The organism is Methanobrevibacter sp., from assembly GCF_017539065.1.
GTDB lineage: Archaea > Methanobacteriota > Methanobacteria > Methanobacteriales > Methanobacteriaceae > Methanocatella.
This window is the reverse complement of the sequence record NZ_JAFYHP010000003.1, coordinates 1-57,671: the sequence shown is the minus strand read 5'-3', so window position 1 is coordinate 57,671 and position 57,671 is coordinate 1. Positions and strand designations below refer to the sequence as shown.

Sequence of the window (57,671 nt, the reverse complement as noted above, 5' to 3'; positions counted from 1 at the left end):
TAGTCAGGCAAAAATGTCATGGAGGCAATGCCAAGAACAAAACAACTCTATTTGTCTCTGAAGGTATTGTCCGTGAAAACATTCAAGTGAATGATGATAATAGGGAATTATACAATCTGCAGTTCATGATTTCAAATTTATGTAATTTTATTTTATCTTATCTTGACGTTAATGGATGTTCTGATGAATTGAACAATAATTTATTGGATATAATAGATAAAGATGCTGATGCCAATGAGAATTTGGATTCAAAAGAGAGTGTAATGGCATTGTCAATGAGATTTGCAATTGATATGTTTAAAAAGGAGAAAGAATTGATATTACAAAATTAGGCAGGCAATGTGGGCTTTTGGATGATATGACTTTGCAAGTATAATTAGGAAAAAGCCAATCAGACCGGGACATGAATGCGGGTTTCAACCAATAAATTCAAAACTAATTTTCATCAATATTTTAAATCAACAAAGTTTTTAAAAGAACCCATTTGACAAGTAATTTTTTCATAAGCAACTGATAATTTCTATGGTGTCATCATTTTAATCACTTATTATCATTATTTTCTATAATCCTATTAATATTATACTGGGGTTATCTAAAAATTTGGCCTTGGAATTTATATACATCACAACATTCATCCATCCAGCTATCGGCACTAATTCCCGCTTTCATACATGTGTGGTCTAAAAAGTCTTCGGTAGTAAATGCATTTTCAACTGCAACTTGAGGGAGCAATAATCCTTTTGCATATCCTTTTTGTATTATCAGTCCGTCACGACCGATTTCTATTTCATCAAAGTATTGTTGATAGTGTGCCACTTCAATTATCTCCGGTTTTGTTAAAACAGTAACTTCAAAATCAAGTTTTTCAAATTCGTCTTCGGTCACTTGCGGAAATCTCGGATCGTTAAATGCAGCAGCTAATGCTACTTCCATAGTTGCATCAATGGCAGGCTTTATAGGCTCCGCATATCCAATACATCCTCTTAAATTACTTTTTTTATTCAGAGTTACAAAAACACCTAATTCCTCATCTAATTCAAGGGGGTACATATCAGGTTTTTCTTTTTGTTTTCCTGTTTCTAAAAAGTATCTTACGCATTCCCTTGCTAAGTCAACCAAATAATATCCAGCTCTATCACTTATCATTTATCCCATTCCTCCAACAAGTGCATTTAAAATTCTTGTATGTGGTCCACCATCTCCTACTGGGGCGGTTTGACCGTCTTTACCGCAAAATCCAACACCCAATTTAAAATCATTACCAAGAGCATCAATATTTTTCAATGTTTCTAATATGTTTCCTGATAATGATACGTCTCTTAGAGGTGTTGTAATTTCACCATTTTCAATTAAATAACCTTCAGCAGCGTTAAATTGGAAAATGCCTTTGCCGGTATCAACTTGTCCTCCTCTTGAACCTTTAAGGTATATTCCATTATCAACATCTTCAAATAATTCTTCAAATTCATAATCTCCAGGCTGTAAAAATGTATTGCTCATTCTGACAATTGGTTGATCTGCAATAATTGATCTTGCATTTCCAGATGAGGCCATTCCAAGTTTTGATGAAGTTTCTCTTGAATTCAAAAGGGAGATTAATTTTCCATCTTTTACTAATTGGTTTGGTTTGGTTTTGACTCCTTCAACATCATATGGATAATATCCAAAACCTTCTCTTAAGCTTGCGTCATCAAAAATATTTACAATATCTGAAGCTATTTGAGTACCTATTTTATCTTTTAAAATTGAATCGTTTTGTAGGATTATATCTCCTTCAACGGCATGACCTAATGCCTCATGAATTAGTACTCCGGTTAGTTCGGGGTCTGCTATTACGGGGAATTGCCCGGAGGGTGCTGGTTTAGCATCAAGTAACCTAACCGCTTTTTCACCAATCTTTCTTCCAAATTCTTCTATATCTTCATCAGCAATTAATTCAAATCCTTTTACACCACCGAGGCTCCCATGTCCAAATTGTATAATTTCACCATCGGTTGCTGATGCATTTAATGCCATTCTGACTCTACTTGTTTTTACTTGAATTTCACTACCTTCACTATTCATGAATAGCTCATTAATTTCGCCATCTACATAACTTACTGTAGTGCTGTTAACTTTATCAATTGATGCTGCATCATTAGCTTCTTTCATTATGTTCTTTTTTTCTTCAATTGATACATCATTAAATGGTATTTTAACATCAATTTCCACTTTGTCTTTGACGATTTCACTTTTACTTAATTCGACATCTCCTTTAAGTGAATCAGATAATTTTAAAGCAGTTTCAGTGATTTCATTAATTTTTGATAAGTCTGTTGTATATGCAAAACCCCAAGCTCCATTATTCAACACTCTTATTCTTGCTCCTAAGCTCATTCCAGTGTTAATTTCATCTACATTTCCATCTTTCATTAATATGGAAGTATTTTCGCCCATTCCAAATCTTATATCCATGTAATCCACTTTTGGGCTGGTTTTTGCAATAACATTTTCGAATAAATTTATGTATTCTTCCATTTTATCACTCAAAAAGGTTAATTTAATATTAATTTTAGACTACATATTAAATAAAAGTTTATTAAATGGAAAGGATAATATAACAATTGTTAATAATTTTTGGTGATTGAATGTTTATAATTGTAGGTACAGGTGCTGGAGGAGCAATTCTTGCAAGAGAACTTGCTCAAAATAATTTTCCGGTCACAATTCTTGAAAAAGGACCATATATAGAATCAAAAGATGCATTTAACTATTATGATAAGTACAATAGCTCTGTTGACTTGTTAACAACAACTTGTATTGGTGGAGCAACAATAGTGTCCATGTCAAACATGGTAAGGGCACTGGATAGTGAATTACATGAATATGGAATAGATTTAACTGAAGCTTATGAATATGTAGATGATTTGGTCGGGGTTCATGAATTAGATGATTCTCACATCGGAAAAGGAACACAGGCATTTCTAGATGCCGCCCGAGAACTTGGACTGGTTACTTTAAAAATGCCAAAAGCAATCCGGGAAGAGGACTGCATTCAATGTGGAAAATGCGCATTTGGATGTCCGGCAGATGCAAAATGGTCTGGAAAAGACTTTGTAGATGATGCAGTTGAAGCAGGAGCTACACTAATAACTGAAGCGGAAGTAACTGGTTTAATCGTTGAAGATAATGTAATCAAAGGCGTAGAATACATCAAAAATGATGTGGAAAATGAAATTTTTGGAGATCATGTAATCTTATCTGCAGGGGCAATATCCTCAGCATTAATTTTAAGAACCGCGGGAATTGACGCAGGCCGTGAAATATTCTTTGACCCATTTGTAAGCGTCGGAGGATACATAAAGGATATTAATTTTAACACAGAAGTACAAATGGCAGGTTTAGTCATTGGTGAAAATTTTGTATTGTCCCCTCATTTTTCATCATTTATTCGTGATAATATTCCTGACGATAATGTAACAGATAGTGATATATTAAGTATCATGGTAAAAACCCCTGATGAATGTAAGGGGTATATTGATGACGATGGTGAGGTTTACAAAACTAACACCATTCAGGATATTAGATACTTAGCGGAAGGAGCTGTTACAGCAGGTTTTATTTTAGAAAAGGCAGGAGTCGACCCAAAAACTATTGGCTCAACAGTTTATAGAGGAGCACATCCTGGTGGAACAGCACCTATTGGAAAAATAGTCGATAGCAATCTAGAAACTGAAATTTCTAATTTATTTGTTTGTGATGCAAGTGTATTGCCAATATCTCCTGGAAAACCTCCAATATTAACAATACTTGCATTATCTAAAAGATTAGCAGATTATTTGAAAAATAAATAAGAAGATTATTCGAATTGTTTATCGATATCTTCTGTTTTTATTAATTTTTCACAGTAATGGCACCTAACTACTGGAGGATACTCATTAATCACATGAAAAATAGGTGTTATAGGTTCATTTTCATAGTTTGTGATACATTTTTGATTAGTACATTTAATGATTGATGTAATCTTTTCAGGAAGAACGATTTTATCTTTTTTAACAGGTTGAAAATCTCTGATAATGTTGATTGTCGCTTTGGGAGCAATTAAAGCAACTTGGTTTAGTTCTTCGTGATCCAATTCTCTGTTTTCAATTTTCACAATGTCCTTCCTTCCAATTTGGCCAGATGAAACATTCATAGCCACTGTGACATTTGTGGTTTCATAATCCGGGAGGCCTAAAATTTTAAGAATATGCAATGCTTTATTTGCGGTTATATGATCAATTACTGTACCATTTTCAATAGCTTTAATTTTTAGCTCAGATTTTTTCATGTTAACACCCTAATACATTTTTAAATCTTTAATTTTAATCATTGCTTCAGTATCATTAACTAATTTTTCAGGACTTTTATTTTTAGTTGTTATAGTAAAGCTTTCAATAACTCTTGCTCCGCGCAATCTAACTTTCTCTTCAAGTCTTTCGATATTTGACTCGCCACGGTTAGCATCCATTGTAGCAAATAATATTACATCCTTTGCCCTAAGGTCACATCTGTCAATAATAGTTAATATTGCAGGAGTAGGATTTCCATTCCATGTTGGAGTTCCAAAGTAGATTGTATCGTAATGTGTCAAATCCACTTTTGCGGGGACAATATCGGTTTTTGTTTCTCTAAATGCATTGATTGATGCAAATAGTCTGTTTTTAAAACCGTCACGATTTTTCAAATCATGAATTCTAAACAAATCTGCATTTAAATGTTTTGCTAATGTTTTTGCAACTAAATCGGTTGTTCCTCCATGCGAATAATATATTATTGCTCTTCTCATAGTTTGCTCCCCCTTTTGCATCTATGGATGAAGGCCAAAGTGTCTTAAACCTAATGTTTCATCAATTCCAAGGATAATGTTCATATTTTGTATAGCTTGACCTGATGCGCCTTTAACAAGGTTATCAATTGCAGATAACATCACAAGTCTTCCGGTATCATCAATTTCAAATCCGCCAATGTGAACGAAGTTAGATCCACGCACGGAACTTAAATGAGGAATTTCCCCTTCGTCCATAAGTTTTATAAAGAATTCTGCGCCATATTCTTTTTCGTATAATGCTCTAATTTCATCTGGTGTAATGTCCTTGTTTTCTTCAGTTAAAAAGCTATGGCTTGTAGTTTGAATTCCACGAATAACTGGGACTAAATGAGGTGTAAATGAAACCTTTACGTTGTCGAATCCATGTAATTCTTGCTGAATTTCAGACATGTGTCTGTGTGAAGATATTTTGTATGGATTTACATTATCGGCAATATTTGGGTAATGTGTAGTTGCTGATGGGTTAACCCCTGCTCCACTAACTCCAGTTTTTGAATCGATGATTATTCTGTCCACCAAATCGTTTTTAACTAATGGGTATGATGACAATATTGCACCTGTTGGGAAGCATCCTGGGTTAGCTACTAAATTTGCCTTTTTAATTTCATCTCTGTATAGCTCAGGAAGTCCAAATGCGCCCTTATTTTCCTTATCGGTATGTTCCATACCATACCATTTTTCATAAACTGCTGTATCACGGTATCTGTAATCTCCACTTAAATCAACTACTTTTGCACCAGTTTCTAAGATTTCCGGCACAATTTTCATTGATGCTCCGTGAGGGGTTGCAGTAAATACTACATCTGCATCTAATTCACTTGGGCTTTTGTTTTTAAATTCAAGTCCTGAATCTCTAATGTGTGGATGAATTTTATGTGCTGGTGTACCATCATACTGTCTGGAAGTAATATCACTAACTTCGACTTCCGGATGGTTTAAAAGCATTCTTAAAAGTTCTCCACCGGTATATCCGCTTGCTCCAATAATTGCTACTTTAAACATTTTATTATCTCCTAATCTTCACAGTGATCTAAAATTTTTCCTTCGAAATCGGTATTTTCAATTTTTCTGATTATCTTACAACTGCTGTCAAGTTCACAATCACGATATTTTTCAATGCGCACAGCTTTTGCTTTTAACCCTCTTTTATCAAGCGCTTCCTGTAATTTTCCAACATCGTGATTTTGGTCGGCTCCAATGGTTATGATGTCAGGGTCGATTTCACGAACGATTTTAAAGACATCACCATTTGCATCACCTAAATAAGCATCAGTTACGGGTTTTAACATTTTAATTAATTCTAAACGTTGGTCTTCTCCAACAATAGGGACTCTTTTTCTTCTTTCAACTGTTGCATCTCTTGCTACAACAACATAAAGCTCAGCATCTTCTCCGCCTAGCTTTTTAGACTCTTCTAAGTATACTCCATGTCCCGGGTGGAGTATGTCAAATGTTCCGGTTGCCATTATTTTCATTCAATTACCTCTTTTGATATTTTAAAGCTTCAGTTAAATCAATTTTATCAGTATAAAGTGCAGAACCAATTACTACTCCTTCTACACCACTTTCATTTAATTTTTTAAGGTCGTCTATTGTTGTTATTCCTCCAGAATAAACAATAGGCAAATCTACGGATTTTTTTAATTCTTCTACAGGTTCTGTGTAAAATCCGCCTAAAAGGCCTTCAACATCAACGTTTGTGAATAGGATGCTTCCTGCACCATGTTCTTTGAATTCTTGGGAAATTTCAGAAGGGCTTTTATCAATTTTTTCTTGCCATCCCTTAATGACTACTCTGTTGTCTTTGCTGTCAAGTGAAATCATAATTCTGTCTGAACCGTATTCTTCTGACAATTCGCTTATGGTTTCCGGTTGTTGAATTCCCATTGTTCCAATGATGATTCTTTCAATGTCCAAGTCTAACAATTGGCGAGCATATTCAACACTTCTAATTCCTCCACCAAGTTGAATTGGAACGGAAACTTCATTCAAGATTTTTTTAATAATGTCGAAGCTGGCTATTCCATTAATTGTTCCATCTAAATCAATTACATGGATGTTTTTAGCTCCTAAATCTTCCCAATGTTTTGCAACAAGTTCGGGATTTTCTATTTGAACCATTTCACTTCCAGGTTTGCCTTGAACAAGCTGCACACATTTACCGTTCTTAATGTCTACAGCAGGCATTATTAACATTTCATCTCTTTTAAATGACATTTGGATTTTTTCCTTAAATTTTTATTATAATATAACTATATGTTTTGAAATGTTTTATATGTATTGATTGTTTTATTCATCAAATAAAATTTAGGCATACCTAAATTTTATATACTATTAGATTAATATACTATAATGAAGAGATTAATTAAACGAAGGGAATAGTAATGAGTACAATTATTGAATTTAAAGATGTGAATAAGGAATATAGGACTGGAGATCACATTTTAAAGGCAATGGATAATGTTAACTTCGCAATTGATGAAGGTGAATTTGTAGTAATTCTAGGACCGTCAGGTGCGGGCAAATCAACATTATTAAACCTTTTAGGCGGTCTTGACTCAGTAACATCAGGACAAATCATAGTTAACAGCGAACATGTTGAATCATTTGATGACAATCAACTAACAAGTTATAGGGCAAAAAATGTAGGTTTCATTTTCCAGTTTTACAATCTAATACCAAACTTAACTGCACTGGAAAACGTAGAGTTGATGAAAGACATTGTAGATGTAAATATAGATGGTGAAGCAGTTCTTGATTCAGTGGGGCTTAAGGATCATGCAAATCAATTTCCAGCACAACTGTCCGGTGGGGAACAGCAAAGAGTATCTATTGCACGAGCTGTTGCAAAACAACCTACAATGCTTTTATGTGATGAGCCAACAGGAGCATTAGATTCAAAAACAGGAGTATTAATTTTAAGTTTGCTTCAGGATATGAGTAACAATCAAAATACTACTGTTGTTATTGTAACTCACAATGCAATACTGGCTGAAGCGGCCGATAAGGTTATAAGAATTAAAAATGGCCGAATTGAAAGTATTGTGAATAATGTAAATCCAAAAAAGGTCACTGATTTGGAATGGTGAGTGAATGCTTGCAAAGAAGATGTTGAGGGACATCTCCAAGCACAAAGCTCAATTCATATCTATTTTTTTAATGGCATTTTTAGGAGTATTTGTGTTTGCAGGTGTCGGTGGAGAATCAGTAGGCCTAGAAGTCAATGTCAATGACTATTATGAAGAAACTAATTTGGCTGACGGGTGGATTTATTCAAATTATATAAATGATTTGTTTTTATATCAGGTAGATTGCTTAGGTGCAACAACTCAAATGGAGAGACAGTTGGTAGTTGATTCGGTTGCGGACTTTAAAAATGATCCCGATATTACTCTGCACTTCGTTGAAAACAACACAATATCTAAATTCTATTTGCTTGAAGGCGAAAAGTTAGATATTAAGGATAAGGGCGGAGTATGGTTGGATAAAAGTTTTGCCGATGCTAAGGGTCTAAAAGTTGGAGACAATATTACTTTTGAGTTTGAAAATTATTCTATCACAAAAGAAATCAAGGGATTAGGTTATTCGCCGGAATATGTTTATCATGCATCATCTTCATCTGTAATTCCGGATTTTAACAAAATTGGTTTCGCATACCTTTCCTATAAAGCATTTCCTGAAGACACTGTTCCATATAATGTTTTGAATGTTAAATTTGAAGGAACCTCTGAAAACTATAATGAGTTACTATCCTATCATATGGATGGTTATTACAATTCATTTGTAGAAAGATCAGAACACACAAGTGTCAGTCAGTTTGCGGATGAAATGGACCAGCACAGGATGATGGGCGATATCTTCCCGGTTGTATTTATATTAATTGCCATGCTGATTCTTTTGACAACAATGACAAGGATAATTACACATCAAAGGACTCAAATAGGTATTCTTAAGGCTAGTGGATTTAAAAATCGCTCCATAATATTACATTATGTGTCATATGGATTTTGGCTGGTGTTAATCGGATCTATTTTGGGATTAATTTTAGGGCCGATGACATTGCCGCAATTATTTTACCCCTCAATGAGCGCCACTTATAAATTGCCGTCATGGGACCCTGCGTGGAGTATGAATTTTGTATATGTTGCAGTTTTAATGGTTTTAATGTCGCTAGCAGTTTCATATTACTCTGTCAAAAGCATTTCATCAGAAAAACCGGCAGATACAATAAGGCCAAAAGCACCGAAAGTATCAACTTCAGGATTTGTTGAAAAGTTTGGAATATGGAAAAGATTGCCGTTCAATATTCGTTGGAATTATCGTGATGCTAAAAGAAATAAATTCAGGGCATTAATGACAATAATTGGTGTAATAGGATGCAGTGCTCTTTTAGTGTGTGCTTTTGGAATGTATGATGGAATGAATGATTTAAAGGAATGGGAATATAATGACATTAATCATTATGACTCTAAATTGATAATTGACGAAGATGCAACTCAAGCAGAAATTGATGATGTGGCAGATAAGGTTAATGGTGATGAGATAATGGAGTCCGCAATTGAAATAGAATCTGGTTCTGTTAAGAAGTCAGCTTCGCTTTTGGTTTTAAATGGGACTGATTTAATAACACCAACAGATTATGACAGGAATCATGTGGAAATTGCTGATGATGAGGTTTCAATTTCACAGAAGATGGCCGATATGCTGGGCGTTGGTGTAGGAGATGAGGTCAAGTGGCACATCATGGGGTCTGATAAATGGGTTAAAACAAAAATTGATAAGATACATTCAGATCCAGTATCTCAAGGATTTATAATGTCTGCCGATAAATTGGAAGACTTGGATTTAAACTATACTCCGACAAGCATCGTTACAGAAGAACATGTTGACAAGAGTTATGATGGTGTAAAAGCGACTAACTCAATGAAAGACATGACTTCAAGCTGGGATGAGTTGACTGAAGCAATGTGGTTGTTAATCTACATTTTGATATTCTTTGCTTCTCTTTTAGCAGTCATCGTTCTTTATAATTTGGGATTACTGTCATTCACAGAAATTGAACGTGAAATTGCAACATTAAAGGTGTTGGGCTTTAAAACAAGTGCTCTTCGAAGATTATTGTTAACTCAAAACTTATGGTTTACAGCTATTGGTTTCATATTAGGTTTGCCTGTAGGTTATTTTATCTTGGACATTATGTGGAAGTCATCTGGGGATTCCTTTTACATATTGCCTTCAATATCTCTTACAAACTTCCTGTTAACAGCAGTTATAACCTTTGCGTTATCAATAATTGTGAATTTGATGTTTTCGCGCAAGATTAAAAAATTGGATATGGTAGAATCCCTTAAAAGTGGAGAATAGGTTTTCTACCTATTTACTCTACTTTCAGATTAAAATAGGTTTTTTATATTTAATATTTCAAATATTATATCATGTCATTATCTAAAAAAATGCTGAGGGATATAAAAATTAATAAGACGCAGTTTATTGCAATATTTCTAATGGCATTTATAGGTATCTTTGCTTACAGCGGAATATATAGTGAGTATTATGGCCTAGTACAGACTTCCGATGAATATTACATGGATACCAATATGGCAGACGGATGGATTGACAATGATAATTTTGATGACTTGGCGGTTCAGAAAGTTAATGAATTTGCAACCCAAACAGACAGACAGGAAGTTGTTCAGTCTGTAGCGGACTTGGAGGGCAAACCCGATATTACGTTGCATTTCATAGAAAAGGGAACGATTTCTAAATTTTATACAACCGACGGTGAAGATTTTGATGCTTCAGATGATTCAGGAGTATGGATAGATCAACGTTTTGCGGATGCACGGGATTTGCATGTCGGAGATAAAATCACTTTTGAATTTGATAATTCAACAATTAAAAAGGAAATTAAGGGAATCGGTTATTCTCCGGAATATATCTACGAAACTTCGCCTAGTTCCCTAACGCCTGATTTTTCAGAGTTAGGTTTTGCTTATCTTTCGTATAAGGCATATCCCGAAGATTTGGAATATAATAAATTGCTCGTTAAATATGAGTGTTCGGATAATGACTTTAAGGAAAAATTGGATGATGCGATTGATTATCTGTCATTCACTAAAAAAGAGGATCATCTCAGTGTGTCCAAATTTGCAAATGAAATGGCTCAGCACAAAATGATTGGAGATGTTTTCCCGATTGTATTTATTTTAGTAACCTTTTTAACACTCCTGACTACAATGACAAGGATTGTTACTCATCAGAGAACTCAAATTGGAATCTTAAAGGCAGTTGGTTTTAAGGATTCGACAATAATCTTACATTACCTGTCATATGCATTTTTCCCAGTTCTTCTCGGAGCCGTTTTAGGTTTAGTAACAGGGCCAATGATTATTCCACAGATGTTCTACCCAACAATGACTACAATGTATAGCATGCCGGTTTGGCATCCTGGTTTTGATATGAGTTTTGTCTATATTGCGATATTATTGGTTGTTTTATCCGTTTTTGTTACATATCTAACATGCAGAAGAATTTCAAAGGAAAATCCTGCCAATACCATGAGGCCAAAGGCTCCTAATATATCTTCAAAGAGTTTCATTGAAAAATCAAAACTTTGGAATCGCTTAAGTTTTAATTTCAGATGGAATGTAAGGGATGCAAGAGCCAATAAGTTCAGGGCATTCATGGCAATAGTTGGAGTGATGGGTTGTGTCGCCCTTTTGATTGCAGCATTCGGAATGAATGATAGTTTAAATGAGTTGAAATCATGGGAATATGATGATATAAGTCATTTCGAGTCTAAAATACAACTTTCCAATGAGGCAAATCCTATGGAACTATATTATATTCTAAATGAATCAAACGGCAGTTTCATCATGCAGCAATCAATTGAAATTAAAGCAAATGACATGGAAGACACGGTAACGCTGCTTGCATCGAACAACACGGATTTGATATCGTACACGGACAGCAATAGAAACCAGATTGACATTGATGAGGGGGATGTTTCAATCTCAACGAAACTTGCTGAAAAGTTTAATTTAACAAGGGGAGATAAGATCAGGTGGCATATTGTCGGAAGCGATGAATGGGTCACTTCAAAAATAGGCCAAATCCATGCGGAACCCATTTCACAAGGGTTAATCATGTCTCCGGACACTTTAGAAGACCAAGGATTGAATTTCACTCCTACAAATATCTTGACTGATGAGAAATATGGCGAAAACCTTGATTCAATCAAATCGGTCACAACCATTGAGAAAATGAAGGAAAGCTGGGATACTATGACAACCTCAGTGATGATGATGGTTTCCGTTGTAACGGTTGTGGCAGTTGTCTTGGCCGGTCTGGTCCTGTATAATTTGGGAATTTTATCATTTACAGAGATGGAGAGGGAAATTGCAACATTGAAGGTTTTAGGTTTTAAAACAAATGTCTTAAGGAAATTATTATTGACACAAAACATTATTTTCACCTTTATCGGGTTTATTTTGGGAATTCCACTTGGATTCTACTTCATGACATTAATGATGGATGCTGCGGGAGAATCATTATATTACATTCCAACTTTAACTTGGGGAAATATTTTATTATGTGCAGCGATAACATTTGCAATATCCATAGGTGTTAATTTATTGTTTTCAGATAAAATTAAAAATTTAGATATGGTTGAAGCACTTAAAGATGTTGATTAAGTTGATTATTAGCGGTTGATAACATGAATCTTGAAGATACGATATACAAAAGACAATCTATTAGAAAGTATGAAAAAAGTCCACTAGGTCCGGAAATCTTAAATGAATTAAGAAATTTCATAAGTAATGCTAAGGTATTGAATCCGGATATTGACTGGAGCTATGATATTGTCGGGCCAAAAAATTTCAGAATGTTGCAGAGATTCAAGCCGCCCCACGCCCTGTTGCTATTTTCAGAAACTAAGCAAAATTACTTACAAAATATTGGATTCATATTTCAACAAGTTGATTTATACCTGCAAAGCAGAGGAATAGGATCTTGTTGGATTGGCGCGGGAAATCCTAAAAATTATGATAATCCAAATCCCGAACAGAAATTCATCATTTTGATGGTATTTGGTAAGCCTCAAGGCGAAATTTATCGTGAAAGGTCTCAGTTTGAAAGAAAAATCGTATGTGAAATCTCAGATGAAAGGGATAGCAAGCTAATCCCTGCACAACTCGCCCCATCAGCTGCAAACTCACAAACATGGTATTTTACACATAATGATGATGGAAGCTATAATCTATATAGGAATAAGCCTAAATTCCGTTTAAATAAAAAAATGGATGCCTGGAATCAGATTGACATGGGTATTGCATTGGCGCACATGTATGTTGCAAATCAGGAAACCTTTAAATTCAGCCTAGATAAACCTCATGAAGAGTTAAAGGATAAGGTCTTTGAAGGAAGCTTTACCATATAAAAGGCATAATTTTATATTTTACTTTTTCTTTATATTCCTTATATCCTTCTAATTCCTGTTCTAGAACTTTTTCTTCATTTTTTATTCTGAATATGATGATTATCGGATAAATTAACATTATAATAAATGAAAAAATCGAATCCAATATTAACGGCATTGATAAGAATAAAAATATAGTGGAGGTATACATTGGATGTCTGACAAGACCGTATAATCCGGTATCTACAACTTTTTGATTTTCACTCACTTCAACCGTACGTGAAAGATACATATTTTCTCTTAAAACTTCAGAATACATGATATAACTTATTAAAAATATAATTGAAGCTATAATGATAACCATTGTTGGGAGATGGAACCATCCGAATCTGAAATTCAGCCCCGCTAAAACAAATGCCAGTAAAAACATTATTCCACTAATCAAAATCACTATTTTCTGTTCGGCTTCTTCTTCTTTTGCATTCAATCTTCTTTTTAGAAGTTCAGGGGATTTAGTGAACATTATTATTCCTGCAATGAACATTGGGATGAACAATAAAGCTATAAACAACCAACCGTTAAGATAATATAAGCTTCCTGCAGGAATGAACAGCAATAAGAACACTATAATTAAGCCAAATCCGAATTTGGTTAATGCTTTTGAAAATAATTTTGTATCCATCATATCACTTACAATTTATTTATTTTTTGATTAAATAAATTTTCATTGAAATTTTTAAGATAGATTAATTAACTATGCAGTAGAATAATTAAATATGAATTCTATAGAAGAAGCAGTTCAATTATTTGAAAGCGGTTATATGTGTTCACAAGCAGTTTTTGCAGCATTTTCGCCAGATTATGGTCTTTCTAAAGAACAAGCTCTTAAAGTGGGGGCTTGTTTTGGAAGTGGAATGCGCAAGGGAGAAGTCTGTGGAGCATGTACCGGTGCATTGATGGTATTGGGACTTAAATATGGTGAAAGCAAAGAAAAAAGTAATGAAGTGTGCAATAAATTTTTAGATGAATTTAAAAAAGAAAATGGATCATATATTTGTCGTGATTTATTGGAGTGTGATATAAGTACAGAAGAAGGTGTGAAATACGCTAGGGACAATAATCTGTTTAAAGAATTTTGTCCGAAAATGGTCGAATCCGCTGCAAAAATTACAAAGGACATCGTCTCTGATTTATAGGTGTTAATTTCATAGAAGGTGAAAACATGAATAGGGATGTTGTTGGATATCTGCTTGGTTTAGTCATTTTCATAATCGGAATTCCATTTATTATGTATTTGGCTTCAGGAAGCCCCAATCTTGCTGAAATCGGATTGATGAAATGGATTTTGCTAATAGTTTTGGCGGTTGTAGGAATTGGATTAAGTGTTTGGTCAATCGTTTACATGAAAAATGTTGGTGGGGGAAACCCTTTCGACGCTTTCAACCATGAAGTTGCGCCCAGAACAAATTCCCTAATGACTGACGGACCATATGGAATATGCAGAAATCCAATGCTTTTGGGAGTATTTATTTATCATATTGGAGTTTTGATAGCTATTTTCTCAATAGGGGCTTTATTGGTCTTTATAATTGAAGTTTTAATAATGAATGTTCAAGTCAAAAAAGAGGAACAAAGATTAAAAAAAGATTTTGGAAGAGATTATGAAGAGTATGTAAGAAATTCTAATAGATTTTTCCCAAAAATAAGATAAAATCAGGATAAATTAAAATTTATATTGAATGAGAGTCCAAAATAATTAAAAAAAGATATTTGATTAGATTGCAATCAAAAGATTTAAAAGTTCAACTACATAATATTTATAAGGTGATTTCAATGGAAGATGCTTATGAGTGGAAAGGATTAAACGGGCAACTGGTAACATTTAAAAAAGAAGTGGGAGATGCTAAAAAAATTACTTTTGTTGGTTCTCCAGGAGTTTGCACTCCCTTTGCAGAGTTTTTGGCTTATTCAGTGAGAGACAAAGAAAATCATTTTATTCCTTTATTGGATATTGAGGATTGCCACGAATTCGAGTCCAAACCATATGCCATGGTACTTAAGGATGAAGTTTCCGACCCTCATGAATCTGATGTCGTTGTGCTATTGGGAGGATTGTCCATGCCAAAATATGATGTTGACACTGATGAAGTAAAAGATTTGGTTGATGAAATCTTAAAAGAAGATGGCCAACTCATGGGTGTTTGCTTTATGGACATGTTTACCAAAGCAGGATGGCTGGAAAAAGTCGATTTTGATTGTGTCATTGATGGAACATTAGTCGGTGTGGTTAAAAAATAATCGTTAGGAGGTTCTAGAATGAATAAAAGTATCATTGTCATAATAATTATACTTTTAGCTATTTTATCGCTAGTTTTAGTTTATTCATTTGATGAAGGCGACGACTCTAATAAAACAAGCCTAACAGTATCTTCTGAAGGCCCTATTCCATTATCAAGCATAATTCAAGATATTAAAACCGGAGACTATTATAAGGGTTATGATAATGAAACCCTTGTCTGGATGGAATCTTTAGGAAATAAACAGGTTTTCGTTGCTGCTGATGCGTTTGTAGTAATGGACAGTTGGGATGCGAAAAAAATTCCTTCACAATATGTATGTGATGCATATATTGATGAGTTTATAGAATGCAAAGTCTTGGAAAATCATTCTATTGGTGATGTTGAGTATCCTAAAGATGTTTTGTTGGTTAAGGATGTTGATTATCTTGGTCAGGAGGTTCATGACCTTCAAGGTAGTTGATTCTTTTTTTTATTTTTTAAAATAACATATCACAATATCATGATATGAAAACATTTAAATAGATAAATGTATTATAAAATTAATTATATAATATATGTGATGGAAATGAAAGATAAAAATCTTGATGGAACTAATGATGATATATGTGAGGTATTTGACTCTCATGAAGATACCGTTAACCGTGTAAAGGAACGTATGCCTTCAGAAGAGGAATATCTTGATTTATCAGAATTTTTTAAAATTTTCAGCAATCCAACAAGATTAAAAATTATTTCTCTACTTGCAGTAGATGATTTATGTGTTTGTGATATTTGTGAGGCTCTTGATTTAAACCAAACTACTGTCTCAAATCAATTGAGAATATTACGTGCAAATAATATTGTCAAATTTCAAAAAGAAGGAAAAATGGCCAGATATTCCCTAACCGACCTTCATATTGAAATGATTTATAAAGTAGGTTTAGAACATATATTAGAATAAGTTTAATCAGGTGATAACATGGTTGAAAATAGATGTTATGACTCTGATTGTGACGATAAAGATTGTTATAATCCAGAGCACTATAACTATATCTGTTTTAATCCAGAATGTGAAGACACTCGCTGTGAAAATCCAAAACACTATGATAAAAAGTTATTAAGAGAATATCAAGAAAAGACTGATTTAAGCGTATACGATCATAGAGAAGAAATAGACTATAATGAAGAGGTAGATATTAATCTCTGTGCTTGTCCTGATTGTGCAGATGATGAAGAACATGACCATGATCACGAGCATCATGAGCATTCTCATGAAGAGCATCATCATGATCACGGTCACGAGCATCATGAGCATTCTCATGAAGAGCATCATCATGACCATAATCATGAGCATGAGCATTCTCATGAAGAGCATCATCATGATCACGATCATGACCACGATGATGTTGAATTTAGCCTTTGTGCTTGTCCGGATTGTGCAGATGATGAAGATGACCATGGACACGACCATGGGCATGACCACGCTCATGAGGATGGCGAATTATTTGCTGAAGGAAAACCATTGATTGCAAATAGGCCTGTCCAAATCATTCTTGTGAGCGGCATACTATTTGTTTTAGGACATATTTTTGAATGGTTGTCATTCAGCCCTACAGTTGTAACAGTTACTTATATGATAGGCGCAATCATTGCAGGTTATGAGATAGCTATTTTAGCTTATAAATCATTGGTTAACAGGCATACTGTCGGACCTGCAATGTTGGTATGTATTGCTTGTGTTGCATCGTTTATTATAGGTCATCCTGAAGAGGGTGCGGCCGTTACTTTCCTTTATTATATTGCTGAATTTTTAGAAGACCTTGCAGAACACAGGGCTAAACGTTCAATCAAATCGTTAGTTGAAATTGCACCCGATACTGCTCGAGTCAAAGTAGGAGATAAGGAAGAGATTAAAAACGTTGATGAGGTAAATATTGGAGATATTGTAATCGTAAAACCGGGAGATAAAGTTCCTTTGGATGGGGAAGTTGTTTTCGGTTCCTCTTCAATAAACCAAGCTTCAATTACTGGTGAAAGTGTTCCAGTATTAAAAGAGGTTGGTGACAATGTATTTTCAGGAACAGTCAACGAAGACGGATATCTTGAAATTAAAGTAACAACCGAAGCTAAGGATTCAGTTATCTCAAAAATCGTAACTTTGGTTAAAAGATCACAACTCAACCGTTCCGAAACCGAAACATTGGTTGAAAGGGTAGCAAAATATTATACTCCTATCATGATGATTGGAGCAATATGTGTTGCATTCATCCCGCCATTGTTATTTGGTCAGAACCTAGTCGATTGGGTTTATAAGGCCCTTTCACTTTTAGTAATCTCATGTCCTTGTGCATTCCTGATTTCAACACCTGTTGGTATGGTGTCTGCAATCACTTCAGCTACCAGAAATGGAGTAATTATTAAAGGAAGTACCTATGTTGAAGAGATGCGTAATGTGAAAGCGGTAATTTTTGATAAGACAGGTACATTAACAGAAGGAAAACTTAAATTAAGTGATGTTGAAGTTTTAGATGAAGATTACTCAAAAGAGGATATTGTTAAAATTGCAGCTTCATTGGAATCCCAATCCTCTCACCCGATTGCTAAGGCTATTGTTGACTATGCTGATGAGAATAACATAATATTTGACATTATTCAGGACTTCAGAAATGTTCCGGGTAAAGGAATCGTAGCTAACATTAACGGCGAACAGTTCTATGCTGCAAATGAATCTTTAATTGAAGGAAGTTCCTTTGACATTTCAAGGGAGGATATTAATAAGTATTCCAGTGAAGGTAAAACTCTAATATTCATCGGAAATGCCGAAAAGGTATTGGGTATTATTACAGTATCCGATAAGATTAGGGACAATGCTTCTGAAGTCATCGCTGATTTGAAAGACCAAGGCGTACAAACCATTATGCTTACCGGTGACAACAAACTTGCTGCACAAAGTGTTGCATCTGAAATAGGTATCGACTATGTCTATTCCAATTTGCTTCCGGAAGATAAGTTAAACATCCTGGATACCATCAGAAACAAATTTGGTGATGTTGCAATGGTTGGTGACGGCATCAATGATGCTCCGGCTTTGGCACGTTCAAACATAGGTATTGCAATGGGTGCTGCAGGTTCCGATGTGGCAATTGAAACCGCAGATATCGCATTGATGCAGGATGACATATCCAAACTCCCATACTTATTTGCTTTAAGCCGTAAGACAATGGGAATCATTAAACAGAATATTAGTATTGCTATTTTGGTTAAATTGTTATGTGTAATCCTTGCGATTATGGGAATCATAACATTGATGATGTCTGTCGGCTTTGGTGATTTGGGATTGACTATTTTAGTTATCTTGAATTCATTTAGAATTGGAATGGTGAAAGATCCACTGTTCTAATTTTAGTTATTTTTTTTACTTTGAATGTGTATGTTTCACTTTCTAAACAACAAAATAAAAACTTCATTCAAGCATATTTATTTTCCATGCCAAAAAACATATGGTTGGTGTTCTAACTTGTAAAATACTTCATCGAAAAAATAATTAAAACCATATCAAAAATCATTGAAAAAATTAAAAAAAGAAAAAATCTCTAAAAAATTTAGAGATTATTTATTTCATCAAAATATAAAATATCATCACAGATTACGTCGAGCAACTCTTTATCGTGGCTGACAGCCAATATTCCAATGTTGTTGGCTTTACAGTGATTGATAAGAGCTTCCCAAATTTGTACCTGTGTAACTGCATCAAGCATTGTACTTATCTCATCGGCAATGATGAATTTTGTTTTAGGATTAAGAGCCCTCAATATACTAAAACGCTGCAATTCCCCACCGGAAAGTTCGTTAGGCCAACGTGTCAACCAACTATCTTTAAGACCGAAAGTATCTTTTAAATCTTGAGTAGGTGTCCATGATTCATTCAATACTTTATCCATTTTCCATTTAGGATTCATGGTTTTTTCAGGGTGTTGGAAGATTAATTGTACAGGATAGTAATCCTTATCTGGAATTTTTTTGCCATCAAGGGTAACCTCTCCTGAGTAGTGAGTAAGATATCCTGCCATTATTTTGCATAATGTAGATTTGCCGCTACCGCTGTCTCCCATTAAACCTATTATTTGATTACTGTTAAGAGATAATGAAAAATCCTTTAATATTTGTCTTTTTTTGTTATATGAAAAAGAAATATTATTTGCTTTAAGTTCCATCGTTAGCCTCCTTGAAATTAAAACATCTAATCATTACTCCGTCATGCTCTTCAAGTTGTGGTTTGGTATTTGCACATTTGTCAATACGTATTGGACAGTTTTCATAATACGGACAACCTGGAACCTCATCCAATGGTTGAACCCCTTCGGTTAAGTTGAAACCGTTTTTAGGCAGTGAATTAATTAAAGCTTTAGTATATGGGTGCAATACATTATCTGCATTTTTGAAGTTTTCCACTTTATTAATTTCAATAACATATCCGGAATAGAATATCGCGATTCTATCCGCTGTTTTTAAAGCAACGTCGATTTCGTGAGTAATTAGTAAAACACCTTTTCCCTGCTCTTTTAAATTTCTGATGTCGGTAATTGTCTCTTCAACGCTTTTTGCATCAAGACCCGGTGTAGGTTCATCAGCAATCAATAAAGTAGGATCACCTACTAATGCGGTAGATAATAAAACTTTTCTTGCCATTCCGCCTGACAGTTCAAAAGGATATAAGTCATCTACGCTTTCATCCAATCCGTATTTTGCAAAGATTTCCCTTTGCCTTATTTTCTTCTCGGCATGTTCCTTTTCGTCCTTACATTCGCCAATTGCCTGTTCAGACACTTTCATTAGAGGATCCAAGAAATTCACAGATTGCGGAATCAAACAAATTTCCTTTCCTCTTAATTTTTCTTTTAATTCTTGGTCTAAAATCTGGCCTTTGTATTTAATGTCTCCGGTAACGTGGGAGTTGTAAGGCAGAATACCTAAAATTGAGTGAGCTAAAAGACTTTTACCTGAACCACTTGAACCTAATATTGCAACGATTTCGCTTTCTCCGACATCTATTGTCAAATCGGATATGACTTTCAAATCGTGCCTATTCAATCCTTGAACGTATTGTGTAAAAGATATTGATAAATTATTTACTTCTAATAATTCTCCCATAAAATCACCCAATCTAGTTATTTGCCTCTGAAGGATCAAACAATCGTTTTAAATTGTCTCCTATAATATCGAACAATAATACAACAATCAATAATGCTACTCCTGGGAAGAATGCTAACCACCAGGCGCCCATTGCAAGGTATGTCATTGATTCAGATAAAATGATACCGATTGCAGGTTCGTGTGGTGATAAACCGAATCCTAGGAATGTTACGCTTGATTCATGCATAATTGCATGAGGGAATACAAGCAATGTTCCAACAAATATTTGAGACAGCACTAAAGGCAATATATGTTCTTTTGCAATCCAGAATTTACTTTTACCGAATCTTCTGGATAATGCAACATACTCGGAAGTGTTGATTTGAAGCACTTCTGCTCTCAATACTCTTGTCAGATTGACCCAGTGTGAAAATGCCACTGCCATAATTACTCCAAAGGCTCCTTTTCCTAATGCAATGGATATCATCATAATTAACAGTATATGAGGTATTGATGCGAATAAGTCAATTAACCATGAAACAAATTCGTCACAGTACTTATTAGCGCTTGCTAAAAATGCCAATATTGTAGCGATTATACTGGAAATTATTGAAGCACCTATTCCTATCATGATACTTAAGCTCAAACCTTTGATTGTTCTGAGGAACATGTCTCTACCCATCCAATCGGTACCGAAAGGATGTCCGAATGAAGGGGGTTGCATTCTTGTGGTAAAATCTGTTGGTAAATTTGCATTAATCATTGTTCCACAAATGAAAATAATTAACAAGACCAATCCTGTGAGTCCTATGGTCAAAAGGGTTTTTTGCCTTAAGTTTAGAGAGCTGAATAATCCTCTGTTATACCATGGCATTTCACTCATCTTCTTCACCCCTTATTCTTGGATCCACATATTCATAGATTATATCTGCAATAAGGTTTCCTACAAATACAAAGGTGGCACTGATTAGAACAATACCCAACAATAATGGAACGTCTGACCTTAATCCTGCTGCGACAGTCGCTTGTCCTATTCCAGGGTATGCAAATACCTGTTCAACAAGAATGGTTCCGCCAAACAATTCATTGAATGACATGAACTGGATAGTGATTGCTGGAATTAAAATGTTTCTTATTCCGTGATTTTTGATAATTCCCCAAAAGCTTTCACCTCTAGCTTGTGCAAACAAGAAATAATCACTTTTTTTAACACTGATGAGCTTGTCTCTTGTAAACATTGTAAGAGAAGCGATTCCTACAATACTTAATGTAACTGCAGGCAGTATCAATCTATATAACCACTGCCAAAATGTCACTGTATCTGACAATTGCCCAATCGGAACGGAAAGTCCTATAGGGAACCAACCTAAATATACTGAAAAAACCATTAAAAGTACTAACCCTATCCAAAAGGTAGGTGTAGATTGTAATATGTAACAGTAAGTTTTAATTGCTTTGTCTATCCAGGTACCTTCTTTAGCACCTGCAAGCACGCCTAATCCAAAACCTACAAATGCAGAAATTACCCAAGAGACTGCCATAAGAGTAAATGAAGCTGTGAATTTTTGAATGATTACTTCAGTTACAGGCACTCTGTAAATTAATGAGAAGCCCATACTTCCGGTTGCTAATGTTTGAAGCCAACCCAATACTCTTTCTCCTAAAGATAAATTTGTACCCCAATAATCTCCCATAATTGCCATTTGTTCTTGGCTAACGATTCTTTGACCAAGATAAGCTCTTACAGGGTCAATTGGAGACATCTGTATCATAATAAAACTGATTGCTGCAATAACAATTAATAAAATTAGTAATCTAATAGCTTTATATCCAAAAAATTTAGCTAATTTTTTATTGTTAATTTTAATCAACCCTAATCATATATTAAATTCGTTTAAAAAAAGAAATAAAAAATGATTTATTTAAATAAATCATTTTAATATTTAATTAAGCTTCTTCAGTTGCATTAAGACGTGTCCAATCGTAGATGTTACCCCATATGTCTCCACCGTGTGGGTAGATGAGGTGTGTGCTGTTGGAAATGTCTAAGTCATCACTTACAAAGTAGGTGTAGTCCATGGTTCCAATCCAGATGTAAGGATATTGGGAATTAGCTTGTTGAGCTACTTGAGACCAGGTACCGTATGAACTGTCGAGCTCTTGTCCCATAGCAGCATCAATTAATGAATCTACAGCAGAATCATTAAGCATTTCTGCATTATCATATCCGACACCTGCTACTCTGGAATCATATTGGTGTTCAAGTGAATATGGGTCTGCTGAACCCCAACCCCATACTACTCCTTGGCTGTGTATGTTAGGGTCGATGTCGTCCCAGCTTGCACCTTCAGGAATGATTTCTATACCAAGTTTTTGAGCTTGTTCTGCAAGTGACACTGCAATTGCTTGTCTTTCAGTTGCGGTAGCTTTGTAGTATACAGTGAATGAAGCTTTTACTCCATCTTTTTCTACAATTCCGTCACCGTCGGTATCATTCCATCCGGCATCTGCAAGAATAGCTTTAGCTTCATCTACTTGACCGTCTTCAAATCCAGCATCAGTTGCCCAAGGTAATTGGCCAGCTACACCATTGTAGGACACGTTACCGAATCCGTTTAATGCACCGTCAACAATTTCTTGTCTGTTAATACCAATGTTCAATGCTTCTCTAACAGCTGGGTCTCCAGTTACATTGTTACCCACGGTGTAATTGTCAGCAGCTACTTTTCCTTCATCCATTTGAGTAGGGATTGATACACCACGTACATCGATTGAATCGAAGTATTCCATGTGGTAGCCATCTACAGTTTCATTTGCGTATGCTACTGGAACTTCAGCAATGTCAACATCTCCGTTTTTAACTGCTGCAAATGCTGCATCAGAATCAAGGAAAAGGTTTGTTATTTTTTCGAAGTAAGGTTCTTTACCATAATAGTCAGGGTTTTTCTCTAGGATAAATTGTTGTCCTTTATCCCATTGAGCTAATTTATAAGGTCCGGATCCAATTGGGTTTTGACCGTATGATTCTTCATCATAATTAGCTTCAGGCACGATTCCAACATCAGTCAATTTGTTGACGAATGTTGAATCTGCTTTGTTAAGTGTGAATACTACTTTATCTCCGTCAGCTTTAGCTTCTTCCATTGAGCTTAAATCTGCTCCTTCACCTAATTCTTTCGCTTTGTTGTAGGAGAATGCTACATCTTTAGCGGTTAATTTAGAACCATCAGTGAATTTTACATCGTCACGAATGGTTACGGTGTAAGTTTTTAAGTCACTAGAGATTTCATAGTCTGTCGCCAAATCGTTTACAAAATTATTGTCTTTATCTCTTTTGAGAATGGTACTTTGTATAAGTGGGTCTGTACCGGAATCGTGGTATCCCCAACCGTGCATTGGGTCGAAACCAAATTCTGGTTCTTCACCGTGAGCAGCAACACAGGTTACTAATTCATTAGCAGCGTGTTCTGTGGTTCCTCCGCCCAAAGCAAAAGCACCTATCCCAATTATTGCGAGAACTGCAATAACTGCGCCTATAATATATTTAGTTTCCATTTTTTTCCTCGTTAAAATTATATTTTTATAAAATCTAAAGTAATATCCCACCTTATAGCATTACTTTTTTATAATAAATTATTATTTTATGTAATACTTTTAATTATAATGATATTACAAATTTAATTTTTAAAGTTTTAAGTAAATAAAAATTACTATCAACAATTTTAAGCCTACTTGAGTGGATAATGTGTTTCAAAGAAAAAGTCTTAACAAAAGATTAGTTTTATATTTGAATAAATTTTAATATCTATATATGATTTGCAATGATTCATCCAATAACGTAGATATAATGCTTGAAAATCCAAAAAAAGCATTAATTAAGATGTCTATGCCTTTGATTGTTTCATTGCTCATAACTAGTTTTTATAATCTGATTGACGCCGCTTGGGTATCGGGTCTTGGTGCTGATGCACTGGCGGGCGTCGGATTCTTCACACCAATATTCATGATTTTAATCGGTTTTGGAAATGGATTGGGTTCAGGTGCCGCTTTTGCCCTGTCAAAATATTTGGGTGAAGAGAATAAACCAAAAGCAGATAATGCGTCAGTTCATTCAATAATAATTGACATTATTCTTTCATTACTCATCACGGCTGTTCTATTGATTTTGTTAAATCCGATTTTAAATGCGATGGGTGCAGACAATACTATTGGCTATGCCACTGATTATGGAGTAATAATCCTTTTTGGATCTATTTTTATTATCCTATCCAACGCATTATATGGAATTTTTAGAGGAGAAGGGGATACTACAAGGCCAATGTATGCAATGATTGCTTCAGCGATTTTAAACATGATTTTGGATCCTATTTTCATCTACACTTTGAATTTGGGTGTTAAAGGTGCAGCTGTTGCAACGATTATCTCATCAATATTTGTGATTTTGATTTTATTATATTGGTTTTATATTAAAAAGGACACTTATCTAAAACCTAATCTGGTTAATTTTGAATTCAAAAATGAGATTTCAACAGATATTATCAAGGTTGGAATTCCCGCGAGTATCCAGCTTCTAAACAATGCATTTTTCGCTGCGGTCTTTTCGGCGCTTTTAGCTTATTTGGGCTCAACTGATTCGGTTGCCGTGTATTCAACCGGTTGGAGGATAGTTACAATTGGAACAACACCTCTTTTGGCAATTGGAACCGCATTGATTAGTGTAATTGCTGCAAATTATGGTGCTAAAAACTATAAAAACATTCAGATTGCCCATAGATATGCAATGAAAGTCTCAATAGTTATTGCATTTGTTGTAGCGATTCTGACAAATGTATTCTCTGGTGATATTGCATCAATATTTGCTTCAACCGGAACTAGTGTAAGAATAGCTCCGGAACTTACAAGCTTTTTAGCATGGATTGTAATTTATTATCCGACAATGGCAGTTGGTGTGGCTTCAACTTATGTTTTCCAGGGCATTGGTAAAGGAATCACTGCAATGTTCCAGACAATCATGAGGGAAACAGGATTTACAATATTCTTCGCAGTTTTATTGGGTGTTGTTTTAGATTATGGTGTCTGGGGGGCCTGGATGGGTATTGTTCTAGGCGAGATTATATCAAATAACATTACTATGGTGTGGGCTGATTGGCAAGTAAAAAAATTGATGGATATTAATGATTAAACGCCATTAATATCTTTCAAATATATTTTTTCATCACAGATTGTCTCTACTAGAGGCATATCGTGACTTACAAGTAAGAATCCCATTTTTCTTTTTTTGACTATTTTCAGAACTGAATCCAATATCTGTGCCTGTGTGATTGCATCAAGCATTGTGGTCATTTCATCAGCAATCAGGAATTTTGTATTTGGATTGAGGGATCTTAAAACGGAAAATCTTTGAAGCTCTCCTCCGGATAACTCTTGAGGAAATCTTGTCAACCAGCTTTTTTGAATACCAAATTCAGCTAAAGCATCATCAGTGACGTCCCAGGATTCTTCTAAGACCTGTTTCATTTTCCATTTTGGATTCATTACTTTTTCAGGGTGTTGGTATATTAGTTGAACAGGCTTAAATCCTTTTTTAGGAAGTGGTTGACCATCAAATGTTACGCTTCCTTCGTATTTTGTAACATAGCCTGATAAAATTTTACATAATGTAGATTTTCCACTACCACTGTCACCGATTAATCCGATAATTTTTTTATTGTCTAATTCAAGATTAATATCTTTTAATAGGTATTTCTTTGCTGATGGGTATTTGAATGAGATATTTGTTGCCTTAAGTTCCATCTTGCACACCCTCCTCATATTTAAAGCATCTAACTTTTTTCTTTCCAAGGTCTAAGAGTTCTGGCCTTTCTTCTTTGCATCTGTCAAATCTCATTTCACATCTGTCATAGTAAGGACAGCCTTTTGGTATTTCTCCATGCAAAGGTTGATGGCCTTTAATTATTTCAAATCCGTTCGCCGGCAGTGCTTTAAATAGTGCTTTTGTGTATGGATGAAGTAGGTTTTCACCTTCTCCTGTGAAATCGTCTTTTAGTGCAATTTCAATTACATATCCTGAATAGAATATTCCTATTCTATCTGCTACTTCCAGTGCGGCATGTATGTCGTGAGTGATTAAAAGTACTCCAATTCCATCTTCTTTCATGTGTTTAAAGTGATTTAATGTTTCTTGTACTGTTTTTTCATCAAGTCCTGGTGTAGGCTCGTCTGCCACAACGAGTTTTGGATTGGATAATAATGCTGTTGAAACGAGTACTCTTCTGGCCATTCCTCCGGATAATTGGAATGGATACATGTCATCGACTTCAGGGCCTAAGTTGTAATGCTCAAAAATTTCTCTTTGTTTTTGTTTTTTCGCTTTTTTCTCTTCGTCACTTTCAACATGTCCTATTGCTTGGTCTGAAATTTTCATTAAAGGATCTAAAAAATTAACTGATTGAGGTACAAGCACTATGTCTTTGCCTCTTAGTTCCTCTTTATCCTCCTGTGATAAAATTTTCCCTTTATATTTTATGTTCCCGTTCAGGTTTGCGTTTTCAGGCAAGATTCCAAATATTGCGTGAGCAAGCAGACTTTTTCCAGAACCGCTTGAACCTAAAACTGCTAATATTTCACCTTCAGATATGTCCAAGGTCAAATCACTGATGACTTTCAAATCTCTTTGATTTAAACCTTTGGTATATTGAATAAATGAAATGGAAACATTTTCAACATCTAATAATTTTTCCATCAAATCACCTTGTGAACATCAAATGATAAATTTTATATAGTAATTTGTACTTTATCAATATTAAAGTTATTCAAAATTTATTAAAAAGTATTACTTTTTAAATAAGATTTATATTAATAGTAATACTTTCTTGAAATGTGGTTTTTATGAATGTTGTTATAAAAGAATTATCCAATGACTCAATCGAAATTGCTAAGGTTCAAGAGTTCTTATTTGATATGATTAAAAAGGAATTTGGTTATGATTATGTTCCTGAATGGCATCATGATGTTGTAAATATGGAGGAATACTATATTAATCCTAAAAGAAATAATTTTTTTGTAGCATATGTTGAAGAAACTCATGAAATAATTGCCACAATTGGAATAAGGTCTTATGATAAGGATTTTCCGGAATTCAGGCATTTATACTCTAAAGATACTACCTCTAGTATATGGAGGCTATTTGTTGATAGGAGATGCAGACGTTGTGGTTTGGCTTCAAAAATGTTTTCTATAGCTGAAAATTTTGCCAAGGAATCCAATTTTAATGATATTTATCTCCATACTCACAAAAATTTAGATGGGGCTATTGAGTTTTGGACAAAAATGGGATTTGTTGTTCGCATAGATTCAGGTGATGAGCTTCAAACAGTTCATATGGATAAGCAAATTCGGGAACTGGAAATTAATCCTCTTGCCGCTGATTTTCGATATGCTGTTGAATTATGATTTTTTAATATATTTTTGAGTATGAGGGCATGCATAAATGCATTTTCCACATACAGTATCGGCTTTTCCTAAATTCTCTTCTGATACTATTAACGCATATTTTTCGCATTTTTTATCGTCATAAAATTCATTTCTTTTAAGATTATAATTCCATTCTTTTCCACTTATTGCGCCACCAGGACATGCATCTTTACAAATTTCGCATTTTCCGCAATTTGACTTAAGTATGGGTTCTCCAAAATCAAGTGGAGCATTGGTTAATACTGATGATAATCTTAAAGCTGATCCATATTTTTTTGTTGTAAATAGTGCGGATTTTCCAATCCATCCAAGGCCTGCACGAGTGGCTATCGTTTTATGAGGCAATTCAAATGAATTGAATTCTCCAAAATCACTGCCCAGTCTTTTTTTTGTTTGGGCATAGGCATCATATCCCTCATTAATAAGAAACTCTTCACATTTCATCCCAAGCCCATCCAATCTTGAATTTAAACTTATTAGTTCCTCAAGATATTCTGGTGTTGGTGCGTTTTGCATGTTTTTGATGATTTCTTTTGGATATGTGATATAAAACACAACTCCTGAATTTAATCCTTCTTTTGGTGTAAAATTCGTAATGTCTGCAAATCCTACTTCGATAGCACCATTTTTTATCAGGTATTCCTTTAGTTTGAGAGATAAATCCATAGGTGGATATCTAATGTTGATATTATTTAAATTTAATTTTTGTATTACTTATGTAAATTTTTTTTTCAAAAAGTGTATTACTTTTCGATTGTGTAAATTGTTATTATAAGAGATATTACCTTTTTAAAATTATTGGTTCTTTCATTTTTTGATTAAGTATTTTAAACATTTTTTATTTTTCATAGGAAAGTTAAAAGTAATAAATACTTTTTTATATAATCTTCAAGTAAATATTAAATAATATTAAAATAAGTTTATTTAGTATTACTTATTAGGGATTTTTCCATTAAAAAGTATTACTTTTTATTTTAATAGGTTGAATATTAATTAATGGTGAATTTTATGGATAAAAAACTTTTAATTGGTGGAGCTGTAGTTCTAGTGGCTATTATTGGAGCTGCATTTATGTTTATGGGAGGTTCAACTGACTCTGATCCTACTCATTTAACTGTAGCTGCACACAGTAACATTAAAGAACCTGAAGCAGGGTTCAACTCAATTACCGGTTGGGGATGTGGGCACCAGAATTATAATCCATTAGTATTTACTTGTTTATTTAAGACAGATAAAAACGGTGATATAGTACCTGATCTTGCCACTGATTATTCAATCAGTGACGACGGTAAAACATGGACTGTAAACTTAAGAGATGATGTGGTATTTTCAGACAACTCAACATTTGACGCTGATGATGTTGCATTCACATTTAACACAGGAAGGGACACTGAATCTGATATTGATTTAACAAATATTGAAGAGGTGACTGTTAAAAACAGTACTTGTGTCGAATTCAATTTAGTTGAACCAAGATCAACATTCATTTATGACTTAAGATATGTGGGTATTTTGCCATCTGATTCCTATGATAATGAGACTTTCGGTGAAAACCCTATCGGTACTGGACCATATGTATTAGACCACTGGGATAAAGGTCAACAAGCCATTTTTAAAGTTAATGACAATTATTATGGTGATAAACCATACTTTACTCAAATAACCTTATTATTCCCTGAAGAAGCTACCTGGTTAGAACTTGCTAAATCCGGTCAGGTTGATGTTGTGCCTGTTGCAACTTCTTCATTAAACCAAACTGTAGATGGATATCAATTCTATGAAGTGTCTGCTGGAAGAGCACAAGGTGTATCCTTGCCATATCTTGAAGACACAGGCCTTAAAAGTCCTGCTGGCTCTAAAATAGGTAACAATGTAACTGCTGATAAAGCAATCAGAGAAGCATTGAATGTCGGTATTGACCGTCAAGCAATGTGTGATGAAATTTTCTCAGGTCACGCAACTCCTGAATTTACAAGTGTAGATACAAGAGAATATGCAAACCCTGATGCTAAAGTTCAAGATGCTGATGTTGATAAAGCAAAAGAAATCTTAAAAGAAGGGGGATGGACAGATACTGACGGTGATGGAATCGTTGAAAAAGACGGTGTAAAAGCATCATTCGATTTATATTATCCACCTGACTATCTTGACAGACAATCTCTATCCACAGTATTTGCTGAACAGGCAAAAGAATTCGGAATTGAAGTAAATCTTGTTGGTGCTGACTGGGATACAATTTATGCAAACATGTACAGCTCAGCTGCATTAATGCAACAAACTTCTCCAGACCCATATAAATCAATCTATCAACAATACCACAGTAAAGAGGCAGATGATTTCTATATGAATCCTAATTTATATAACAATTCTGATTCTGATGCATTGATGGAACAAGCAATGCATACTAGTGACTTATCACAAGCCGATACATTATGGGCTAACTCTGCACTCGTTAACGGTGGAGGTTGGGGTCCTGCTGGTGATGCTCCATTCGTATGGATGGTTAACTATGACTACAACTATTTCATTAAAGATGGTATTGACATTGGAGAACAACCTGATGGTTTAGGAAATGATGTTTTAATCAATGTAGTTGATTGGACTAGAACCAATGAAACTGCATAAACATTTTTTCCTTTTTTATTTTTTTTAAAATTTGTTAAGGGGGTTTATTTCAGTGAATAAACAAAAGCTAGCAAAATATTTTGGTTTTAAATTAATACGTTTCATAATATTGATGATTGCTGTTGCAATTTTTAGTTTTGTATTGTTAGATTTATCCCCTATTGATCCAGTTAATGCTTATTTACATGGTGCTGCGGTATCAGAAGCACAACGTCAAATTTTAGAACAGTATTTTGGTACTAATGTTCCATTACCAACAAAAATTTATCATTGGCTTTTAGATTTAATTCAACTTGACCTTGGAACATCATTGATATATCGTGCTCCGGTTATTGATGTAATCATTGATAAATTTTCCGCATCATTCGTATTAATGGCCATTTCATGGATATTAAGTGGAATATTTGGTTTTGTATTGGGCGTTTTGGCAGGTAAAAATAAAGGCTCCTGGATTGATAAAGCAGTAAAAGTGTATTGTTATGCGATTCAATCTGCTCCATCTTTTTGGGTGGGTATGCTTGTTTTAATGGTATTTTCAGTTTATTTAGGCTGGTTCCCGATAGGATTTGGAGTTCCGATAGGTGTTAAAAGTACCGATGCGACATTCATGGAATGGGCATCAAGACTCGTTCTTCCTACCTTGACTTTGAGTTTAGTTGGTCTTGCACCGATTGCGATGTATACTCGTAATGAATTAATTCAAGTTTTATCTTCTGATTATGTATTATTTGCAAAATCTAGAGGTGAAAAAGGTTGGGATTTAATTAAAAATCATGGATTAAGAAATATAATGTTGCCTGCAATCACACTACAATTCCTGTCATTTTCTGAATTGTTTGGTGGTGCAGTTATGGTGGAACAGGTATTTACATATCCTGGAATTGGTCAAACGGCAGTAGCTGCAGGTCTTCAAAGTGACGTGCCATTATTTTTAGGAATTGTGATTATCAGTGCAATATTTGTATTTGTTGGTAACCTACTTGCAGATATTTCTTACTATCTGATTGATCCAAGAATTAAGGAGAGTGAGTTCAATGATTAAGAAAAAAGCAGATGATAAAAAGCAATGGTTTTTATATTCTTCAAATCTTAGAACAAAAACTCTTGTAATTATTGCTATTTCCGCATTGGTCATCATAAGCGTTTTTGTTAGTGGTTATTTTGTTAGAGATATTCCAACCAGTTTTGTTAATGCTAATCAAATGCCTTCCCTAGAACATCTTTTCGGTACTGATTGGATGGGAAGGGACATGTTTCAGAGAACCATTGCAGGTCTTGGATTAAGTTTAATGGTAGGTTTCATTGCATCTGCAGTTAGTACTTGTATATCTATTGTTTTAGGATTATTTTCAAGTTTCAACAAATTTGCAGATGAATGTGTGGCTGGAATTATTGATTTGTTCGGGTCTATTCCTCATATTCTTTTAATCATTATTGTTTCAATAATGTTTGGAGGAGGAGTGTACGGTGTTATTATGGGTGTTGGTTTAACTCATTGGACTCCTCTTGCTAGGGTTCTCAGATCTGAAGTAAAAGAAATAAAAACAAAAGAATACATTCATTTGGCCGAAAACCTTGGAAGAAGTAAAGTTTGGATTGCACTTAAACATATTTTTCCTTTAATCATTTCTCAAATTATTGTGGGTGTAATTTTAATGTTCCCTCATGCAATCATGCACGAAGCGGCAATTACATTTTTAGGATTCGGTTTACCTCCTCATGAACCTGCAATTGGAGTAATATTATCTGAATCAATGCATTACTTATCATCAGGATACTGGTGGTTAGCATTCTATCCAGGTATGTCCTTATTGATAGTTGTATTGTTGTTTGATTTGATTGGAGAAAATGTTGAAAAATTGCTTAATCCTGAAACAGCACAAGAATAAGAGAATACACATTATTCTCTTTTAATTTTTTTTTAAAATTTTAAGTGGTATTATGGATTTTATTATTAGAGAGTTGGAAAATAATCAAGAAGAAATTGAGGCCGTTAAAGAGTTTTTATATGCTCAAATCCTTAATGAGTATGGAATTGGCCCCACTCCTAAATTTCATTATGATATTGGGGGGATAATTGAATATTATATAAGGCCATCTAAAAATAACTTTTACATTGCTTTAGATGGTGAAAAGATAATTGCAACAGCAGCCGTTAGGGCTTATGATGTTGATTATGAACTTTTTAAGGGGGTTTATTCAAAAGAGGACACTGCAAGCATATGGAGATTGATGGTGGATAAGGATTATAGGAGACATGGTCTTGCACGAGAATTGGTCGCTACTATAGAGGAATTTGCTAAAAAGGAAGGATATGATAAGATTTACTTGCATACTCATAGATATCTTGAATCTGGAATCCCATTCTGGACATCAGTTGGTTATGAAATCACAATTGAAGAAGATGATTATGATGAAACCACTCACATGGTTAAATATTTGTCTTAAATAGTAATATTTTTTTAAAAAAGTAATACTTTTGTTCTTGTTTTTATTAATTTTGTTCTTATTCTAATTCATAATTTTAATGTTATTTTTGATTTAAGCTGATTGTGATTATTATTTTTTTTAATTGCCTTTTAAAATAGTAATTTTGCAAAATTTAATGAATTTTTTAATAATGTAAAGTATTATTCTAATTGATTATTAAGCTATACTGTCTTTATTTTTTAATTTAATAATGTCATTTCCCTTAATTTTTATTAATAATTGTTTTTTTATTTTATTTAATCTTCTTATTCGATTTTATTGAAAAAATTTTTTGATAAATTTTATATGGTTATTACTATTAATTAATTATTGGATTACTCAAATTTTTGATAAATATCCGTTTGATTACATATTAACACAATTATAAATAGAGCGATAGTATGCCATATTATTGAGGTAAATAGCTAACAATGGCTATTTACTTTCCTCCTCATTTTTTCTAAAAACTTATTTTATATTACGATTAATATTATATTGATGAAAAGAACAGCACTAAAAATTGGATATATCGGAACTAATTTTCATGGTTTCCAAAGGCAGCCTAATTTAAGAACGGTTGAAGAGGAATTAATTTACCATTTGCGCAAATTAGATTATATTGATGACTTGAAAAAGTCCCGATTTAGAATTGCAGGCAGAACTGATGCTGGAGTTCATAGTTTAGGTAATGTAATTAGTTTCCAATCTGAAAAAGAGGTTAGGGTAAATGAAATTAACAATTCCCTGCCTGACGATATTCAAATTTTAGCCAGTGCTCCTGTCAGATATGCATTTAAACCGAGATACGCTCAAATGAGACATTACCGTTACATGCTATTTCAGGATTTAGACATAGATAAACTCAAAGAATGTGCTGAAATCTTTAAGGGAACACATAACTTCACCAATTTCACAAAACGCTTTCAAAAAACAACTACAAGAACAATTGATGATATTAAAATCACAAAAATAGATTTAAACGATTATCACAAAAAAGAATTCCCAAACCTGCACGATACGATTTCACCGATCTTTGTAGATATTTATGGTGAATCATTCCTATGGAACATGGTCCGTAAGATGATGAGGGTCTTTGTTGATGTAGCTATTGGTAAAATGGATTTGTCTGAAGTGGAAAAGTTATTAAATCCAGAGGAGGATGAACCAAGAGCTTATATCAAAGTAATGGAGGCAGAATACTTGATTTTAATGGATATTCAATATGATGGGATTAAATTTAAGTATGACGATTATGCCTGTGAAAGGTTCAGACGTGATTTGGTAGATTCATTAACCGATTTGCAAAAGAGATATGCAATTCGTGAATCAATGGTTAAAAGTTTATGCGATTTACATAACTGGTGATTATATGGGCGATAAAATTAGTTATAATGATGTTAGGGAATATGAGGATTTATTTAAATTAGCTCCTGCATTTTTACTTGAGAGATTTGCTAAAAAGAATTCAAATATTGTTCTAAAATTTAAATCACAAATATTGTCCCACATATCTGATTTAGATGACACTCAAAAAAAGAAATTGGATTTGATTTTAAGAACAGATATCTCAGTGTTACAGGCAGTAATGAAGGAAGCTTACATAAAAACTAAGATAAAACAGTATAAAATATTGGCAAATCCCAAATATCATGGGTTTATTGAGAAAAATCTCAATGAATTGAGAAAGCTTATTTAATTCTATAAAAATTTTTAAGGTATTTTAAATATAATTAATGTTTAAGTGATAATATGAAAATAGCAACTATTTTAGGAACACGGCCAGAGATTATTAAAATGGCTCCTATCATTGATGAAATCGCCAAAAGAGGCATTGATCAAATAGTTTTACACACAGGTCAACATTATGATAAGGAAATGTCCGATAACTTCTTCAGGGACTTGGAAATTCCAACACCTGATTATAATATCCATGTGGGCTCAGGAACTCATGGAAAGCAAACAGGGCTGATGATGAAAGGCATTGAAGAAGTTCTATTGGAAGAAAAACCGGACATTGTTTTGGTTCAGGGGGATACCAATGCAGTACTTGCAGGCGCCCTTGTAGCTTCAAAATTGCACATTGCAATAGGCCATGTTGAAGCCGGACTTAGATCATTTGACATGACCATGCCTGAAGAGGTGAATCGCAGGGCCGCTGATGTTACCTCAACAATGTATTTCATCCCGACTGAAGAATCCGCAATCAATCTTTTGGCGGAGGGATTTTCACATAAAAACTTGCTTATTACTGGAAATACTGTCGTTGATGCCTGTTTTAGGCACTTGGAAATTGCTAAAAAAAGAGGTTTTGAAGATGAATCTCTGGGCGATTTGGATATCGATAGCATGGACAATATTTTAACATTGACAATGCATAGGGCAGAAAATGTGGATGTTAAGGAGAGAGTAATCAATATCATTGGGGCTTTAAAGGAATTGAGTGACATGAATATCATTTTCCCGATTCATCCAAGAACCAAAAATACCTTAGAAAACTTCGGATTATTCGATGACTTAAATGATTTGGAACATGTCCACATCATAAAGCCATTAGGATATCTTGATTTCCTACTTTTAACCTCAAAATCAACATTGATTTTAACAGATTCAGGGGGCCTTCAGGAAGAAGCCATCACTCTTGATGTTCCTGCATTAACATTAAGATACAATACCGAACGTCCTGAAACAGTAACTGCAGGGGGAAATATCTTAGTGGGATCGGATAAGGATGCAATACTTGAAAATGCCCGTAAAATTTTATCCGATAAGGAATTTGCAGAAAAAATGAAAAATGCTCCAAATCCATATGGTCAAGGAGATTCTGCTAAACTGACTGTTGATGCTATTGAAGAGTATTACAGTAAAGGTTTGCTTAACATTGAAGCTCCAGAGGATATTATGGGTTCATTTACAAGAAAAATGGCTCAAATCACAGAAGACATTACCGTCGGCGAGTTTGAAGTTTGCAACGATTCATTAATTCACATGGTCTTTGACGGTGAAAAGATGCGTTTCCCCGCTGATGATTTAAACTTAAATGGGATGATGATTACTTATGATGAAAGAGAATGATTCTATATTAGTATTTGAATATTTCACGGCTTCTGGCGAAAAGGATAAATGTATCATTTCAGAAGCGGAAGAATTAATTTTTGCACTTTTAAATGATTTGAAAGATTATAATGTTGATTTGGTAATCAATGAATCTTATGGAAACGTATTGGATGAGTATGATAATGTTAATCCAATTTTGATTGATGAAAATATTGTGGATTGGCTTAAAGATAATGCTGCGGATTTTAATAATGCTATTTTCATATCTGCAGAAAATGACAATAATTTATACAATATAACAAAAATTTTAGAAGAAAATAATGTTAAAACATACACTTCCACTTCTGAGGCTTGTTTTAAGACTTCCGATAAGTTTGAAACTTATGAATCACTTCCAATCGATGTTCCTCAACCAAGAACATTCAGGTTTAAAATAGATCCAAAAGGATATTGGAAAAGAGCAATTGAAAATTTACATGAAAAATGGCAAGCAGAAGACCCTTTAACTCCACTAAAGTTAATCATTAAACCATTGGTTGGAGTGGATTGTGAAGATATTGTTATAGTTGAGAATATTGAAGACTTGTCCTATGATTTAGAAAATATCTTCCCGCCAGGTTCCAGAATCATTGTTCAAGAATTTATTGAAGGAACTGATGTTAGTGTCAGTTTATTATCAGATGGGAAAAATGCTATCCCTATAAGTTTAAATGAACAGTTTGTAGAACTTAAAAATGAAAAAGGAACATATTTGGGCGGAAAAATTCCATATGAAAGTAAATATAAATATGAGGCCTTTGAAATAGCTAAAAATGCAGTTGAGGCCATTGATGGATTAAGAGGATTTGTTGGTGTTGATTTAATAATCAATGCTGATGAAAAAGATATTTACTCAGTTTATCTTTTAGAAATTAATTCAAGATTTACAACTCCTTATGTGGGATTAAGTAAAATTGCTAACATTAACATAGGCAAAACCATCATTGAATTAATCGATGGAAAGATCTCCCTTGATGATTTAGACATTTCCCTAGATGGTGAAGTAGAATTTGTAAAATCTGGAGATTCATTAGAAATTAGGAGAAAATAACATGAAAATTGCAGGATTTGACATTGGTGGGGCAAATACTGATTTAGCAGTCATTGACTTTGAAGATGGGGAAATTAAAAACATCGAAGTTGATTTTGCATATCTTCCAATGTGGAGTAATAATGATGATTTATCACGAGTTTTGATTGAATTAATTGAAAAAATTTGTCCGGTTTCTGAAATTGATGCGGTAGGTATTTCAATGACCGCAGAACTTGTTGACGCTTATGATACTAAAAAAGAGGGTGTTTTAGATGTTGTTCAAAAATGTGAAGATACATTTACTTGCCCAATAGCATATGTTGGAATAGATGGAATGTTATCTAAGGAAGAAATTGAAAAAACTCCCCTTAAAGCGGCTGCCGCTAACTGGATTGCAACAGCTCAAATTGCAACATTAATTTCTGATAATTGTATTTTCATAGACACTGGAAGTACAACAACGGATATTATTCCAATTAAAGAAGGCATAGAGTGTGCAATTGGTAAGTCTGACTTTGATAGGTCTGCAACAGGGGAGCTGGTCTACACAGGTACTTTAAGAACCAATCTTGCAAGTTTCCTTGATAAAGTTGAATTAAATGGAAAAGAATATCGTGTGGCTAGTGAATTATTTGCACAAACTGCTGATGTTTACACGGTTTTAGATTTAATTACTGAAGATGATTATGTTTGCGATACTTTCGATGGTGAAGGAAAATCAAAGACAGAATGTGCCCGTAGAATCGCACGCGTTGTATGTGCCGATTTAGAAATGTTGTCAATGGAGGACATTGTTGAGATGTCTAAATTTATCCATCAAAAACAAGTTGAACAAATTGCAGACGGCTTAAAACAAGTTGTTGAAACTCAAAACTTAGATTTAATTGTGACAACTGGACTTGGAAAAGATATTTTAGATAGAAAAGCAGCAGAACTCTTGGGGTTAAAAGTTAAATCAATGGGGGATATTCTGACTGATGAAGAATGTGTGGTTGCACCTGCGGTCGGAACTGCTGTGATGATGGAAAAATATCTTTCTTAATACCATACATCTTTTAAGCCTAGCATAAAAGCTCCAATATTGGATATTAAATGAATTATTAATGTTAGAACAATAGCTAATATAATAAATATCAAATTCACCTCAACAAATGGTGAAACTAATATTATAGCAACTATTATGAAATCCAATTGATCAAGAATTGGTGCAGGTTTTCCTCTTCCAATTCCAAGTCTTCTTTTTAGAAAACTACCTAGTGCATCACCTAACATGGCTCCAAAACCAAGTAAAAATCCGATCAATATTCCATTGTTCACATTGGTAATTATTGGGGTGATAAGATTGTCACCAATTAATGGAATAATCATAGGAGCAATAAATCCTTGAATCGCACCGGTTATTACACCGATTATGGTTCCAGCTATTAATCCTCTCCAGGTAACGCCATCTCCAATCCAACGGTTGCCTTTTGAATCGCTTTTTCCAAAATCAATTGGTGTTCCGCCTCCAAAAGCAAGGGCTCCACCATTTGAAAAATATGCTGGAAGAATAAAATAAAGGGTTGTTAAAATTGCGATTAAAATTATTTGAATTGTAAGTGCCATTTGAAAATTACTCCTTTTTGTATTACTAAACTCACATATATACTATAAATTTAATAATATTTAAATATTAAATTGATTTAAATATATTATATTATGTAAGTATTGTACTAATTGATATTAGTATGAAAGGTGATTTTTTGAAAATTAAAACAACAAAAAGTTTATGTCCAGAGTGTGGGAAAACTCTTGATGCTGAAGTTTATGATGAAGATGGCAAAATCTTTATCAAAAAAACTTGTGATGAGCATGGGGAGTTTGTAAATACTTATTGGAGTGACGATAAATTATATAATAGGGTAGGACAGTTCCTTCCATCAATTACGGGGGTTGAAAATCCTTGTGTTGAGGATATTGCCCCATGTCCAAGTAATTGTGGGTTATGTTCTAAACATGAAACTTCCACTGTTTTAGGATTAATTGATGTGACAAATAGATGTAATTTAAGATGTCCGGTTTGTTTTGCAAATGCAGCTGCTGCAGGATACTTATATGAACCTACTAAGGATGAAATTAGGCAAATGCTTAAGAATTTAAGGAGTTTAAAACCTAATCCTTGTCCTGCTATTCAATATGCTGGTGGGGAACCTACTGTTAGAAAAGACATTATCGAACTTATTGAAATGGCAAAAGAAGAAGGATTTACTCATGTTCAAATTGCCACAAACGGTATTAGGATAGCTAAAAGGGATAATCTGGCAAAAGAATTAAAAGATGCGGGTTTAAATACAGTTTATCTTTCCTTTGAAGGAGTAACTCCCGAACCTTATATTGAAAATAAAGGAAGAAACTTGCTCCCTGATAAACTTCAAGCTATTGAAAACTGTAGAAAAGCAGGTTTAGGCGTTGTACTTGTACCTACATTAGTTAAAGGAGTAAATGATGACCAAGTTGGAGAAATTATTAAATTCGCTTTTGATAATAATGATATTATTTATGGTGTAAACTTCCAGCCTGTTTCATTTTCTGGAAGAACTCCTGCTGAACACGTTGAGGAACAAAGGATTACTATTCCTGACTTTGTTAAAATTATTGAAGATGAAACTGATGGCCAAGTTCCAACTAGCGCTTTCTATCCTCCATCATCAGTCGAACCGATTGCCGAGTTTATTTCTTTACTTAGTGGTAATGATTCAGCTAAAGTAACTTTAAACTGTCATGAACACTGCGGTATTGCCACATATATATTTAGAGAAAAAACTGAGGGTGATGGTAAAGATAAACTAATTCCAATCACTGATTTCATCGATGTTGAAGATTTATTTGATAAATTAAAGGAATATAATGAAAAACTCAAAAATGGAAAATTCGGATCTCGTAAAAGAGTTATGGCTGGTTTAACAGGAAACCTTCCAAAATTAATTCATACTAGCCGATCTCCAAAAGATTTAGATATTACAAAAATTTTATTAAATGTCTTTGTTAAAGGAGATTATGATGCTTTAGGAGACTTCTCTAAAGATGCAATGCTTATTTCATGTATGCACTTTATGGATTCATTTAACTTTGATGAGGATAGAGTTAAAAAATGTGTTATTCACTATGCAACACCAGATGGCAGAATTATTCCATTCTGTACATTTAATTCAATTTATCGTCAAGGCGTAGAAAAAGAATTTTCACAACCTTTTAAAGGAAAATAAAATTAAAACTTAAAAAATCACCTTAACATGTATTTGGGATTATTCCCGAATACTTCATTTTTTTTATAATTAACTTTCACTGTGATATTTATGGAAATTATTAAAGGACAAACATGGACTTTCGGGGAAAATATTGATACGGATGTAATTATCCCCGGAAGATATTTAAGAACTTTCAATCCACAGGATTTAGCAGACCATGTCCTGGAAGGAGAAAGGCCGGATTTCACAAAAAATGTTAAATCTGGAGATATTATTGTTGCTGATGAGAACTTTGGTTGCGGTTCATCAAGAGAACAGGCACCTGTTGCAATTAAGACTGCAGGCGTAAGTGCAATTGTCGCCAAATCTTTTGCAAGGATTTTTTATAGAAATGCAATCAATATTGGCCTGCCCGTAATTGTTTCTGATATAGAAGCTAAGGATGGAGATATTATTAATATTGATTTATCAAAAGGAACATTAGTTAATGAAACTACTGGCGAGTCAAAAACTTTTGAACCATTTAAAGAGTTCATGTTATCTATTTTAGAAGATGGGGGATTAGTTAACCATTATCTGAATGAATCTGATAGGGAGGCATAAAAATGGATTGTCCCATTTGTGGTTCTGATGAAATTGAAATTATAAATTCGAAGCAAAAAACAACTAAGAAAAAATTAACAGAAGAATACTTGCTTAAATGTGAGGAATGTGGACATGTATTTAGAAACATTATTTCTCTAAAAAAACCTAGACCTTACAGATTAATTATTTCAGAGCAGGATAAATCTTATAAAACATCTATTGATTTATCTCCAAGCGATCAATTGGAAGTTGGAGACATTTTGCTTTCCGAGGTTGGTCAAGTCGAAGTCACAGGTATTGAAGTGGGAGATAAAAGAGTAACTAAATCAAAACTTGAAGATGTTGATACGATTTGGGCATCTTCAGTTGAAATTCCTGCACGTATTGGATTTTCAGTTGATTTGCATGGTGAAGTTGATTCATATAAACTTGACCTCGAAAGAGATTTCGAAATCGCTCCGGGGGATGTTGTTAAGATTGAAAACCATATTGTTAGAGTCCACGTTATCAAAACACAAGATAGAAAATTAACTTCTGGATTTGCCAAAGCAGGAGTAATTAAAAGAGTATACTCAAAACCGGTTAAATTTAATAATTATGATTATGATTTAACTAGCAACATTTTTAAAAAAACTAAATAGTGATTTTAATGAAAGTATTTATTGAATCTTATGGCTGCACATTTAATCAGGCTGATGGTCAAATCATAGCAGGTAATTTACTAGAAAATGATATTGACATAGTTGAGGATATCGATGAAGCTGATGTAATTATTGTCAATACCTGTTATGTCAAATTGCCTACTGAAGACAAAATGACCTATAGGATTCAAAGATTACAAGAGGACTTCCCAGATAAGAAAATCATTGTTGGGGGGTGCATGGTTGAAATCGACCCTGAAAAATTAGATAAGATAGGCCCTAATATTTCATGGATTGGCCCGCACCAATTAAACAAATCGGCCAATGTGGTAAATGCAACTTATTGCGGGGACATTATTCGTGAAACCGGTTTTTCAAAAGACTCTAAAGTCAATGTTCCTAAAGTCAGTGACGATAGTCTGATTCATATTCTCCAAATATGTGAAGGTTGTTTAGGAGCATGCACATTCTGTTGCACTCGTTTTGCTCGAGGGCCATTAAATAGCTATCCGATTTCAGACATTGTTGCTGAAGCCCGTAAAGCTATTGAAGGGGGTTGTTGTGAAATTCAATTAACCGCTCAAGATACTGCAGCATTCGGCCGAGACAGTGGTGAAAAACTATCTGATTTAATTAAAGAAGTGGCTAATTTAGATGGAGATTTTCGTGTTCGTGTTGGAATGATGCATCCTAAAAACATTTTAAACGATGTTGATGATATAATCGATGCAATAAAACATCCGAAGGTATATGATTTCATCCATTTGCCTGTTCAAAGTGGAAGCGATAAGGTATTGTCAGATATGAGAAGGGGCCATACCATATCACAATATAAAGGCATTGTTGAAAAATTTAAAAATGAAATTCCAAATTTGACATTGGCCACTGACATTATTGTTGGGTATCCGACTGAAAGTGATGAAGATTTTAATGATACTGTAAAATTACTCAAAGAGATTAAACCGAGTTTAATACATTTATCAAAATATCAACATAGGATAGGCGCAATATCTGCGTCATTAACTGAAATTTCCCCTGAAATAATGAAGAAAAGATCAAAATTTTTATCCCAAATTAAACAGGAAATAACCGAAGAAGAAAACCAGGAATTTGTTAATTCCATTCAAAATGTATTGGTTGTAGAAAAAGGTTCCAAAGGGGGATACATAGCAAAAACAAATTCATATATTCCAGTAATAGTTAATGATGTTGAGTTAGGAACTTTTGTTGATGTAAAAATAACTGAAGCTACCTCCACTTATCTAAAGAGCGAATTATTGGAAGAATAATTTTTTATTTTTCAAAGTATTCTTATTTTGTTTTTATTGTTAATTTGTATGCTTTAAATTTTTATCATGACTATATTTTTTATTGATTTTCGAAAGCATTTTGTAACAGTTACTATGATAAAATATGGGCGATTTATATCCATTTTTCACCGATACCTTTATATACTATTATTTACTATCATTTAATTGGAGGTGTAATTATGAGTGAATTACCAATCGCACCAGTCGGTCGTATCTTAAAAAATGCTGGCGCACAAAGAATTAGTGATGATGCAAAAATTGCATTAGCTGAAGCATTAGAAGAAAAAGGTGACGAAATCGCACAAAAAGCTGTTAATTTCGCACGCCACGCTGGTAGAAAAACTGTAAAAGCTGAAGATATCAAATTAGCAATCAAATAGATTTACTAATTGTTTATTTTCGCAAAAAAGCTTTGAAAATAAAATCTATTGGCCATTTTCTTGGTCAATTTTTTTTATTTTAATTTAATTTATTTTTTTTTCACTACTTGTTCTATTCAACTAAGAAAACTTTATATATCACTTTAACCTAAGTATAGTATGTTGTATAGGACCGGTGGTCTAGGGGTATGATTCCTCTTTGACGTGGAGGAGATCACGAGTTCGAATCTCGTTCGGTCCATATGCCATGGTAGTTCAGATGGGAGAACGCTAGACTGAAGATCTAGATGTCGCTGGTTCAAGTCCGGCCCATGGCATTCAATTTTTCTCATTTTTTTAATATTAACTTAATTAACTTTTTTTTCTAGAAAATAATTAAAAATAGTGCTTCTAATTTTGATTAAGTGATGATTTAATTGGAGTATTAGATTAAAAAGTGATGGTTTTTTTTTTAATCTAATCTTTTTTTGTTAAAGTAATTGGTTTGGGTTTAACTTGAGTGTTTTCTCTTAATTCTTTGTATGCTTTAACAATTTCATAACCGTTATCACTACCAATTAAATCTGCTCCCCCGGTTAATATTTGGTTTGCAAATTTATATTCATTTATGCCTCCATATATTTCAATTTTAATTTTTGGAGCATATTTCTGGATAATGTTTATATCATTAACATTTTCAAAGATGTGGTTTGGAGTTACGAAACCGGTGGCGGTTTTAACATAGTCAGCTCCCGCTTTTTCGGATACTTTAGCAGCATTTGCCTTTTGATAGTCTTCTAAAATTTTAGTTTCAATGATCACTTTTAAAATTTTATCTCCAACGACTTCTTTGATTTGTTTTATTTCGTTTTCAAGTAAACTATATTTTTCATCTTTTAGGTAACTTAAGTTAATTACTACCTCAATATCGTCTACTCCTTTGTTTATTAATTCTTGGGCTTCTGCAACTTTAGTTTCTGTATCTTCAAAGCCTAGAGGAAATCCTACCACACTTCCAACTTTAATGTTTGTGTCAGCTAAGATTTCTTTAGCTAATGGTACATATGTCGGTGAAATAACTACTGAATTAAAGTTCAATTCCTTTGCTTTTTCGAGAAATTCTCTCATTTCACTTTCAGTAATCATATTATTTAAATTAGTGTAGTTAATAAGACTTGCTAATTCTTTTGAATTTTTTATATTGTACATAATAACACTCTCTCAATTAGTTAGTATATATACGAACATCTTATATAAACATTTTCATATTAATTTTTTCATCATGTATGGTCCGACCTTTTCATAACCGAATTTTCGATAATAATTTCTAGTTCCAATTCCGCTGATAATAGCCACTTCCTCTTTACCTTTATCAATAGCTATATTTTCAGCTTCCCTTAGAAGTTTCTCACCAAATCCGGTATGTTGGCCGATATTAGGATTTTTTCCACCAATTTTAATCATGTTCCCATAGACGTGCAACTCACGAATAAGGGCAGTAGTATCGGTAATTTCATCTCTGAAATGATTTGTGGATGGTAGACGTAATCTTAAAAATCCTGCTATGCTTTCTTCATTTATATCTTCAATTGATAAAAAATGTTCTTCCCCCTCGCATGCAGTATATTTTTCGTTAAACAATTCAAATTCATCTAAAGTATATTCTCTGGATGTCTTTTTATGGCCAATTTCACGGCAACGAATACATTGGCAATTAATATGTTCCTTTTCTAAGTTATTGTAAACAAGTTCTCCAAGGTTAGATTTCTTAACACCCGCTTCAATAAGTGTTGATGGGATGTCTCTTTGAATTCGCATTGTTCTAACCCATTTTGGAAGAATCGCTTTGACTTTAGTGATTAACTCAACAGCTTCGTCGTCACTGTATGGTTCATACTCTCCTTTAGCCCATAAATCATATAGTTCACTTCCTTTTGTTACAAGGCATGGATAAATTTTAAGCATGTCAGGTTTAAAATTATCGTCGCTGAATAATTGTTTAAACATTTTTAAATCTTGGTCCTGATTTGAGAATAAACCAGGCATCATATGCATAGCCACTTTAACAGCTGAGTCTCTTAAAAGTTGATTGGCCTCAATAACATCAGCTATGGTGTGTCCACGTTTGATTTTAGTGTATAATTCATCTGATAAAGTTTGAACACCAAGTTCAACTCTTGTCACTCCAAAATCAAGCATTCTATTGATATGTTCTTTTTTACAGTAATCCGGACGAGTTTCAAAAGTCATTCCAACACATCTCACCTTTGAGCTCTCATTAACACTTTGAACATCGCTGATTAAAACATAATCATTTGGAGGATATGTTTTTAAAACTCCACTTTCAAAAGATCTTATCTCATCATAGTCTAAGTTGTAATCATAGTTGGTTGGTTTATTTTCCATAATTAAACCGAAATCGCACATCGCTTTTAGGCATTGTGAAACAAACCATTCCTGGTAACATAAATCTCTTGAAGGGAAAGTTCCTCCCATTATGATTAACTCAACTTTATCAATAGGATGGCCGATTTTTTTAAGTTGTTTTAAACGGTTAAAACATTGAACATAGGGATGATATTCATACATTCTGCCTCTAAGTGCGGCGGGTTCTTCACCAGTATAGCTTGGAGGAGCAATATCGCTTTCAGGACAATAAAAACATCTTCCATGAGGACATTTGTGTGGATGGCACATTACCGCAACTATTGCAACACCGGACATGGTTCTTGTAGGTTTTTTCTTTAGAATTCCAGAAACAATTTCCTTTTCTTCAGGTTTCGCATATTCTAAAATATCCGCATTACTCATGAACCTAGATAATTTTAAGTCACGACATAATTGTCGTTTTTCGACTTCAAGTTCTTTTCGTGTAGTAATTTTTCCATCAAGAATATCATCAATTATAATTCGACATGCCTTTTCCATTTTATTTTCACCATAATTATAATAGTTAAGTATATAATGGTGTTATTTATATACTTAATGAAATAAAATATAACTGTATATTATTAAACTTTAAAAGGTGAAAAAAAATGCTAATTAAAGAATTCATCGGTTCAACCGTTTTAGATAAAAATGCAAATGTAGTAGGAAAAGTTGACAATGTTGATTTTGACAAAGCAACTGGTAAAATCGAAACAATTACTTTGACTTTACAAAAAAATATCTTCTCTAAAGACGAACTCGAAATCGCTTTTGAAGATATCCAAACTATTGGAGCATACGTTATCTTAAATAAAGAAATTGAAAAAGAAGAAGTTGAAGCTGAAGAAAAAGCTGAAACTGTTGAAGTTGAAATCGAAGACGACACTGAATAGAAAGGTATTAAAATGGTTTTTGATGCAAGAGGATTAGAAATTACTCTTGATTCTCATGTCAGATATGTGGATACAGGAACAATTGGCAAAGTTGTTGATTTAAGAACACATGATGGCATAGATTGGGTAAAACTTGATAAAACCGAATTATGGTATCGTTCTAATTTAGTTGAATTGCTCGATGATAAAGACATTAAAAGATCTTCATTTTATGATAATGATGGAGATAAAGAAGTTGACATTGAAGCAATGAAAGAAAAAGCGGAATCATTAGAAAACATGCAAATGGATTCTAGTGTTGCTGAAGGTGGAGGTTAAATCCCACCTTTTTAATTATTTGTAAATAATTTTATTTTTTCAGCTAATTTAGGACCAATGCCTTCTACTTTTTGTAACTCTTTTTCTGAAACGCCACTCAAATCGTTTCCAAATATTTTAACTAGATTTCTAGCTCTTTTTCTACCTAGTCTTTTAACTCCCACGACTAATGGGATGATATCTTCTTTTACGCCGTAGTATAATCTGGCGGATAATATGTCGAAGTCTTTTAAATTTGAATAGTTTCCTAAGACTGCAGATGTGTCTTTTGCAAATTTGACTAGGCGTGATGTTTCATAAGCTGACCTTCTGGTTGATGCGGAGTAAACATTGTATCTATTTTCGATTTCATATTCGCTTCTCTCATCAATCCATTCCATTAATGACACTGCTGTGGCTTCAGCGTTTCCAATGTCAACGGCAAACAATCCTGCTTCGGATAATTTTTCATGAACAGGATCCTTTGATTTTCTTCCTTTAAATGTGATTAATGGCACATCGGGGGTTTCACATAAAGCGTAAATGAACTCGCCAACATTAATCTCATTGATGCCGGAAATGTATTCTTTAATTTTAACCGCTGTTTCAACGGAATAATTTGACTTGGCTATTAGATTACCGAATTCAGTTGTTTTCAATCCTTCGGGGGTTGCCCTTATGATTCCATTATGAAGCAGGAATTCCAAGGAGTTTTCAAGTTCGTATCTGATACTGTCTGCTGCAAACAGCGCCATTGAAGGATTGTTGTTCATTTGATAACCATAAAATGTTTTTCCAAAAAAGTCGGTCAATTCATCAAGATCCCTTGAAAGCGATGAGGCGATTTGGGCAATTATCTGTTTTAAAATTGCATCCTTGTTGTCAACAAGCTTTGAATTGGTTTTTTCAATTTCGCCTTCAACATAGAATTCCTCCAGGTTTATAGCTTCATCCATTGTTTTGGCTACCAAATAGGAGTATCCCACATCATCGTATTGTGGCCTTCCGGCTCTGCCGGACATTTGCTCATAATCAAAAACAGGAATCTGTTGTGGTCCGTTAGTAGTCCAGCGGGTAGTATCCCTTATTACAACAGTTTTTGAAGGCAAATTGACTCCATACATCAGACTTGGAGTTGCGGTAATCATTAAGATATTGCCGTTTCTGAATTCATCTTCGATGATTTCCTTTTGTTCATTGAAAAGGCCCGCATGGTGAAAGGCAACCCCATGTTCAATGCTTTCAGCTAACTTAAGACATGTGCTTGTTGGAAGGGAATTCTTCCTTTTTGGCACTTCAAGTATTTTATCAGCGACTTCTTTAAAACGTTCCCTTTGCCTTATATTAATTTTTTTATCAATTTTTTTTGAAACATAAGTTGCAAGGCTTTCTGTAAATCGTCGGGTCGATACAAAAGCCAATGCCTGTGATTGGTCATTGATTGACTTTTCCAATATTTTCACAATGACATCATTCTTATTTTTTGTATTGAACATCTCGGCATCCAAAACTTCTTTATGCAGAGGAACCGGTCTGTAATCATGTTCAACGCATGTTCCTTCAAGCCAACCTTCAATTTCCTCGATGTTTCTTAAAGTGGCGGATAATGCAATTATTCTCATGCCGGGATTAATTATTTTTGCCCTGGTTATTGCCGCTTCAAGGGTTGGTCCTCTTGTAAACTCGCCGATCATGTGGAATTCATCAATAATCAATGTATCGACATCTCTCAAAGTGTTCCAGGAAAATCTTGTCAGTGCGTCAAAGGATTCGAAAACCATCACGGACAAATCGGAACTTCCAGGATGTTTGCCGACGCTTATTCCATGTTCTTCAAATGCTTTAAACTCTTTAACTTTTTCATTTTGTATTGAGAGCAGTGGTGCTGCATAAACTGCTTTTCCACCATCAAGTATTGTTTTTAAGGCCGGCAATACTCCCAAAACGGTTTTTCCACTGGCAGTAGGTATGCAAATTATATAATTGGATTTATCTTCAAGGTACCCAGACTCAATCACGGCCTTTTGAGCAGGGTTAAACTCTTCAATGTAGGGATACGCACTGTTGATTATTGTTTTGATATCGTCTCTTAAATTTTCCATTTCAATCATTTAATTTTTATTTTCTTAATATATATTAAATATTTCCAGAGAGCATTTGCTAACTAATATTATATATAGAAATTTTACATTTCCCTTTTACAGTCCACACTGCCCTTGGAGAGGAGCATTGTCACAAACAGGAAATTGACTGGTAAGTTGTTAATTTGAGCAAATTATTTAATAAGCAATAGTTATATATAATTGTATAATAGAAATATTTACGAATAAATTTTTTAGGAGATTATAATCATGGCAATTAAAGTAGAAGTATTTTCAACAAGTACTTGTCCACACTGTCCGGCTGCAATTGATGCTGCTGAAAAAGCAAAAGATAAATTAGGCGATGCAATCGATGTTGAAGCAATAAAAATCGATGACCCTGAACACCCAGAAAACAGACAAAGAGCAATTGATTATCAGATTATGGCAGTTCCTACAATTGTAATTGATGGAGAAGTAACTTTCGTAGGCGCTCCTTCAGAAGATGAATTAATTGATGTACTTGAATCTAAATTATAGATTCTTTCTTTTTTTTATTTACAATGGCTAATGATAATTACACTGGCGTTACAACCGGTACTGTAGCTACTGCTTGTTCTCTAGCAGCTTTGGAGGCAATTTTAGAAACTCCAGATATTGCATGTGTTAAAGTTGAAACTCCCAAAAAGACTTTGGACATTATTATTGATAACTGTAAGAAGATATCTGATGTTAAAGCTTGTGCAGTAGCCCATAAAAATCCTTATAATGATCCGGATGTTACAGTTGATTTGGCAATTATCTCAACAGTGGAATTATTAGATAAAAGCGATGAGGAAGATAATGTTATAATCACAGGCGGAAAAGGTGTTGGTAAAATTACAAAACCGGGACTTCAGATTCCTGTTGGCGATTATGCAATCAATCCAGTTCCTCGCAGCATGATTGTTAAAAACTTAAAAGATAAAATACCTGATGGAAAAATCGCTAAAGTCACTATTTCTATTCCTGAAGGCGAAATAATAGCTAAAAAAACAATGAATCCTAAATTGGGCATTGTTGGGGGAATATCAGTTTTGGGAACAACCGGCATTGCAAGATCCATGTCTAGTGAAGCTTATAAAAATTCCATTGTTACACAAATAGATGTTGCATTGGCTTCAAATGTTGGAGATTTAGTTTTTGTTCCTGGCAATATTGGTGAAAAATTAGCACTAAAAAACCTAAATGTCACTAAAGAACAGATTATCCAAACAGGCAATTATGTGGGGTTCATGTTTGAAGAAGCTGAAAAAAGAGGGATAACTGAATTTACCTTCTTTGGGCATATAGGTAAATTGATAAAGGTTGCAGGCGGTATTTTCAATACTAAACATGCTATTGCCGATGGCCGGCGTGAAATAATGGTTACTCATGCAGCATTGTGTGGAGCAAAACAAGTTGACCTTCAAAGGTTATTCGAATCAAAAACTACTGATGATATGATGAGCATATTGAACGAACTAAATATCTCAGTTGAAGTTTCAAACAGTATTGCTCAAGCAATTAAAGAAAGATGCAAGCAACGTTTTGATTTAGATTTAAATGTTATCCTAGTAGATATGGAAGGTAGATATTTAAACGATAATTTTATTATATAATAATATATTAGTGAAATTAGGGGTTTTATTTTATGAAAATAGCTATGGTTGGTCAGTTTCCACCTCATGTCGGGGGAGTGGGAGTTCATATACATACCTTATCTAAAAAATTAGTTGAGATGGGTCATGAAGTTTATGTAATAACCTATCCTCACAAGGAGATTAAGGACATTGACGGAATTCATGTTATTGGAACAAAAGGATTAAATGTTCCGGGCGTTAGGGGATTAATGTTTAAAAAAAATGCTAAAAAAGCATTAGAAACACTTATCGAGAAAGAAGATATTGATATTATTCATGGCCATTATTTATTCCCTGCAGGAGCCGCCGCTGTTGAAGTGGGCAAAAAACACAATATTAAAACTTATGTAACAGCACATGGTTCCGACATGTTTGAATTATATAAAACCCAACCGTTAATGCGTTCGACAATTAGAAATGTATTAAGAGATGCTGATGGTGTTTTTGCTGTTAGTAACGCATTAAGACATGAGATTATAGCAACAGGAGTTGTGGGCATTGCCGGCAAAACAAAAATTTCATGGAACTCCGTTGATATAAATAGATTCACAAATCACCCAAACGATTCATTTAGAAAAGAATTTAAGCTTGATGACAAACCGATAGTTCTTTTTGTAGGCAATTTAATTAAAAGGAAAAATGTTGATTCCCTATTGGAAGCTAAAAAAATCTCAAATAGTGATTATTATTTGGTAATTGTTGGTGAAGGACCTTTATTTAAAAAATTAAAGAAAAAAGTGGATGAAGATAATATTCATGATGTAATATTCACCGGCGCAAGGGAGGATGTTGAAAATATCATTCCAAGCTGTGATGTTTTAATCTTGCCTTCATTTTCTGAAAGTTTTGGTTTAGTATTAATTGAGGCTTTAGCCTGTGGCAAACCAGTTATTGGAAGTGATGTTGGCGGAATTACTGAAATAATTACTAAAGATGTCGGACTATTAATTAACCCTAAAGATGTTGTATCAATCGCTAGAGCTACTGATAGAATTCTTAAGGATGATGAGTTAAGATTAATTTTTTCCATGAATGCAAGAAACAGGGCTTTAGATTTTGCAGTCGTAGATATTCCTTATGATGAGGTTAAACAATGAAAAAGATTGTAAGATCTCCAGGTTCTGCAACAATAATCAATGCGATTGCTACTGGTTTCGGTTCTGCATTCGGTATTGGATTAGATATAGAATGTGAAGCCAGAACAATTTCCGATTCAATTAAATGTGCAAACGATGTTGGAGCAGATACTAAATTAATGGAATTATGTGTTCAAAAAGTTTTTAATCATTATGATATTGATAGTCTAGATTTTGGAATTGACTTGAAAACAAAATCCAGTCTGCCTATGGCATCCGGTCTTTCAAGCAGTAGTGCTTCATCTAATGCAATTGTTAAGGTTACTTCTGAGATTATTGCGGAGGAATTTAATTTAAAACCATTATCTGATTTAGAAGTGGTTAATATGGCAATCGATGCATCACTGGATGCGGGAGTTACAATAACAGGTTCCTTTGATGATGCAACCGCTTCTTATTTTGGAGGGGTTGTTGTTACTGATAATAAAAATAGGGAATTTATCATAAAAGAAAAGATGGATGATTATTATATTTTAGTTTACATGCCCGATTTCCATTCAAAATCCGGAGATTCAAATGTTGAGCGAATGAAAGTGTTGGCTCCATTGGTTGAAACTGCATATGATTTTGCATGCAGAAAGCAATACTTCAAAGCTTTAAATCTTAATGGACTGATTTATTCTTCAGCATTAGGTTTCAATACTGCAATATCTATTGATGCTTTGCAGGCAGGTGCCTTAGCTTCAGGTTTATCAGGAACCGGTTCATCTTTTGTAGCTGTTGTTGATGATAATTCTATTGATGATGTTAGTGAATCATGGATGAAATATGAAGGACAAGTAATTAAGACAAAAACAGATAATGATGGCTGCCGATTGTTATAAAAAACTTGTCTACAGATTTTTAAAATTTAGCTCAATAATTTAAATGAAACATATAGTTTATATACTAGGATAATAATAAATTATATTATTATCAATTTGGTGGTTTTTTGAAAAGTAACGATAGACTAAAATCTTTTGAAAATAAGGAAGAAGCCGAAATACTTCTCAAAGAATCTCGAAAACGTATTGATGAAATTGATAATGCGTTATTTGATTTAATTTCTGAAAGAACTTCTCTTGCAAGAGATATTGCATCTTCAAAACATTATCTGGATATTCCGATTTATGATAAAAGTAGAGAAGATGCGATTCACGAAAAAATCGAGAGGATGGCTAAGGAAAATAATCTTGATGTTGATATTATTGATCAAATCGTAAATATGTTGACTATCTTAAGTAAAAATGTACAAGAACAAATTTATAAGGAGGAATTTTAATGGGCAATATTAGAACTTCATTTGTTAAACGTTTAGCAAAAGAACTAATCGAAACTCACAAAGGTGTTTTCACTACTGATTTTGAAGAAAATAAAAAATTAGTACAAGAATACTCAACTGTTAGTACTAAACATTTAAGAAATAAAATTGCAGGATATGTAACAAGGCTTGTAAGGTTAGAACAAACCCAAAAATAAGCTTTTTTCATATTTTCTACTCTTTTTTTATTAACTCTTTTTTTATATTTCAAATTTTTAACTTGTTTTATACATATTTATAATTAAAGTTTATTAATATGGTTAGATAAAAATAGATATGTATATTTTGTTTAATTAATATCTTAACAAAATAAGATAAGATTTTTAAGAAATAGGTGAACTTAATGGATTTGGTAGTAGTAAAATTTGGTGGAACATCGGTAGGGAATGGTTCCAGAATTAAAAAAGCGGCGCAATCTGTCGTGAATGAGTATATGAAAGGTAGTCAGGTGGTAGTTGTTGTTTCTGCCGTGAATAAGACTACTGATGATCTCATTGGATTATCTGATGAGGCTATTGGTGAAAGCTTAACAGATAAACAGAAGGCAGGAATTATGGCTATGGGGGAATTAACTAGCGCTAGATTATTCTCCGCAACTATTGAATCTTTAGGTGTTAAGTCAGAGTTTATTGATCCTTATAATGAATTATGGCCAATTAAAACTGATTCTAATTATTTAGAGGCAAAGATTGATTTTAATACAACTAAGCAAAAGACTGAAGGACTTATGCAACTTGTAAATCAAGGAGTAATTCCGGTTGTTTGCGGATTTTTAGGTCAAGGTGATAATGGAGAAATCACAACTCTCGGTAGAGGGGGAAGTGATGTAACAGCATTTTTAATTGGACATTGTTTAGATGCAAATGAAGTCATTATTGTTACAGATGTAGACGGAGTAATGTCTACTGATCCTAATAAAATTGAAAGTGCGGAATTGTTAGAGGAAATCTCCGTTGAAGAAATGAGAGATTTAGCTACTCATGGAGCGCAAGTTTTACATCCGCATGCTTTAAGATATAAAGATCCATTAATAACTGCAAAAATTATTAATTTTGCTCATGGGGATTTATCCTCAAAAGGCACACGTATTGTTGGACCATATGAAGGTGATATGATGAAATGCGTAACAAAGTACAAGAACCCTATTTCTCTTATAGCTATTGTCGGCGATGCTATGGTTAAAACATCCGGATTGATGGCTAGTATAACTGGAAAACTTGCTGAGGACGACATAAATATATTTGGTATTTCAGCAGGTCAAAATTCAATAACTGTATTTGTCGAAAAGGCAGATTCTAATAATGCTTATCATGCATTACATAAAGTTGTGGTAGAAACTGATGCATTAAGTTCTCTATCTTTAGGAAGAGACACTGCAATGATTACATTTGTAAATCCTGATATTATTGACACTCCGGGAATAATTTCAGAAATTACAGAACCACTCAAAAAACATGAAATCAATATAGTCGAAATTATTTCATCACAAACTGCAATTGTACTATTTGTCAATTGGGAAGATGGTGATAAAGCACGCGAATTAATCAATGAGGTTTTAGAATGAATTTTGAAGGAACATATGTTGCAATGGTAACTCCATTCACACAAGATAAAGAGATTGATGAAGAAGGATTTAGATCAAATATTAATTATTTAATTGAAAAAGGAGTAACAGGTTTAGTTGGTGCAGGAACTACTGGAGAATCAGCTACCGTTTCTCATGAAGAACATCAAAGGATAATTGATATATTAATCGATGAAGTAGATGGTAGAGTTGAAACTATCGCAGGTACTGGAAGTAATGCTACTTCAGAAGCACTCTCCTTAACTAAATATGCATATGACGCAGGAGCAGATGCTGCATTATTAATTACTCCATATTACAATAAACCACAACAGCATGGTTTAATTGACCATTACACAACTATTGCTGAGACTGTTGACATTCCGCTCATATTATACAATGTACCATCTCGTACAGGGCTCAATATGGATGTTGAAACTATTGTTGAATTGGCAAAAGTTGATGGTATTGATGCGGTCAAAGAAGCTAGTGGAAGTGTTGATAAAGTATCAGACATTTACAGGGCACTTACTCACGAAGGTCTTGAAGATGATTTTAATATTCTTTCAGGTGAAGATTCATTAACTTTGCCTCTTATGGCAGTTGGTGCAACTGGTGTTATTTCAGCTTCTGCAAATATTGATGCAAAAAGAATGGTCTTAATGGTTGACAGTATTTTAAATGATGATTATACAAGAGCAATGGAACTTCACTATGAAATGGTCGAATTAATCAGAGCATTGTTCATTGAAACTAACCCTGTTCCTGTTAAAACTGCAATGGACCTTATGGGATTGCCGGCAGGACCTTTAAGACAACCTTTAGCACCAATGAAAGAAGAAAATCTTGAAGTTCTCAAAAAAGCATTAAAAGATTCTGAATTAATTTAAGTTGGTAATAAAATGATTAGAGTAGCAGTAACTGGAGCTGCAGGAAGAATGGGCTCCGGTATTATTAGAAAAATTACAGAACAAGATGATATGGAAGTTGTTGCAGCTATTGAAATGCCTAATACTCCTCTTGCGGGAAGGGATGCAGGTATTCAGGCTGGAACTGAAGAACTTGGTGTTGAGATTACCGGGTCTGAAAATTTAGAGGAAACCTTAAAGGCAGCTCAACCTGATGTATTAGTTGATTTCACAATTGCTCATGCAGCCGTTGAAACAATTAAAACAGCAACTTCTTGTGGAGTAGGTGTTGTTGTTGGAACTACTGGATTCAGCGATGAACAAATGGAATCCAATATTAAAAATGTTAAGGATAACAATGTTCCAGCAGTCATTTCTTCAAACATGGCCATTGGAGTAAATGTATTCTTCAATACTTTAAAGAAGTTAGCTCCATTATTATATGATTTTGATATTGAAATTATTGAAGCTCACCACAATCAGAAAAAGGATGCTCCATCCGGAACCGCTATGACTGCATTTGAAGTTATAGCTAATGAATTAAATCGCGACCCTGAAGAGGTAGGAGTTTATGGAAGACAAGGTTTGGTTGGAAAAAGGACTCCTGAAGAAATTGGTGTTCACGCGATTCGTGGTGGAGACATTGTCGGAGACCACACCGTAATGTTTGTTGGTGATGGTGAAAGAATAGAGCTCAAACACCAAGCACATACAAGAGAAGTATTTATTGCTGGTGTAATTAGGGCCATTAGATACATTCCAAATGCTGAAACTGGTGTTGTCAGCAGTATGAATGATGTTTTAGGATTAGAATAGGTGTTAAATATGGTTAATGTAGGAGTACTTGGCGCAACTGGGATGGTTGGCCAAAGATTTATTCAATTACTTGAAAATCACCCGGATTTTGAAGTTACAGCTTTAGCCGCTTCTTCTAGATCTGCTGGTAAAAGATATGAGGATGCTACAACTTGGTATATGAACAATGAGATGCCAGAGTCTGTAAAAGACATTGAAGTTATCGAAACTGATCCTAAGGCAATGGATGATGATGTAGATATTGTATTTTCATCTCTTCCTGCTGATTTCGCACTCACTGTTGAAAAAGAATTTGCAAAAGATTATGTTGTTGCAAGTAACGCTAGTGCGCATAGGATGAAAAAAAATATACCATTAGTAATTCCAGAAGTCAATCCTGAGTGTTTAGACATGATAGATGCTCAACAAAAGGAAAATAACTGGGACGGATTCATTGTAACTAATCCAAACTGTTCAACAATTGCTTTAGCTTTAACATTAAAACCTATTGTTGATAATTTTGATGTAAAATCAGTTAGAGTTTCAACCATGCAAGCAGTATCTGGTGCAGGTTATAATGGGGTTCCATCTATGGCTATTGTCGATAATCTTGTTCCTTACATTGGTGGGGAAGAAGAAAAAATGGAAAGTGAATCACTCTATCTGCTCGGTTCATTTGATGGGACTGATGTAGTTAATGCAGATTTCAAATTAAGTGCGTCCTGTCATAGGGTACCTGTAATTGATGGTCATACTGAAGCAGTATTTATTGAGTTGGCTGATGACTTTGACATTGCTGATGTAAGTGACAAAATGTCAAACTTCAAAGGTTTGCCACAAGAACTTAATTTATTCTCCGCTCCTGAAAATCCAGTTATTGTCAAAGAAGAATCTGACAGACCACAACCAAGAATGGACAGAAATGCGGGCAATGGTATGGCAGTTACTGTTGGTAGACTTAGAAAAGATACAGTATTTGATAATAGTTTTAAATATGTTTTAGTTGGCCACAATACTATTCGTGGAGCAGCAGGAGCATCTATTCTCAATGCTGAATTAATTAATGATAAAATACTCTAATTTTATCAATTTATTTTTTCTATTTTTTCTATTT

The 57,671-nt window shown here is 33.9% G+C and carries 60 protein-coding genes and 2 tRNA genes (1 of these 62 running past the window's edge); 42 read left to right on the top strand and 20 right to left on the bottom strand.

Annotated elements, in window-relative coordinates; all coding sequences use genetic code 11:
- A protein-coding gene (locus IKS50_RS00435) for an FUSC family protein (RefSeq protein WP_292843816.1) crosses the window boundary here: on the top strand, positions 1–332 show its 3' end. Its footprint begins 1,444 nt before the window's first position; only the last 332 of its 1,776 coding nucleotides appear in the window; the start codon falls outside the window, past its left edge; its stop codon occupies positions 330–332.
- A 256-nt stretch (positions 333–588) separates the two neighbouring features.
- On the opposite strand, the gene IKS50_RS00430 is transcribed toward IKS50_RS00435, so the two are convergent.
- The gene (locus IKS50_RS00430) at positions 589–1,146 is read right to left on the bottom strand and encodes a TIGR00296 family protein (protein ID WP_292843814.1); all 558 of its coding nucleotides are present in this window, start codon (positions 1,144–1,146) and stop codon (positions 589–591) included.
- Positions 1,147–2,517, bottom strand: a complete 1,371-nt coding sequence (locus tag IKS50_RS00425) for a TldD/PmbA family protein (protein ID WP_292843812.1) — start codon at positions 2,515–2,517, stop codon at positions 1,147–1,149.
- Positions 2,518–2,627: 110 nt separating this feature from the next.
- Between IKS50_RS00425 and IKS50_RS00420 the strand changes: the two genes are divergently transcribed.
- The gene (locus tag IKS50_RS00420) at positions 2,628–3,833 is read left to right on the top strand and encodes a GMC family oxidoreductase N-terminal domain-containing protein (protein ID WP_292843810.1); all 1,206 of its coding nucleotides are present in this window, start codon (positions 2,628–2,630) and stop codon (positions 3,831–3,833) included.
- A gap of 5 nt (positions 3,834–3,838) precedes the next feature.
- Here the strand turns inward: IKS50_RS00420 and pyrI are convergent, their stop codons facing one another.
- From pyrI to hisA, 5 genes are read right to left on the bottom strand one after another with little or no spacing between them, the layout of a single operon-like run.
- A complete protein-coding gene (gene pyrI / locus IKS50_RS00415) occupies positions 3,839–4,309 on the bottom strand; it encodes an aspartate carbamoyltransferase regulatory subunit (protein ID WP_292843808.1) in 471 nt (156 codons plus the stop codon).
- Positions 4,310–4,318: 9 nt separating this feature from the next.
- Positions 4,319–4,807 carry a flavodoxin gene (locus IKS50_RS00410; protein ID WP_292843806.1) on the bottom strand — a complete coding sequence of 163 codons (489 nt, stop codon included), beginning with the start codon at positions 4,805–4,807 and terminating at the stop codon, positions 4,319–4,321.
- Positions 4,808–4,828: 21 nt separating this feature from the next.
- Entirely contained in the window at positions 4,829–5,851 is a 1,023-nt protein-coding gene (gene argC / locus IKS50_RS00405) for an N-acetyl-gamma-glutamyl-phosphate reductase (RefSeq protein ID WP_292843804.1), read from the bottom strand.
- An 11-nt stretch (positions 5,852–5,862) separates the two neighbouring features.
- Complete coding sequence (locus IKS50_RS00400) at positions 5,863–6,324, bottom strand: FAD synthase (RefSeq protein WP_292790668.1); 462 nt, start codon at positions 6,322–6,324, stop codon at positions 5,863–5,865.
- Between the two features lie 4 nt (positions 6,325–6,328).
- A complete protein-coding gene (gene hisA / locus IKS50_RS00395; protein ID WP_292843802.1) occupies positions 6,329–7,066 on the bottom strand; it encodes a 1-(5-phosphoribosyl)-5-[(5-phosphoribosylamino)methylideneamino]imidazole-4-carboxamide isomerase in 738 nt (245 codons plus the stop codon).
- Between the two features lie 167 nt (positions 7,067–7,233).
- Here hisA and IKS50_RS00390 point away from each other — a divergent pair, with 167 nt between their 5' ends.
- The 4 genes from IKS50_RS00390 (at position 7,234) to IKS50_RS00375 (ending at position 13,289) form a co-directional block, all read left to right on the top strand.
- Entirely contained in the window at positions 7,234–7,938 is a 705-nt protein-coding gene (locus IKS50_RS00390) for an ABC transporter ATP-binding protein (RefSeq protein WP_292843800.1), read from the top strand.
- Between the two features lie 4 nt (positions 7,939–7,942).
- Positions 7,943–10,213 (top strand): ABC transporter permease, encoded by a 2,271-nt coding sequence (locus IKS50_RS00385; RefSeq protein ID WP_292843798.1) that lies wholly within the window; start codon positions 7,943–7,945, stop codon positions 10,211–10,213.
- Between the two features lie 140 nt (positions 10,214–10,353).
- Positions 10,354–12,543, top strand: a complete 2,190-nt coding sequence (locus IKS50_RS00380; RefSeq protein ID WP_292843796.1) for an ABC transporter permease — start codon at positions 10,354–10,356, stop codon at positions 12,541–12,543.
- 23 nt (positions 12,544–12,566) lie between these two features.
- The gene (locus IKS50_RS00375; protein WP_292843794.1) at positions 12,567–13,289 is read left to right on the top strand and encodes a nitroreductase family protein; all 723 of its coding nucleotides are present in this window, start codon (positions 12,567–12,569) and stop codon (positions 13,287–13,289) included.
- On the opposite strand, the gene IKS50_RS00370 is transcribed toward IKS50_RS00375, so the two are convergent.
- The gene (locus tag IKS50_RS00370; RefSeq protein ID WP_292843792.1) at positions 13,279–13,950 is read right to left on the bottom strand and encodes an isoprenylcysteine carboxylmethyltransferase family protein; all 672 of its coding nucleotides are present in this window, start codon (positions 13,948–13,950) and stop codon (positions 13,279–13,281) included. The genes IKS50_RS00375 and IKS50_RS00370 overlap by 11 nt on opposite strands.
- 94 nt (positions 13,951–14,044) lie before the next feature.
- Between IKS50_RS00370 and IKS50_RS00365 the strand changes: the two genes are divergently transcribed.
- The 6 genes from IKS50_RS00365 to IKS50_RS00340 all read left to right on the top strand — a co-directional run bounded on the left by IKS50_RS00365 (position 14,045) and on the right by IKS50_RS00340 (position 18,947).
- Positions 14,045–14,464, top strand: coding sequence for a C-GCAxxG-C-C family protein (locus IKS50_RS00365; protein ID WP_292843790.1), 420 nt, complete (start codon positions 14,045–14,047; stop codon positions 14,462–14,464).
- A gap of 26 nt (positions 14,465–14,490) precedes the next feature.
- A complete protein-coding gene (locus IKS50_RS00360) occupies positions 14,491–14,979 on the top strand; it encodes an isoprenylcysteine carboxylmethyltransferase family protein (protein WP_292843788.1) in 489 nt (162 codons plus the stop codon).
- Between the two features lie 122 nt (positions 14,980–15,101).
- Positions 15,102–15,566: a DUF2124 domain-containing protein gene (locus IKS50_RS00355; protein WP_292843786.1), complete on the top strand. Its 465-nt coding sequence runs from the start codon at positions 15,102–15,104 to the stop codon at positions 15,564–15,566.
- Between the two features lie 18 nt (positions 15,567–15,584).
- Complete coding sequence (locus IKS50_RS00350) at positions 15,585–16,028, top strand: hypothetical protein (protein WP_292843784.1); 444 nt, start codon at positions 15,585–15,587, stop codon at positions 16,026–16,028.
- Positions 16,029–16,133: 105 nt separating this feature from the next.
- On the top strand, positions 16,134–16,508 hold the full coding sequence (locus IKS50_RS00345; protein ID WP_292843782.1) for a helix-turn-helix transcriptional regulator: 375 nt from the start codon (positions 16,134–16,136) through the stop codon (positions 16,506–16,508).
- An 18-nt stretch (positions 16,509–16,526) separates the two neighbouring features.
- Positions 16,527–18,947, top strand: a complete 2,421-nt coding sequence (locus tag IKS50_RS00340; protein ID WP_292843780.1) for a cation-translocating P-type ATPase — start codon at positions 16,527–16,529, stop codon at positions 18,945–18,947.
- 202 nt (positions 18,948–19,149) lie between these two features.
- Here IKS50_RS00340 and IKS50_RS00335 read toward each other — a convergent pair whose 3' ends face one another.
- The 5 genes from IKS50_RS00335 to IKS50_RS00315 form a co-directional block, all read right to left on the bottom strand.
- Positions 19,150–19,761 (bottom strand): ABC transporter ATP-binding protein, encoded by a 612-nt coding sequence (locus IKS50_RS00335; protein ID WP_292843777.1) that lies wholly within the window; start codon positions 19,759–19,761, stop codon positions 19,150–19,152.
- On the bottom strand, positions 19,751–20,698 hold the full coding sequence (locus IKS50_RS00330; RefSeq protein ID WP_292843775.1) for an ABC transporter ATP-binding protein: 948 nt from the start codon (positions 20,696–20,698) through the stop codon (positions 19,751–19,753). The genes IKS50_RS00335 and IKS50_RS00330 overlap by 11 nt, the downstream gene beginning before the upstream one ends.
- A gap of 13 nt (positions 20,699–20,711) precedes the next feature.
- On the bottom strand, positions 20,712–21,554 hold the full coding sequence (locus IKS50_RS00325; RefSeq protein ID WP_292843863.1) for an ABC transporter permease: 843 nt from the start codon (positions 21,552–21,554) through the stop codon (positions 20,712–20,714).
- Between the two features lies 1 nt (position 21,555).
- Positions 21,556–22,443, bottom strand: coding sequence for an ABC transporter permease (locus IKS50_RS00320; protein WP_292843773.1), 888 nt, complete (start codon positions 22,441–22,443; stop codon positions 21,556–21,558).
- Between the two features lie 184 nt (positions 22,444–22,627).
- On the bottom strand, positions 22,628–24,235 hold the full coding sequence (locus tag IKS50_RS00315) for an ABC transporter substrate-binding protein (protein ID WP_292843772.1): 1,608 nt from the start codon (positions 24,233–24,235) through the stop codon (positions 22,628–22,630).
- 256 nt (positions 24,236–24,491) lie between these two features.
- Between IKS50_RS00315 and IKS50_RS00310 the strand changes: the two genes are divergently transcribed.
- A complete protein-coding gene (locus tag IKS50_RS00310; RefSeq protein ID WP_292843771.1) occupies positions 24,492–25,862 on the top strand; it encodes an MATE family efflux transporter in 1,371 nt (456 codons plus the stop codon).
- Here IKS50_RS00310 and IKS50_RS00305 read toward each other — a convergent pair.
- Together IKS50_RS00305 and IKS50_RS00300 are read right to left on the bottom strand one after the other, a co-directional pair.
- A complete protein-coding gene (locus IKS50_RS00305; protein ID WP_292843770.1) occupies positions 25,859–26,473 on the bottom strand; it encodes an ABC transporter ATP-binding protein in 615 nt (204 codons plus the stop codon). The genes IKS50_RS00310 and IKS50_RS00305 overlap by 4 nt on opposite strands.
- Positions 26,463–27,422: an ABC transporter ATP-binding protein gene (locus tag IKS50_RS00300; protein ID WP_292843768.1), complete on the bottom strand. Its 960-nt coding sequence runs from the start codon at positions 27,420–27,422 to the stop codon at positions 26,463–26,465. Before IKS50_RS00300 ends, IKS50_RS00305 begins: the two co-directional genes overlap by 11 nt.
- Before the next feature lie 146 nt (positions 27,423–27,568).
- Here IKS50_RS00300 and IKS50_RS00295 point away from each other — a divergent pair, with 146 nt between their 5' ends.
- Positions 27,569–28,132: a GNAT family N-acetyltransferase gene (locus IKS50_RS00295; protein ID WP_292843766.1), complete on the top strand. Its 564-nt coding sequence runs from the start codon at positions 27,569–27,571 to the stop codon at positions 28,130–28,132.
- On the opposite strand, the gene IKS50_RS00290 is transcribed toward IKS50_RS00295, so the two are convergent.
- Entirely contained in the window at positions 28,127–28,819 is a 693-nt protein-coding gene (locus tag IKS50_RS00290; protein WP_292843764.1) for a 4Fe-4S double cluster binding domain-containing protein, read from the bottom strand. The two genes, IKS50_RS00295 and IKS50_RS00290, sit on opposite strands and share 6 nt — an antisense overlap.
- Positions 28,820–29,161: 342 nt before the next feature.
- Between IKS50_RS00290 and IKS50_RS00285 the strand changes: the two genes are divergently transcribed.
- The 9 genes from IKS50_RS00285 (at position 29,162) to IKS50_RS00245 (ending at position 38,415) form a co-directional block, all read left to right on the top strand.
- Positions 29,162–30,778 (top strand): ABC transporter substrate-binding protein, encoded by a 1,617-nt coding sequence (locus IKS50_RS00285; RefSeq protein ID WP_292843762.1) that lies wholly within the window; start codon positions 29,162–29,164, stop codon positions 30,776–30,778.
- Positions 30,779–30,890: 112 nt separating this feature from the next.
- Entirely contained in the window at positions 30,891–31,820 is a 930-nt protein-coding gene (locus IKS50_RS00280; protein ID WP_292843861.1) for an ABC transporter permease, read from the top strand.
- Positions 31,813–32,667 carry an ABC transporter permease gene (locus IKS50_RS00275; protein ID WP_292843760.1) on the top strand — a complete coding sequence of 285 codons (855 nt, stop codon included), beginning with the start codon at positions 31,813–31,815 and terminating at the stop codon, positions 32,665–32,667. Before IKS50_RS00280 ends, IKS50_RS00275 begins: the two co-directional genes overlap by 8 nt.
- 52 nt (positions 32,668–32,719) lie before the next feature.
- Complete coding sequence (locus IKS50_RS00270; protein WP_292843758.1) at positions 32,720–33,226, top strand: GNAT family N-acetyltransferase; 507 nt, start codon at positions 32,720–32,722, stop codon at positions 33,224–33,226.
- A 519-nt stretch (positions 33,227–33,745) separates the two neighbouring features.
- Positions 33,746–34,612 carry a tRNA pseudouridine(38-40) synthase TruA gene (truA, locus tag IKS50_RS00265; protein ID WP_292843757.1) on the top strand — a complete coding sequence of 289 codons (867 nt, stop codon included), beginning with the start codon at positions 33,746–33,748 and terminating at the stop codon, positions 34,610–34,612.
- A gap of 4 nt (positions 34,613–34,616) precedes the next feature.
- On the top strand, positions 34,617–34,943 hold the full coding sequence (locus tag IKS50_RS00260; protein ID WP_292843756.1) for a hypothetical protein: 327 nt from the start codon (positions 34,617–34,619) through the stop codon (positions 34,941–34,943).
- A 53-nt stretch (positions 34,944–34,996) separates the two neighbouring features.
- Entirely contained in the window at positions 34,997–36,319 is a 1,323-nt protein-coding gene (wecB, locus tag IKS50_RS00255) for a non-hydrolyzing UDP-N-acetylglucosamine 2-epimerase (protein ID WP_292843755.1), read from the top strand.
- Complete coding sequence (locus tag IKS50_RS00250) at positions 36,303–37,391, top strand: ATP-grasp domain-containing protein (RefSeq protein WP_292843754.1); 1,089 nt, start codon at positions 36,303–36,305, stop codon at positions 37,389–37,391. Before wecB ends, IKS50_RS00250 begins: the two co-directional genes overlap by 17 nt.
- 1 nt (position 37,392) lies before the next feature.
- The gene (locus tag IKS50_RS00245; protein WP_292843753.1) at positions 37,393–38,415 is read left to right on the top strand and encodes a hydantoinase/oxoprolinase family protein; all 1,023 of its coding nucleotides are present in this window, start codon (positions 37,393–37,395) and stop codon (positions 38,413–38,415) included.
- Here IKS50_RS00245 and IKS50_RS00240 read toward each other — a convergent pair.
- Entirely contained in the window at positions 38,412–38,978 is a 567-nt protein-coding gene (locus IKS50_RS00240; RefSeq protein ID WP_292843752.1) for a CDP-2,3-bis-(O-geranylgeranyl)-sn-glycerol synthase, read from the bottom strand. The genes IKS50_RS00245 and IKS50_RS00240 overlap by 4 nt on opposite strands.
- A gap of 122 nt (positions 38,979–39,100) precedes the next feature.
- Here IKS50_RS00240 and tes point away from each other — a divergent pair, with 122 nt between their 5' ends.
- The 7 genes from tes to IKS50_RS00205 all read left to right on the top strand — a co-directional run bounded on the left by tes (position 39,101) and on the right by IKS50_RS00205 (position 43,833).
- Positions 39,101–40,618, top strand: a complete 1,518-nt coding sequence (tes, locus tag IKS50_RS00235; protein WP_394357513.1) for a tetraether lipid synthase Tes — start codon at positions 39,101–39,103, stop codon at positions 40,616–40,618.
- A 90-nt stretch (positions 40,619–40,708) separates the two neighbouring features.
- Complete coding sequence (gene hacB, locus IKS50_RS00230) at positions 40,709–41,203, top strand: homoaconitase small subunit (RefSeq protein WP_292843745.1); 495 nt, start codon at positions 40,709–40,711, stop codon at positions 41,201–41,203.
- 2 nt (positions 41,204–41,205) lie between these two features.
- The gene (locus IKS50_RS00225; RefSeq protein ID WP_292843740.1) at positions 41,206–41,826 is read left to right on the top strand and encodes an HVO_0476 family zinc finger protein; all 621 of its coding nucleotides are present in this window, start codon (positions 41,206–41,208) and stop codon (positions 41,824–41,826) included.
- An 8-nt stretch (positions 41,827–41,834) separates the two neighbouring features.
- The gene (locus IKS50_RS00220) at positions 41,835–43,115 is read left to right on the top strand and encodes a tRNA (N(6)-L-threonylcarbamoyladenosine(37)-C(2))-methylthiotransferase (protein WP_292843735.1); all 1,281 of its coding nucleotides are present in this window, start codon (positions 41,835–41,837) and stop codon (positions 43,113–43,115) included.
- 200 nt (positions 43,116–43,315) lie between these two features.
- On the top strand, positions 43,316–43,516 hold the full coding sequence (locus IKS50_RS00215) for a histone family protein (RefSeq protein ID WP_042691314.1): 201 nt from the start codon (positions 43,316–43,318) through the stop codon (positions 43,514–43,516).
- A 169-nt stretch (positions 43,517–43,685) separates the two neighbouring features.
- Positions 43,686–43,757: transfer RNA gene (locus IKS50_RS00210), tRNA-Val, on the top strand.
- A gap of 3 nt (positions 43,758–43,760) precedes the next feature.
- Positions 43,761–43,833: transfer RNA gene (locus IKS50_RS00205), tRNA-Phe, on the top strand.
- A 139-nt stretch (positions 43,834–43,972) separates the two neighbouring features.
- Here the strand turns inward: IKS50_RS00205 and deoC are convergent.
- Together deoC and IKS50_RS00195 are read right to left on the bottom strand one after the other, a co-directional pair.
- Positions 43,973–44,704 carry a deoxyribose-phosphate aldolase gene (deoC, locus tag IKS50_RS00200; RefSeq protein WP_292843712.1) on the bottom strand — a complete coding sequence of 244 codons (732 nt, stop codon included), beginning with the start codon at positions 44,702–44,704 and terminating at the stop codon, positions 43,973–43,975.
- 54 nt (positions 44,705–44,758) lie between these two features.
- Positions 44,759–46,423, bottom strand: coding sequence for a tRNA uridine(34) 5-carboxymethylaminomethyl modification radical SAM/GNAT enzyme Elp3 (locus tag IKS50_RS00195; RefSeq protein ID WP_292843697.1), 1,665 nt, complete (start codon positions 46,421–46,423; stop codon positions 44,759–44,761).
- Positions 46,424–46,530: 107 nt separating this feature from the next.
- Here IKS50_RS00195 and IKS50_RS00190 point away from each other — a divergent pair, with 107 nt between their 5' ends.
- Both IKS50_RS00190 and IKS50_RS00185 read left to right on the top strand, forming a co-directional pair.
- Positions 46,531–46,815: a PRC-barrel domain-containing protein gene (locus tag IKS50_RS00190; protein WP_292843691.1), complete on the top strand. Its 285-nt coding sequence runs from the start codon at positions 46,531–46,533 to the stop codon at positions 46,813–46,815.
- Between the two features lie 12 nt (positions 46,816–46,827).
- Positions 46,828–47,133 carry a DUF2098 domain-containing protein gene (locus IKS50_RS00185; protein ID WP_292843689.1) on the top strand — a complete coding sequence of 102 codons (306 nt, stop codon included), beginning with the start codon at positions 46,828–46,830 and terminating at the stop codon, positions 47,131–47,133.
- Between the two features lie 11 nt (positions 47,134–47,144).
- On the opposite strand, the gene IKS50_RS00180 is transcribed toward IKS50_RS00185, so the two are convergent.
- Positions 47,145–49,223 (bottom strand): DEAD/DEAH box helicase, encoded by a 2,079-nt coding sequence (locus IKS50_RS00180; protein ID WP_292843687.1) that lies wholly within the window; start codon positions 49,221–49,223, stop codon positions 47,145–47,147.
- Positions 49,224–49,463: 240 nt separating this feature from the next.
- Here IKS50_RS00180 and IKS50_RS00175 point away from each other — a divergent pair, with 240 nt between their 5' ends.
- The 10 genes from IKS50_RS00175 (at position 49,464) to asd (ending at position 57,637) form a co-directional block, all read left to right on the top strand.
- Positions 49,464–49,733 (top strand): thioredoxin family protein, encoded by a 270-nt coding sequence (locus IKS50_RS00175; RefSeq protein WP_292843685.1) that lies wholly within the window; start codon positions 49,464–49,466, stop codon positions 49,731–49,733.
- 23 nt (positions 49,734–49,756) lie between these two features.
- Entirely contained in the window at positions 49,757–50,833 is a 1,077-nt protein-coding gene (gene cbiD, locus IKS50_RS00170) for a cobalt-precorrin-5B (C(1))-methyltransferase CbiD (RefSeq protein ID WP_292843683.1), read from the top strand.
- Positions 50,834–50,865: 32 nt separating this feature from the next.
- Positions 50,866–51,951, top strand: coding sequence for a glycosyltransferase family 4 protein (locus IKS50_RS00165; RefSeq protein WP_292843680.1), 1,086 nt, complete (start codon positions 50,866–50,868; stop codon positions 51,949–51,951).
- The gene (locus IKS50_RS00160) at positions 51,948–52,814 is read left to right on the top strand and encodes a shikimate kinase (RefSeq protein WP_292843678.1); all 867 of its coding nucleotides are present in this window, start codon (positions 51,948–51,950) and stop codon (positions 52,812–52,814) included. Before IKS50_RS00165 ends, IKS50_RS00160 begins: the two co-directional genes overlap by 4 nt.
- A gap of 107 nt (positions 52,815–52,921) precedes the next feature.
- Complete coding sequence (locus tag IKS50_RS00155) at positions 52,922–53,251, top strand: chorismate mutase (RefSeq protein ID WP_292843675.1); 330 nt, start codon at positions 52,922–52,924, stop codon at positions 53,249–53,251.
- The gene (locus IKS50_RS00150; RefSeq protein WP_292794388.1) at positions 53,251–53,448 is read left to right on the top strand and encodes a 30S ribosomal protein S17e; all 198 of its coding nucleotides are present in this window, start codon (positions 53,251–53,253) and stop codon (positions 53,446–53,448) included. The genes IKS50_RS00155 and IKS50_RS00150 overlap by 1 nt, the downstream gene beginning before the upstream one ends.
- Positions 53,449–53,633: 185 nt before the next feature.
- Positions 53,634–54,854, top strand: coding sequence for an aspartate kinase (locus tag IKS50_RS00145; RefSeq protein ID WP_292843671.1), 1,221 nt, complete (start codon positions 53,634–53,636; stop codon positions 54,852–54,854).
- The gene (gene dapA / locus IKS50_RS00140; protein WP_292843667.1) at positions 54,851–55,744 is read left to right on the top strand and encodes a 4-hydroxy-tetrahydrodipicolinate synthase; all 894 of its coding nucleotides are present in this window, start codon (positions 54,851–54,853) and stop codon (positions 55,742–55,744) included. The genes IKS50_RS00145 and dapA overlap by 4 nt, the downstream gene beginning before the upstream one ends.
- A 12-nt stretch (positions 55,745–55,756) precedes the next feature.
- Complete coding sequence (gene dapB, locus IKS50_RS00135; RefSeq protein ID WP_292843665.1) at positions 55,757–56,578, top strand: 4-hydroxy-tetrahydrodipicolinate reductase; 822 nt, start codon at positions 55,757–55,759, stop codon at positions 56,576–56,578.
- Between the two features lie 9 nt (positions 56,579–56,587).
- The gene (gene asd / locus IKS50_RS00130) at positions 56,588–57,637 is read left to right on the top strand and encodes an aspartate-semialdehyde dehydrogenase (RefSeq protein ID WP_292843663.1); all 1,050 of its coding nucleotides are present in this window, start codon (positions 56,588–56,590) and stop codon (positions 57,635–57,637) included.
- Positions 57,638–57,671: the final 34 nt, after the last annotated feature.

What these genes read in the sequence shown, in the direction of transcription:
- wecB (WP_292843755.1), top strand. Translation starts at nt 34,997, where the DNA reads ATGAAAATAGCAACTATTTTAGGAACACGGCCAGAGATTATTAAAATG.
- IKS50_RS00380 (WP_292843796.1), top strand. Translation starts at nt 10,354, where the DNA reads ATGGCATTTATAGGTATCTTTGCTTACAGCGGAATATATAGTGAGTAT.
- IKS50_RS00275 (WP_292843760.1), top strand. Translation starts at nt 31,813, where the DNA reads ATGATTAAGAAAAAAGCAGATGATAAAAAGCAATGGTTTTTATATTCT.
- IKS50_RS00165 (WP_292843680.1), top strand. Translation starts at nt 50,866, where the DNA reads ATGAAAATAGCTATGGTTGGTCAGTTTCCACCTCATGTCGGGGGAGTG.
- IKS50_RS00180 (WP_292843687.1), bottom strand. Translation starts at nt 49,223, where the DNA reads ATGATTGAAATGGAAAATTTAAGAGACGATATCAAAACAATAATCAAC.
- asd (WP_292843663.1), top strand. Translation starts at nt 56,588, where the DNA reads ATGGTTAATGTAGGAGTACTTGGCGCAACTGGGATGGTTGGCCAAAGA.
- IKS50_RS00345 (WP_292843782.1), top strand. Translation starts at nt 16,134, where the DNA reads ATGAAAGATAAAAATCTTGATGGAACTAATGATGATATATGTGAGGTA.
- dapB (WP_292843665.1), top strand. Translation starts at nt 55,757, where the DNA reads ATGATTAGAGTAGCAGTAACTGGAGCTGCAGGAAGAATGGGCTCCGGT.
- IKS50_RS00320 (WP_292843773.1), bottom strand. Translation starts at nt 22,443, where the DNA reads ATGTCTCCAATTGACCCTGTAAGAGCTTATCTTGGTCAAAGAATCGTT.
- IKS50_RS00240 (WP_292843752.1), bottom strand. Translation starts at nt 38,978, where the DNA reads ATGGCACTTACAATTCAAATAATTTTAATCGCAATTTTAACAACCCTT.
- IKS50_RS00400 (WP_292790668.1), bottom strand. Translation starts at nt 6,324, where the DNA reads ATGAAAATAATGGCAACCGGAACATTTGACATACTCCACCCGGGACAT.
- IKS50_RS00175 (WP_292843685.1), top strand. Translation starts at nt 49,464, where the DNA reads ATGGCAATTAAAGTAGAAGTATTTTCAACAAGTACTTGTCCACACTGT.
- IKS50_RS00340 (WP_292843780.1), top strand. Translation starts at nt 16,527, where the DNA reads ATGGTTGAAAATAGATGTTATGACTCTGATTGTGACGATAAAGATTGT.
- IKS50_RS00290 (WP_292843764.1), bottom strand. Translation starts at nt 28,819, where the DNA reads ATGGATTTATCTCTCAAACTAAAGGAATACCTGATAAAAAATGGTGCT.
- IKS50_RS00310 (WP_292843771.1), top strand. Translation starts at nt 24,492, where the DNA reads ATGATTTGCAATGATTCATCCAATAACGTAGATATAATGCTTGAAAAT.
- IKS50_RS00330 (WP_292843775.1), bottom strand. Translation starts at nt 20,698, where the DNA reads ATGGGAGAATTATTAGAAGTAAATAATTTATCAATATCTTTTACACAA.
- IKS50_RS00385 (WP_292843798.1), top strand. Translation starts at nt 7,943, where the DNA reads ATGCTTGCAAAGAAGATGTTGAGGGACATCTCCAAGCACAAAGCTCAA.
- IKS50_RS00260 (WP_292843756.1), top strand. Translation starts at nt 34,617, where the DNA reads ATGGGCGATAAAATTAGTTATAATGATGTTAGGGAATATGAGGATTTA.
- dapA (WP_292843667.1), top strand. Translation starts at nt 54,851, where the DNA reads ATGAATTTTGAAGGAACATATGTTGCAATGGTAACTCCATTCACACAA.
- IKS50_RS00160 (WP_292843678.1), top strand. Translation starts at nt 51,948, where the DNA reads ATGAAAAAGATTGTAAGATCTCCAGGTTCTGCAACAATAATCAATGCG.
- IKS50_RS00355 (WP_292843786.1), top strand. Translation starts at nt 15,102, where the DNA reads ATGGAAGATGCTTATGAGTGGAAAGGATTAAACGGGCAACTGGTAACA.
- IKS50_RS00295 (WP_292843766.1), top strand. Translation starts at nt 27,569, where the DNA reads ATGAATGTTGTTATAAAAGAATTATCCAATGACTCAATCGAAATTGCT.
- IKS50_RS00325 (WP_292843863.1), bottom strand. Translation starts at nt 21,554, where the DNA reads ATGCCATGGTATAACAGAGGATTATTCAGCTCTCTAAACTTAAGGCAA.
- IKS50_RS00150 (WP_292794388.1), top strand. Translation starts at nt 53,251, where the DNA reads ATGGGCAATATTAGAACTTCATTTGTTAAACGTTTAGCAAAAGAACTA.
- IKS50_RS00280 (WP_292843861.1), top strand. Translation starts at nt 30,891, where the DNA reads ATGATTGCTGTTGCAATTTTTAGTTTTGTATTGTTAGATTTATCCCCT.
- IKS50_RS00250 (WP_292843754.1), top strand. Translation starts at nt 36,303, where the DNA reads ATGATGAAAGAGAATGATTCTATATTAGTATTTGAATATTTCACGGCT.
- IKS50_RS00430 (WP_292843814.1), bottom strand. Translation starts at nt 1,146, where the DNA reads ATGATAAGTGATAGAGCTGGATATTATTTGGTTGACTTAGCAAGGGAA.
- hisA (WP_292843802.1), bottom strand. Translation starts at nt 7,066, where the DNA reads ATGTCATTTAAAAGAGATGAAATGTTAATAATGCCTGCTGTAGACATT.
- IKS50_RS00220 (WP_292843735.1), top strand. Translation starts at nt 41,835, where the DNA reads ATGAAAGTATTTATTGAATCTTATGGCTGCACATTTAATCAGGCTGAT.
- IKS50_RS00300 (WP_292843768.1), bottom strand. Translation starts at nt 27,422, where the DNA reads ATGGAAAAATTATTAGATGTTGAAAATGTTTCCATTTCATTTATTCAA.
- IKS50_RS00370 (WP_292843792.1), bottom strand. Translation starts at nt 13,950, where the DNA reads ATGGATACAAAATTATTTTCAAAAGCATTAACCAAATTCGGATTTGGC.
- truA (WP_292843757.1), top strand. Translation starts at nt 33,746, where the DNA reads ATGAAAAGAACAGCACTAAAAATTGGATATATCGGAACTAATTTTCAT.
- IKS50_RS00360 (WP_292843788.1), top strand. Translation starts at nt 14,491, where the DNA reads ATGAATAGGGATGTTGTTGGATATCTGCTTGGTTTAGTCATTTTCATA.
- deoC (WP_292843712.1), bottom strand. Translation starts at nt 44,704, where the DNA reads ATGTACAATATAAAAAATTCAAAAGAATTAGCAAGTCTTATTAACTAC.
- IKS50_RS00195 (WP_292843697.1), bottom strand. Translation starts at nt 46,423, where the DNA reads ATGGAAAAGGCATGTCGAATTATAATTGATGATATTCTTGATGGAAAA.
- IKS50_RS00335 (WP_292843777.1), bottom strand. Translation starts at nt 19,761, where the DNA reads ATGGAACTTAAAGCAAATAATATTTCTTTTTCATATAACAAAAAAAGA.
- cbiD (WP_292843683.1), top strand. Translation starts at nt 49,757, where the DNA reads ATGGCTAATGATAATTACACTGGCGTTACAACCGGTACTGTAGCTACT.
- IKS50_RS00190 (WP_292843691.1), top strand. Translation starts at nt 46,531, where the DNA reads ATGCTAATTAAAGAATTCATCGGTTCAACCGTTTTAGATAAAAATGCA.
- IKS50_RS00420 (WP_292843810.1), top strand. Translation starts at nt 2,628, where the DNA reads ATGTTTATAATTGTAGGTACAGGTGCTGGAGGAGCAATTCTTGCAAGA.
- IKS50_RS00215 (WP_042691314.1), top strand. Translation starts at nt 43,316, where the DNA reads ATGAGTGAATTACCAATCGCACCAGTCGGTCGTATCTTAAAAAATGCT.
- IKS50_RS00390 (WP_292843800.1), top strand. Translation starts at nt 7,234, where the DNA reads ATGAGTACAATTATTGAATTTAAAGATGTGAATAAGGAATATAGGACT.
- pyrI (WP_292843808.1), bottom strand. Translation starts at nt 4,309, where the DNA reads ATGAAAAAATCTGAGCTAAAAATTAAAGCTATTGAAAATGGTACAGTA.
- IKS50_RS00225 (WP_292843740.1), top strand. Translation starts at nt 41,206, where the DNA reads ATGGATTGTCCCATTTGTGGTTCTGATGAAATTGAAATTATAAATTCG.
- IKS50_RS00425 (WP_292843812.1), bottom strand. Translation starts at nt 2,517, where the DNA reads ATGGAAGAATACATAAATTTATTCGAAAATGTTATTGCAAAAACCAGC.
- hacB (WP_292843745.1), top strand. Translation starts at nt 40,709, where the DNA reads ATGGAAATTATTAAAGGACAAACATGGACTTTCGGGGAAAATATTGAT.
- IKS50_RS00285 (WP_292843762.1), top strand. Translation starts at nt 29,162, where the DNA reads ATGGATAAAAAACTTTTAATTGGTGGAGCTGTAGTTCTAGTGGCTATT.
- IKS50_RS00185 (WP_292843689.1), top strand. Translation starts at nt 46,828, where the DNA reads ATGGTTTTTGATGCAAGAGGATTAGAAATTACTCTTGATTCTCATGTC.
- IKS50_RS00365 (WP_292843790.1), top strand. Translation starts at nt 14,045, where the DNA reads ATGAATTCTATAGAAGAAGCAGTTCAATTATTTGAAAGCGGTTATATG.
- IKS50_RS00145 (WP_292843671.1), top strand. Translation starts at nt 53,634, where the DNA reads ATGGATTTGGTAGTAGTAAAATTTGGTGGAACATCGGTAGGGAATGGT.
- IKS50_RS00375 (WP_292843794.1), top strand. Translation starts at nt 12,567, where the DNA reads ATGAATCTTGAAGATACGATATACAAAAGACAATCTATTAGAAAGTAT.
- IKS50_RS00245 (WP_292843753.1), top strand. Translation starts at nt 37,393, where the DNA reads ATGAAAATTGCAGGATTTGACATTGGTGGGGCAAATACTGATTTAGCA.
- tes (WP_394357513.1), top strand. Translation starts at nt 39,101, where the DNA reads ATGAAAGGTGATTTTTTGAAAATTAAAACAACAAAAAGTTTATGTCCA.
- IKS50_RS00350 (WP_292843784.1), top strand. Translation starts at nt 15,585, where the DNA reads ATGAATAAAAGTATCATTGTCATAATAATTATACTTTTAGCTATTTTA.
- argC (WP_292843804.1), bottom strand. Translation starts at nt 5,851, where the DNA reads ATGTTTAAAGTAGCAATTATTGGAGCAAGCGGATATACCGGTGGAGAA.
- IKS50_RS00305 (WP_292843770.1), bottom strand. Translation starts at nt 26,473, where the DNA reads ATGGAACTTAAGGCAACAAATATCTCATTCAAATACCCATCAGCAAAG.
- IKS50_RS00270 (WP_292843758.1), top strand. Translation starts at nt 32,720, where the DNA reads ATGGATTTTATTATTAGAGAGTTGGAAAATAATCAAGAAGAAATTGAG.
- IKS50_RS00410 (WP_292843806.1), bottom strand. Translation starts at nt 4,807, where the DNA reads ATGAGAAGAGCAATAATATATTATTCGCATGGAGGAACAACCGATTTA.
- IKS50_RS00315 (WP_292843772.1), bottom strand. Translation starts at nt 24,235, where the DNA reads ATGGAAACTAAATATATTATAGGCGCAGTTATTGCAGTTCTCGCAATA.